Origin of the sequence: Vibrio sp. FF266 (genome assembly GCF_041439695.1) — a bacterium.
In the GTDB taxonomy this organism is placed as follows: Bacteria; Pseudomonadota; Gammaproteobacteria; order Enterobacterales; family Vibrionaceae; genus Vibrio; species Vibrio tasmaniensis_A.
In genome coordinates this window covers 1-42,592 of sequence record NZ_JBGOOO010000037.1, presented here as the reverse complement: position 1 = coordinate 42,592, position 42,592 = coordinate 1, and the positions used below count along the sequence as shown (strand labels likewise).

Sequence of the window (42,592 nt, the reverse complement as noted above, 5' to 3'; positions counted from 1 at the left end):
CGCGATCATAAAAGCGTTGAACAAGCTCACTGGGTTAGGTATGCCTGAAACTTGCTGTATTGACTAAGAAACGCACGAAATGGGGCTGCTCTGTCTCTAACTGAATTACGCAACAAAGCCGTGCTGATGACACGCAAACTTGTCACCTCGCGATTCAGATAAAATGAGTTGTAACTTTATCTACCCGTTAGCTACATAAATTTCACATTAATTAAAGCCAGATCAATATGAACATTTTCATTGCAATCATGTAAAGCATGAACCTTATCTTTAATTAAATGCATATTTTCAAAAATATTATTCAGCTCGTTATGGTCAAATTTATCCTTTGGTAAGGACACGCCTAGACATAGTTCTTCGTTGTTTAGTCCAATCCAGCAGCTTCCAAGTAAGTCCCGCTGCATATTTAAACTTAACCAATCACTCATCTTATATTGGTCTACAATGACATGTAGAGGGGTATACAAGGTAAATAAATCTGATTGCTTTGGCGATTCTAGAACCCAAAGGCTTTCCTGATTATCGATTATTTCAATCGCATCGGATTCAACGGGGATCTCAATTCCCCATAGTTCAGCAAGTTCTGATAATACGGCTTCAAATTTCAACATTACACCTCAATAATTTACTTTGCGAAAACAAGGGATCACGTGCGATCATCAAGTTTTGTTTTTAAGCTTTGCTCTGTAGCCATTCGTTCGAACTTAGCAGTGCATCTAGTTGCTTTTTCGCTGGAGAGGCGATGGTAAATGGCCCCAATTTATAACTTTGGCAATCTGATTTTAGTGATTCAACTTGCTTTGCCACTAAATATTGCATCCAAGGTTTATTCGATAGGTCGGTTAATTTCATTGCCTCCGAACTGGTTGATATATCGTCTTTCAGTGCCTGTAAGTGTGAAATATCCATATATTGATAAGACAGACGTTCAGCTTCGTTTTCGGCACCTTTAGGGTGAAACAGCTGAATTAGTCGGCTTCTCCAACTTGGTTTTGGCTCTAACAATAGAGGTTTTAGATTCGTCAATTTTGCCATCATTCTATCTACATCAATATTTAATGGGTTAATGCCGAGTGTGTTTACATTGGCGACTTCGGCTTCATTTGGAAGTTTTTCGATATGGAAGCCAATGTTCTGATTTAACCTTGATAGGTGATTCTCGAATGAGTCTGTCTTTTCTTTGATTACAAAATTACTGCTTACAATGTTATCAAAGTCCCCAATACCGTAGGTTTTGTTCGTATCGAATAGCGTGTGTTTACTTTGATCATTTACAGGTAAATCTATGCTAGGGCTTAGTTCTTTAAACACTGTTCCTTGCCCTCTAAATTCTGTTTTTCTTTGTAGTTCGTTATTTTTATCAACAGAATTAGTTCTGTTCACTGCTTTTACTAAAGCTTTTTGGAAGTTACGACATTTTAAATCTGCTTCTGGAAACTCTTTTACATTAGACTGGTAGAGGTTAGTTTGAAGTTCAAGCTTTTGTAGCTGTGACGGTAATTGTTTCTGTTTTAGTGCATTAAGTTGTTCTTGTTCGCTCACTTCCTGTTTTACTACTTTTTGGAAGGTTGCAGCGGTTTCGGTAGATAAGTTGCTTTTTAATACCACCTTCAGTGTTGTAGGCAACAGTTGAGACATAGGACCTAGCGTAGAGGCCTTGTTAACTCTCAACATCTGCCCTAATGTTGTCTTATTTGTTAACGCTTTTTTTACTAACTTCCCTAAGGAACCATTAGGGGAGTGCTCTTCAGTTAGCTTACAAAACTTACTTGCAAATTCTTCAGCCATTTTAGGTAATGATTCAAGTTGGTAACACCCATTAGAGTATGTCATTGACCAATCATAAGAATAGCTCTGTGCGTATTCAGCATGTTTAGTGCTTGAGCTAGCATATGCGTTAAATAGTGATTCAAATTCTTTCTTGATAGAAGTGCTCTCATGCTCATAATAGTTTTGTAACTTAACGTCTGTTACTTGCTCTTTAGTCGCGTTTTTTTGATTGTCAGCTTGCTTGCTCTTTTCTATGGTTGTTTTTTCTGATGAGCTTATGCTGCCCTTAGATGTCTCTAGGCTTGGTTCTGATGTTACTCCTAGTGAAGTAGGCGCGGTTTTTGATGTCACATTAGTATCTGACACAGGCCTATCAACTAAAGGTGATACGACCGATGGCGACTTGAGTTCGATAGTATCTTTATGGCCTTTCTTCGGTGCTAGAGAAATAATCTCGCTGAAAGATTGTTGGACTAGAGCTTTAAATTTAGGGTAGAACTCACCTTTAGTTGGAGAGTGTCCTTTTGTTATATCTGAAAGTAACTGTTTAAAGCCCCCGACTTTACTTGGAAGTGGGCAGGTGACGTTGAAATCTTTGCTTACCGTTACATTCGCAATGTTTGACAGTTCTTTTACTCTTTTCTTTTCACTGCCAGGTTTACTTATCAAATACTCGGATAAAAAGTTTTCTAGTTTTTGTGAAAAAGACATTTTGTTTTGCGAGTAGAATTCTTGTGTCCCTTTTGGTGATGTATAGGCGTGATTGAAATGAGACTTGCCAGTCGTTGGGCTTGCGACGCTTGAACCTATAGAGGTTTGTTTTGCTGATGAGGCATGTACACTTTTTACGATACTTTGAGTTGATTCTGCGTGGTTGCTTTTCTTTATTGCTGTTGAGTTCATCGGTTGATGAATCGCTGAGATAGTAGGCATTGTGACCTCTTAGAACCTATATAAACACCGAGAGGGTAGTATAGGTTAAGAGTGCCAAGGGGGGCTCTCAGTATTGGCCTATTTTTTTTATATATCGAAATGAAAGGGGGCGAGCTACCTCCTTACCTTGACTAAGAACAGCTAGATGAAGTAAAAACGATAATTTATAAGAACCAGTGATTTAGCCAGTTTGCTATACTCCCCCCCTCCTGCTGTAAGTATGCTTGCAAGCTGGCAACTCACTAAATCCAATAGAACCGTTACTAAGCTCTGCTCTCGAAGACTTCAGGGGGTAAACACAGACTCTGACGACAGAGTCCGATCCTTGTTTACCCACTGCGGTGAATCCAAACACTTCGCAAAGAGCTTTACAGCATAACTCTTCTTGAGCATCAAGAACTGTTCAGGGGAACCTCACACTAGAGAGCTTAATTGCGTAACAAAGACGATTAAATTCATTTGTTCTTTGTGCTACACATCACGACAGTTTAGAAAATCAACAAAATAAAAGCCACTTTCGACATCGTAATTATACTATTTGTTGTTTACTAGCAAGATAAAACAGAAGGAATAAACGATGAACACATTACAAGTTCTAATAAAAGAGTTTTGTGAAATAAATGAACTACCTCCACTTTATTTTGCTGAAGAAAATCGTTGCCAATTATTAGTTGATGATCGTTACGTTATTTACTTTAGTGAGGCAGATCAAAACGATTTTGTTTTATCGGTGGTTTTTGGCGGTCTCGAAAAAAGCGGTGAACTGAGACTGAAAGGTCTTGAACTCATTGCGCATGCTAACTATTTCGGTATCGCGGATGGGAGCTTGACCCTTTCACTTGCACCAAATGGTAGGCAATTAGTTCTTGCGGGCAGAAAGCCGATTGAGTACTTAAACGCAGCGAGCCTATCAACTTGGTTTCACCTTCTAAATGAGCAAACCCTACTCTGGCAGGCTCGATTTGCAATGTTAGACCAAGACCCAACCCAATTTATCAATCCAGAACAATCCCACATTGAGACACTTAGAGTTTAAGGAGTTCACCCATGGTAATTTCAACTAGCCAAAGCCAGATTCCGAGCTTGGATCAATTTCGTACTGTCGCGGCACAAAAAGATAAGCGGGTGATCAGTAAGCACGGTAAAGCCAAAGAGCCGTCGACCTTTCATAAAGGGCAAAAGTTCACGGCAGTGAGTGACACCATATTGCGATCTACATATCAAAAGTACCACCAAGAAAATATTAAGACCCACCTTGATTTAAAACAGGCGCTGCTAAAAGAAGAAAAACCAGAAACGGCATTATTGGCATTCTCTCTTGTGAGCACAGCAGGGTATCGTGGCGAGCCTTTAACTGCGCGTAAGGTCCTCGAAGTCGTAAGCCTATTAGATGAAGTGAAGATTGACGATAAAGCTTATAAAAATCTAAAAAGCACGTTCGATTCGATCAGCAAAGACCCACGCTTACAAGTCAGCATCGAAAACCAATACCCAGGCAAAATGGACGGCTTAGGTGCTGAACTGCTTGAGATGGCAAAAGAAACAATCAAAGGGACTGGTATCAACGCAGTAATTAACTTGGCGTTACCAGGTGTTGGTTTGTTGATCGCCACGGGGCGTGAATTACATAAGTCGGCAGTCAATGGTGATGCTGAGGCGCACTATCACCAACTAGAACAGATTGCGCAATTGCCCGGTCATGACCAAAGGTTGGCATTGCCGATACAACAAGCATTAGCGCACGAGCACGCCACTCAATCTGCTGAAGGTGCGGTTGGAGCGACCTTAGGTATGGCGACGGGAAGCCTTGGTGCATTTGGTGTCACCTCTGTGGGCACAACTGGTGTCCTTGTTGTTGCAAAAGAAGCGCTAGGCAGTGTAGCAGCATCTGGCTTAATCACTGGTTCTGGGTTTGTAGCCGGTCAAGCGAGTTCCTACTGTCTGAACAACGAAGTTCAAGAGCAAATTCACCAAGAACCTATGTCTGGTGTGTTACCTCGAATTGAAGTGTCTAACAGCAAAGGGAAGTTCTCCTTTAGTATGCAAGATGCTGCATCAGGACGTGCTTTGATTGCGTACCTAGGCCCAAAAGAAGACAAATCTATGACATCACCTCAAGCACCGAAAGAAGCTCAGGATATGGAATTGGCGCGCTTAACGCTTAAGAAAATGTTGGGCTCTGATGCAAGTGAGAACTTGGTGCCAGATGTTGGATCAACGAATAAATTGAGTATCGAAGATACACCGAGCCAAACTGAGTCAGAGGCCAACAGTGCACTTAAGAAGTTGCTCAAAGAAGATTGGGACTGGCTAATGCCAGCAGTAAGATCTATCGACCAAGGAAAGGCACAGGATATCAATAAGACGTTGACTTACAAGCTCCCTCTAGATACACCGAACGGACGAGTATACTTGGATAAAAGCCCGAACCTCGATCAAGGCCAACTCTCGGCGCTAGAAAAGCTTGGTTCACCAAGTCAGCTAAGGTTGATGTACTTAGCAGAAGGCTGGATTTAATCGTCAATATCATACCCAAGTTATTGACGATGAAATTTTTCCGTTACACGCTCCCAAAGGACGAGTTCCCTTGGTTTGTATACCTTGTTTAACAGTTTTTGATTTAGAAGCATTGGCTCTACAAATTGTTGCCTCGCTTTCAAAACCCGACATTCTCGCCAAGCCAAGTATCTCGGGCAATAGATTTGAAAGAGGATAAGCAACTCAAGCTGAACTGAAGAACAGTTTCAATAGAATCATATATAAGGTTGGCCGTTGACGGATAGTCCCTCATTGTGTGCCAACCTTTGATATTCGAATAGCCTATTATTATCCGTTAATTTGATATCAGCGATGATTCCGAGCCTAGACGAGGTATTGAAAGGGCCCCGCGATAGTTAATCGCTATTGGCTTCGCAATCAAATGCCACTTAGCTTGTACTCAGTTTTTATCTGCCCCAACACGAGCTTATTTGATGAAGCATAAGCACTGATCATATGAATGGTGTCCGATAATGTATTCACGAATATCAAACCAGCCTTTTGCGCCCGCACCGCACATAACGAGCCAAAAAGGACTTCAAACAGGCAATCAGTAACACCCATTAAAGTAAAAATATGATCTAATTGAGGTCGTCGAACTCTTGCAGAAAATAGCTATGGATAGCCTTAATAAGACAGATTTTAAAAAACTAGCAAGCCAACAAAAAACCATTCAAATGAAGGTTTGTTTACTAGCACTTGCCCACTTCAAAGAAGGTCACTAGCACACTCAAATTGCTAAATACCTCAAAGTCAGTCGAACTAGTGTAAACAAATGGGTCCAGACATTTCTTGAAGAAGGATTGGAAGGACTTCAAGAGAAACCTCGCACAGGCAGGCCTGCATATCTCAATGTAGAGCAACGAAAACAACTCAGCGCGTTCATTAAGAAAGAAGCAGAGTCCCCTTCTGGCGGGCGCCTTGTCGGGAGCGATATACATGATTACATCGTGGAAAACTTTGATAAATACTACCACCCTAATTCTATCTATTATCTTCTCGACCACATGGGCTTTTCTTGGATAACTTCTCGATCCAAACACCCCAAACAATCACAGCAAATCCAAGACGATTTTAAAAAATTCAAAATAGAAACGATCCTTAAGATCCTCGGTCATATTGGGCTGGAGAGTGTTGATGTCTGGTTTCAAGACGAAGCTAGATTCGGACAACAAAACACAACGACACGCTTGTGGGCTGAAACAGGAACGCGCCCAAGGGCGCCAAAACAGCAGCAATTTGAGTACGCTTACCTGTTCGGTTCTGTTTGTCCTAGCTGAGGGATTGGAGAAGCTATGGTTGTGCCTTGGGTCAATAAAGACATTATGATCTAACACTTAAAGCAAATATCCGATATCACAGACAAAGGAAGGAAGGCATGCTGTAGTAATAATGGATGGCGCAGGTTGGCATACCGATGATATCGCCCACAAATTTGATAATGTCAGTATCATCAAACTTTCCCCATATTCGACAGAGCTTAACCCGATAGAACAAGTATGGAGTTGGTTACGACAACACTACTTAGCGAACCAAAGCTTCGAAGACTATGAGGACATTGTTTCCAAGGTATGCGTTGCGTGGAATAGGTTTCTTGAAGTGCCGAAAAGGGTATCGAAAATGTGCGCTAGAGAATGGATAGACTTGAGCAGTTAATTTTCCAGATTAATATCACTTACATTAAAAAAATAAAAGGAGCAAAGTAATACTGCTCCTTTTTGGTAGTAAATATTAGCAACCGATTATGGAATCTTTAGTCCAGTTTGTGGCTAGAAAAAATCACTTCAGATGGTGGGAACATGTTGGAAACCGGTGGATGAGCAATATCACCAAACATTCTCGCACCAAATGCTGAAGCTGCCCAAGGGTCTACAATTTTCACATCTTTATTCCATGAGCTTGGGTCTTTGATATCACTACCGTCCTGTCTACCAACCAAAACATACAAGTGCGTGCCTGAGTGTCCTTTCTTGAATGCCACTACTTCGACCTTAGTGTTTTGATTCGCATCACCCTGCATCCCTTGAATCATTTCAGCGGCCGCGGCAAAGGCAAACGTAGTACAGCAACCGGCTTTTGCGTCCTGAACGGATTTCGCAATGTTTTGAAGTGTCCCCATCTGAGGGCTATTGCCTCTTTGAGCCGCCACTTGAACCATGTTTGCTGACATGGTCGCTTTTTTATCTTGTTGAACTCTTGCTGGATTTGCGTAGAAGCCTTCTAGTCTTGGCTTCGCTTTCGCTTGATAGAACTCAGATCTCTTATCACCGAAGGTATTAAGGTCAGTACAAGCGAAATCACCCAACTTTTGCAGTGTAGCTTGGTGCTTTCTAATCAAGGCATCTGCTGGAGCGGTTTTACCTGCGCTGGATGGTTTTGAAGTGCTTGAAACACTTGGCCAATTCTCTCTAGGCCCTGTCGATAATCGCTCTAGGTCTTTAAGGTTTCCAAGAGTCAACTTATTTTCACCATTCAGTACGTTTTGCATCATAGCTTTGGCGACACCTTTTGGCAGACCTTGCTTAACCAATAGATCAACGACGATCGATTTCGCTTTGTTTTGGTGATTGATACGAGAGCTTACGCTTGTGTTTTTCGGCGCACCTTCTTTAACAAAGATGTCCTTGCCTCCGTGAGCCCGAACTTCTTTGTCGTCCGATTGGTTTTGTGTAGATAACTGTGCAGTGAGTTCGCTCAGCGAATGCATATGTGATGTATTGATATTTACCATAACCCTAACCTTTTAAACAGAGATGAAAGTATGCAGCTTTTTATGTTGCTCAATCGATTGAAACTGAGCCGTTAGATATTGCTTCCACAGTTCACAAAGCTCCATAAGCTGAGTAATCAGGATAGAAACACGACTCACTTCTGAGGTAAGTGGTATACTTATCTGCATGTGTACTTCATTGTTTTTAGGGTCTATACAGAACTGTACCCCACCTGACTCCCGGTATAAGAAGTTATATTCCAAAAGTGTTTTCAGTTTTTTAATTTCAAATGACTCTTCATCTTGGCAAACCTTGATTGAAAGTAACAGTTCTTCTCTCTCATCCAAGCCTTGAACTTCAATCTCTTTGCCTGCAGACATATATACTGTCCACATTTGATAATCATATGCAGTCACCCGTTCAATATCGAGTGTGTTACCAAGCTCAATTAGTAAGGTATTTACCTTATCCATACTCACCTACCATCCTGATATTTAATATTGATGTATCTATTTAAAATAAAAGATATAAAATTTCGAATTTAAATACACCTATCACATTATTTTATTTTCCATTGTTGCTGGTTAATTTTGTTAGATTAACCGTTTTTAGAAAAACAAATTCAGTATTCTGAACGAACGTTACTCTCTTATGAGGCGATAGTTAATAGAGCCTTTAAGATAATCAGAGTTCCCGTTGATGTAAGTATTGTGCTCAATAACAGTCACAGAATATGCCAGATATGGTCGGCTTTTTTTCATTTTAAGCCGTTTATAAAGATCGGATGGGAAGCTAAGATAAAACTAGAGAAATGGTAGAAAGGTACAGTGAATAGAAAGTAAAGCTCAAAAAGCCCAGCGTTTTTCTGAGCTTTCGAGAGTTAAAGATAAGCACGTCAAGACTGTATCTGTTGGCGCTCACTGAATTGCTTAGTGATCACCTGCTTAAGAGCTTGCAGTTGCCCGTCGATACTGGCATCGATAATACCGACTTCAGTTTCCAGTATGCACCCACCATTTTTGAGTCTCGCATCTGCAATAACGTCAACATAGCCGACCTCCGGGAAGTCACTGAGTATTAAGGAAACCTTATCTCGCACCTCTGTCACTTGCTCGGGGTGCACGTGCAGAATCACTTGTTTCTGATTACTGACCAGCTGAAGCGCTTCCCTCACCACTATTGCCGTTGTTTCCACATCGTCGAAACTACTGATAATTTTGCTTACGGCATCAAGCACTACGCCAGTGATTTTCTGTTCGACTTGCAAGTAGTACTCATTACATCGTGCAAGCGTTGACATCATAGTTTCTGCGCTCTCTATCTTCGCTTGATCGATACCATCCTGGTAACCACGCTGTCTTTCTAACTCATAAGCATCGTCAGCTTTTGTAATAATGCTCTCGGCTTTAGAGTGTGCAGCTTCAACCAAGTGTTGCGAATCTAAATAACTCACATAATCCTTTGCTTTGAGAATCTTTAGACCTGTAGCCAACTGCAAGTTGTCAGTTTTTATTTCAACAAATGAAACCATTGAGGGATTACCTGTTTTGCGATTTTCTTTATAAGTCGATAAGCAAGATCTCGATGCGTTTCATCGAACCAATCAGCACTGAGTTTTGTTTGGGTTAATGAACAATCGAGCTTGAACTGCCACCTTTGTACAAGCTCTGATGGTGATTTCTCCAGTAAAAATGTGACCCATAGATACCCAAGTTCACGGGCTGCCTTTTCAAAGCTGGCTTCATCTAAACTCGCCGGCAATGTTTTTTGCCAACCGTTTGGCCAATTTGAGATCATCATTGGCCCGTGTTGAATTAAAAAACGCGTTTCATCGACACCAAAAATATGATTGAGGCACTGCTTTGGTTGTTTCAAGACAACTTGGCGCATCGATTCACAATACATTGCCCCACCAATCAGCAACAGTAATTTGTTAGTCGTTTCAACTGGAAGTAACACCAAACTATTAAATGGATGATTAAAAACATGATCAGTAATCGTTGATAGCTGCCATTCTTCAATACACCATTGATTGATCGCAGCCTGGTGTCTCCAGTCTTGGACTCGTAATAACCAAGGCTGTTTCTTGCTTATCCAACTCTCATCAATATAACTGCAAGGACAATAATTAAACTGATGATAAATCTGAGAAACTGGCGTATCAGAATTAACCACGTTGCGCATTCCTACGACACCATGCAAACGTCGCTGCGTTAGAACCGATGATAAGTAGTAACAAGAAAACGAGGATAGCAATCAAGTTGCTTGCCGTGTCCTTGGTCACTTGAATAGACAAAATGCTTTCAAATTGCTTGCTTTGAGCCGTCACACGAACTTCCGAAGATGGTACTATGACAACGCTAATACGTTCGTAGTTAAGCCCTTCAATACTATTGTTCACTAACTGCTTAATTTGAGGTACATAAGAGTCGAGTGCCACATCCGCTGCGTGTTTAATAAACACTGATGCAGAAGCAGGAGTTGGACGTTCACCTGGACGAAGGTTTTTATCTTCAAGTACAATGTGAACGCGTGCCACTAACACTCCATCAATTTGTGACAGCGTTGATGATAGTTCTTGCGATTTCGCGTATATAAGCCTCGCCCTTTCTGCAATCGGAGACGAAATCAGGTCATCTTTCGGAAACACTTCTTTGAGTGTTGAGAACTGCTCTTTCGGGTAGCCTTTACGTTTCAGAGCATCAACCGAAAATGCGACTTGAGCGTTATCTACCATCAATTTTATGGTGTTGTCTTTATCCGGTTCTTTGGTTGCCACGACCCCCTCAGAAAGCAGAATAGACAGCATTTCATTGCCTTCTTTCTGGCTTACTCCAGTGTATAGCTCCGTCTGACAGCCAGCTAAAAATAACACGAGTAACATGCACACGGCACGTATTGTCTTCATCATGACTATTGGGCCTTCAACAATGTTTCTACATTCTGTGTCGTTTTACCTACCGTCTTGGCAATCAGCTCCTCTTGAAAGGTAATTCGACTCAACGCCCATTGCATCTGCAAGAGCTGAGCAGGGTCGTCACCAACCATTGCCATGCTATCGGTTAAGTTAGTTTTTGCATTGTCGATGGTGTTTTTCAGTTCGCTAATGTTTTCTAACAAGCCACCTTCTAAACCGTGGTTTCCCTCAGGCGATAGCATCGCTTGCTCGAAACGCTCACTAAGTCCCGCTTCAGCTTGTGCGTCTTGCACTTGCTCGAGGTTGGTTTGCATCACTTCTGTGTACTGCGTATTAATCATATCCGTTCCTATGAGAGGTCTAGTTTGTGGCTGTAACTCAACATGTTCTTGACCATGGCATTCTTTTGTATAACAAAGCTCAGTTCTTTTCGGACCACCTCCAATACTGGAGCTTGGGCAGGGATGTCTTTCAACTCACCCCAACAGTGCCAAAGCGCTTGTTCTTTTTGCGCACCAAGTGGGAAATGTTCAGAAAGCAACGCTTTCAACTCTCGGCGGTCTTTAGGGGGAGTCGCTAGCAAGCGCCCTGAAAAACTGCCCAACAGCTCATGCTTAAATAATGCCAACAATTCTGGTGATGCTTTATCAGTGCCTTTTGCGCTTTGTTCCTGACTAAAGGCATACCATAAGGCTTTTTTTTTCTCACTAGGCGAAATAAACGCGTCTTTAAGCGTTCTGCTAAGCGCTGCTGCGCTGAAGTCTCCAGAACGTTTTAGTGCTTCGTACCACTCTTTAATAGCTGCTGTTCTACCTTTAGACCGCGTGACACTATCCGTATTTTTTTTCGTAGTCGGTATGTTCTTATCTGGTGGGTTCTCACTCATCAAACGGTTCATCTTGTTCGCATCAGGTGTATCATTCCGGGGTGCTTTCGGCACCTGACTGAGCATGTTGTTGATTCCGTGGCTTTCAACCTTCATTAAAGGTTCCTGATGTCTTTAGAAAAACTCATGGCAAAGGCTTGGTTTTCTTCATTGCCTTTTAATGCCATATCTAACCACGATTCGGCTTTGCTTAAGAGCCCAGCTTTTCCTGCCGCTAGCGCAGCCAGACCGATTAAGTCTGGGCGTGTCACGCAAAGCGGTTCAAGTAAACGATGAGCGTCCTCGTACAAGCCACGATTCATCAAACTCATTGAACGAATCATAGCAACGACTTCTTCTGCATCACCTTGCAACTCAAGGCATTCCGCAATGGTATTTGCCTCTTCATGACGATGCAGACCGGTTGCCATCAACGCTGTCTCAGCCAGAAGTAAACACATGCCTTTATCCATAGGTTATACCTTCTGCAGAATTGATTGCATCACGTCTTTGATTGCACGTGTTGTGGTCGCATTGATGTTATATACCACAGACCATTTGTTGATTGTATGCTGTAGCTCTGCAAGCTTTGAAGGATCGTCTGCGTTCGTTTCTAAGTTTTTGATCGCGGTGTTTACCGCTTCATTCGCTGTTTTTGATTGCTGTAACAATTTAGCTTTAACTGCGTCGAGGTTAACGCCTTTACTCGAATCATAAAATGACATATATATCGCCTTCTTTTATTTGTTGTCTAGAAATGTTTCAATTACCGCTAATGCTGCTTGATAAGCCTCGTGCTGTTTGTGTAGCAACTGGTATTCTTTTGGTGAACAGCCAAGATGGAGCTGACGCTTTATCGCTGATTGCGCTTGCTTGAACTTAAAAATGATCACCTCTTTTTCTTGCTGCCCTGAATCGCCTTGTAATAACTGCTCAAGATTAGTCATTGTTATTTTCACCTTCATACTCTAGATCAATAGTGATTACCCGCCCGCGTTTTACGAGTTCAATTCCTGCCGGAGTAACGCTTGAAATACGGTACCCTTGAGGAGTGCGAGCTCCTACCATGTAACGAACATTGTCAGTGAGGATGACATAAGGAAATAGGCCAAAATTCACGCTACGAAACGGAAAATCGATGTTTGTTCCTTTGCTCACTTTAGGAATAGATTTCAAGACAAGATATGGTTTCTCGCCATACTGCTCTCGAAAATCTCTCGTTACACCATAAAATCGAGTTGTTTCAACATCATCAAGCTCGCCACGAACTTCAATACGATCACCGCTAGTAACAAGCTGAACTTTCTTTAAGAGCTCCGCTTCTCCTAACAACTCTTTTAGAGTAACCATGTATGCCCCCGCCCTTTGTAGCTCTACTTTCCAAGCGATAAGCCCTGGGACATCTCGTTCTAAGATCTGCTCAACTTGGTTCCAACGACTTGCATCATCAATGTAACCCGTTAACAGCAGCGTACCTGTCTCGTTACCATTTTCTACTTTTACTTGGTGATAACCGAGGTTTCGTAAGATAAAACGCACACCACGACGTATCTCTTCCATCGTTCTCAGGTCACTCTTGTAGTTGATACCTAATGCATCAATTCGACCAAGCAGTTGTACCTTTTGCGTTCTATCTTCTACGTAACCTTCAAGTACAGCCTGTAGAGCATTGGCATTCCATTCAACGCGAACATCGTTCAACTCGAGTTCACTAAGAATATTACGTACCAAGACTATCGGCTCCGCTTCTGTGATTACGTCTTTGTCGCTCGCATGCACTTGGTCGTACCAAATACCTATAAAGATAACGCTTGGGATCAGGCCACAAATCAATCCGATGAGCAGCATTTTCTTCCAACCCGATGATGGTTTATGGCCAATTGGTTTCGCTTGCTTGCTTGCTACGTCATTTGCCATCTCAATAACTAAATCATCTTCCAAATAACCAACAGCAAATGTTAAACGACCCACAGAAACCAAGGCTTTTCGCGACAAATCAACGCCACCGGCATCAACGGCGATAATTTCGTTATTGACTGAGACTTCTTCACACTCACGTAGTGAAACCGTTTCACCATCGCAAACTAAAACGAGGTGACTTGCTTTAATGCCAGAGTCGGTTAAGACTAAATCAGCGGTAAAGTCATCACTACCCAATACCAATGAATCGTTGGGTAAAGTGACTTCCACTCCGGAATGAACACCGGAAAGAATACGAATTTTCCATTGTTGCATTGAGGTTACTGCTCCTCTAATGGTCGAACGCAATGATTCTCTGAGCCATTACACTCTTTAATTTGTACTCTCCACCCTTTCTGCCCCGTAGGAAGCTCACATTCTGCTAACAACGATGACTTTCCTTGTGACAACAAATCTTGCTGATAACGTACTGCTTGTACTTCCTTTGTACAGCTGTACAAAGCAAGTGCTGATTTAAGGCCTGCACTGTTATTGGAAATACTATTCAACGTGCCAATCTTTGGCCTTAAGTCATATTCATTTCCGATAAGTACGTTGTCTCCGATACCATCGACAACAATTCTTGGTTCTATAATGAACATACGTACTGTTCTTCTCGTGGAGCTTTCCGTGCTTCTAAACAAAGCGCCGAGGTATGGAATATCTCCTAACAAAGGAACTTTTCGAAGCTTGTTGCTAATTTCATCACGGTATACTCCACCAATCAGCAAGCTTTGCCCCTGCTTTACCGTTGCCAAAGTACTAATTTCTGTTTTACGAATTGAAGGAACACCATCAATGTCACCATCGGGGATTTCCGCACCATCTTCTAGATGCAAACTCAAATTGATTTCAGGTCTTTCAACCAAACGGTCGCCAACGATGCGAGGTACAATTTTCAATAACGTTCCATAAGTCACTTTCTCTAGTGCTGCGGTTTCTTTGCCTATCAACTTGACATAAAATGTACTGCTGTTATTAAGGACCGCTTCCACATTTTCTTGTGTTAACAAGGTTGGTCTGGAAACCACTTGCGCACTACCTCTAGATTCAAGCAAACGAATTTGAGCCAATAAATAATTTAGGTTCGTCGCATCAAGCAGAGACTTAAAATTTTGCCCACTACCAAGCTTGACATCACCATTACCTACGTCACCAGTTGTTTTGAGGTCCAAAATACTGTTGTTACCCACTGCAAGACCAGCTCGCCAGTCAACACCCAACTGACTTAAGTCATTAGCACTAATATCAACGATAGAAAGTGCGACTTCGATCCTTGACTGCGGTTGATCTAACTGCGCCACCAACTTGTGATACAGCGGTAATCGAGCTTTTGTATCACGCACAATGATTGCATTTAAACCTGGTTCTGCTTCAACCGATGCACCGCTATGTAAAGAGACATCATTAGCAATTTTCTTAGGCGTATTGGTTATTACTTCTTCGTTCTTTTTCGCCACTTTAACCTGAGTTTGAACACCTGAAAGCACTCGGCTTAGTACCGAAGCAATCCCAGGAACCGTGACACCTTGGTCACGATAACTGATCTCTCGATCTGTCGCAGATGCATACTTCAAGGGAATAATATCGACAAACAATTCATCTGTTGAATTGGATTTCTGTACCAGTCTGCTTTCCAGTGCTTCTGCCGTTTGCACAACTAAATCGACGTATCTCGGTGGGCCAGCTAAGTAAACCAGCCCCTTATTTTCCGCTGCACGCCAGCCGTAACGAGAATCCCAAATTCCTGTCGAGATCAGGGTGCTACGTAATTCGCGAGCTGTTAACAGTTCGAGCTGCAACAATTGTGAACGGGTTTCTGTCGCTTTGTATACATGCAGCACTGCACCGTCGAAGTACCACATCAAGTTGTAAACCTGTGCCAGATAATCGAGAAACTCGGCTGGATCTTCTGGTGAAAATCGACCACTGGCTCGGTCATTTACCTTGTCGCTAACCGACACTGAAACACGGTAGTTTGCGCCAAAGTTATTCAGCAGTTCTTTTAGTGAATCATTGTCCGCGTAATAACGAAACGGTTGATCGACCCAATCAAGCTCAGAGGTATGTGAAGGAACTGCTATTATCAAACTTGAAACGTACACTACTGACAGCACGATTCTGCTTATTTGTGACTTTAAAACTGCAAGCATTATGGGATCCAAACACTGTGACTAACAGTATGATTAACACGTTGATGTTCGAGCAAATCATTGAACTGCTCCACTAAATTTACGTGCTGAGCAAGCTGCGTGCAAAGCTCTTCTGTCGTTGCACTTTCCATAATCATCTTCCCTTGCATAATCAACTGTTCTTTGTCATTCACCGTCAACGTGCTGCGTGTATCTCGCAACGTTTTCAAGGAGAGCTGCATACAATGTTTTAGCGCCTGCTCTTTTTGAAAATCAAGGTGCGATTCAAAATAAAATGGGAGTACGGTTTCCCACAAGATCCATGATGAGTGCTGGCTAATATTAAGCTGCATCTGGTCAACTTCGATATCATAGGAACCATTACTTGAGGCAATAAAATCCCCCTCCCTTAACGTTTCCGCTAGGGATTTCATCATTTTATCTAACATATTTAGTCCTATTTAAATCTGCCTGAGATTGTTACAAGCTTGCCCGCACTCATTGTTTTGAATATCAACGTAGTAATGATCCACTCTGCCAACGGTTTGCATATCTTGAAACCATTGCCAAATTTTAGCGACGGCATTTAGATCGCTGAACACAAGCTCACATGCATCCCAAATATCGCTCAGCTCAGGAGCTTGTACTCGAGCCTGGCTACACCATATTTTCCATTCAGATATAAATTTATCTGATATTCTACTGTACTCATATAAGTCCTTGAGTTTATCTAGAGTTGGCTTCCACTCTTCAACTAGTGCTCGATGAGATTCAATAACTTGATTTTGTTGCTCATTGAGAACGCGAAGTTGGTCATGCAATTCACTATGCTGATTCTCAATGAGATCCAACTGTTGTTCAGCAAAAAATGTGCTACTCGCTTCTCCGGACAATCTCATCCAATACTCTTTCTGAATACTCAGTTGATTGATTAACTGTTCAAGCTTGATGGAGTCTTGTAGCGCCCTCTGATCCGTTTGCTGATTGCACCATTCATTTAAGGTTAAATACATCGAAAGAATTAGTGTCTTAGGTGACGCTAGATTGAAGCGGTAACCTAATCGCTGATTAATGTAATCCAGTCTTTGTTCAAAAGAGTTCAACACCCGTTCGTCACTTAGTTGCCCACCCACTTCTAAGAAAAGGCGCATAGCAGAGCGGTCTAAACACGTTCCAAGCTTTTGATATGTTTTAATTAGCTGACTTGCACATAAACAATCAACAACATTACGATCAAGCAAGCGCTGCAGTAAAGACAATTGGTCGTAACTCAGAACACCTTCACTGAGTAGCTGTCTGTGGTTTACATTAACAACGTTAAGCTCTTGTGTTGATTTAGGTAAGCCCTCGTACCTTGCGCCTCGCTGCAATACAGTGACCTTCCTCTGCAGCACAATGTTGTTAGGAAAAAGCGAACGGCGTCGCCAATGCTGCTTTTTCATTTTAATCTTCTCCGTATCTACTTCGAGCAATCCAGAAGGAAGTAGAGATAATAGTTTTGTTCATCGTTACGCTGAGCATAATAGGGTTTACACCCGTTAATGCCTTTCAAAATTAGTCAGAAAATTTTAGTCGTCAGACATTTCGCTTAACAATTACTACCGGATCATCTCCAGAACGGACCTTACTTGGTGTCGTTCCAAAGCGACGACGGTAACTTTGTGTAAAGTAAGACTGGCTTGAAAACCCCGCTTCCATCGCAACATCGACAATGTTCATCTTGCTTGTGAGCAATAGTTTGTGAGCGTGTAATAAACGACGTTCACTGATCCAAGCTCTAGGGGAGATACCATAATATTCGTTAAAAAGCTCTTTAAACGTAGTCAGACTCGCACCAAACTCTTGAGCATAGTCTGTCAGTTTCCACTCTTTAAGATAATGAAGATCCATAAAGCGACGGAGTCTCTCTGAGGTTCGATTTGTCAGTTGTGATAACAACGCGTAGAGGTGTTCACCTTGGTCACCATGCAGTAACAAGATGAGCATTTCCTCATACTTTAAGCGCATAATAGCATCAGGAAAAGATTGCTCTTCTAGAGTATTAATCCCTAATAACGTCTGTTCTATCAATAAGTTTAGAGTAAAAGGGAATAATCCAGACTGTACATCCTCAACCTTTGGCAACGACATCAAAAGGTCACTATGCTTTTGCAATAGTTGACTCACCAGTTCATTGTCAAATTCGATAACCGAAGCCGCATATTGACCGCCTATCGGTGTGTATTCTAGTAAGTAATCCCCTTGAGAAAGATAAACCCCTCGACCAGCGACCACGTCTAGCGTACAACCCCCGGTTTGCACCCTCAATTGACCATTGTGAACGATAACAATATGAGACTGGCTAGAATGAAACACTTCATCGTATTTTTCATAGCAGCACGCACCATGAATTTTTCGCAAGTGCGAGTCGACCCTTTCGGCGTTTAGTCGGCCTAACACATCCATTTTCTACCCTTCATAATTTTAATTCCTCCAGTTCAAACAAGAGAAACTGTCGAAGCCAGCAGTGCGATTGCAAATGCAGACCGATTACCAATAAATAGTCCATAACACTACCATCCAACCCGAATAATAACGAATAACCAAGCGCTAACTTCGATAGCAAAAATAATTCTGGCAAAAAAGTATTTTTGATATCGTCGTGACATATTTTTGATAGTTAATTAGTATTTTCTAATTTTCAACTAGTGATACAAAAAGAAATTTTACATTAAACACATGAACGTGGTATTTTTAAAGTTCGCTTGATTTACATTCCAACCAATAAGTGCGACATGCTTTATTAAAGCACCTGGGGATAGCCATATATATTCAAAGGAACTGATGCTTACATAATAAAAAACCCAATGACCTTATTTTAAATATACCTAGAACTAGGATATCCTCCAACGCATTAAACATAATAATAAAGGAAAATATTACTTCCTAGTAATTATTATAAGCCTCTAGGTTTAAGTTGGTATATACACTGCCTTGCGTAAAGATATATCGCTCTTCCTTTTTTGCGATAATCTCACCTTGATAACGCAATATCGCGCGCACTTTCATCTCGCCATTTCCAGCTTGAATCGGAGCAATAACAAACGAGTATTGAACGGGTAACTGAACCCCTTGATACTCTTGTTGTAAAACAGTAAAACACTGACTATCTAAAACCTGACACACATCGACGCTTAGAAATGTACTCACTGGAGCGGTGTAATTATCAAACGTTATCCAACCAAATAGTGCTCCTTGAAGATGATTAGAAAACCCATTTGACACTGGGTTTTTGGTTGCACAACCGCTTAGCATCAATGCAAGGAATATTAAGCAATAAGAGTTCTTTTTCATAGGAGACAAGTATTCATCTAAATTGTCAGTGACAAAGTTATGGTTACCCATGGCATCAAAGCGGTTTAATCCAGTAATAAGGGGCATTTCGCTATACTCGCTATGGTTATCCGTTGTTATCTATCAAGGGCTGGAGCAATTTGACCACTGCAATTAGTATCATCAATACAGAGACCCCCCTTCGTATGGAGCACGCATAGCCTCTTTGCACGGTCGCGACTATCTACTTATGAAATACATCGTTTACTGGCACCATTTAGAAAAGGGCAATCGTTGCTTTGGCAGTTCGCCAAAGTAAATCAAGCAATCATGCTTCTCAAAAACATAACTGACCTCATCATATAATGCGCTGAACCCTCGATATGCAACATGCTTTCTATCCGTTCTTGCTAACTATCTATATTCTAATGAAATATCTTTATAAATAAAGGATGAACTCGATTGCATCACTTTTACACAAATCAATAAAATCAATAATTTAACAACAAAAAAATAAAAAAAAAGTCCTAGATACCACTTAGTTTTATCCTTATTACCCGCCATCACTCACAACGAAGGGAATACATTTCTGTCGTAAACAGGTCTTGTTAGCTAAAGTTAACAATCCAAAATTATAATTTATTGACAGCAGACGACTTTGTTGCGTAATTCAGTTTTAACCACTCGTTAATCCTTTATATCGACAAATTCTTGAGTTTAAACTTCTTCTATCCAGCTAAAATTGAAGCGAGCCAAGGCGAGCAGATCATGACAAGAAACGAAATGCGTCAAACGCTTTTTGAGTATATATAGGTTGATTACTATCGAACGCAAAGGCAATCTTACGATCACCTTTTGTATTCATCATTCCTATTCATCTAGATAGATTCACAAATAGGTATTCTGGTGAGTCTATCTTAAAGGTTGGCAATGAACTGCTGGTTAAACTGAGCGTTTACTTTGCGGTTAAGCTGTTCGTATTTCTCGGTCAATTCAATTTGTTGAGTCTGTAGTTGACCGGTGGTCAGGTTAGCAGTGTGAAGCTGACGCATCTCTTCCATAAAGCCATTTGTTAGCTGGCTAAAGATGGCATCTTTGCCGATGATAAAGCTAGTGAAGTTCTCTTTTACAAACGCTTGTTCATCGCTACTCAAGTTTTCTAGACCAAGGCGAGCTTGATTCGCTGAGGTCACATCATCAAACGTCGCTTTTGCCGGATCAGTACCAGGATTTAAGTACGCTGCTTCATTTTTGAAGTCTTCTGCTGTATGTGTTTGTGCGTTTTCAATCAGCTTTTGAGAGGAGCCTCTTACTTCAAATGTAGACTGTACTGGCTTGTGGTCGCTGACATTATCAAACCCTTCAGTGATAACACTGGTTTCATGGTTTTGTAAGTTGCCTGTTTTATTTGTTAAGCCAGTATTATCGAGCTCACCGAAGTCAGGTCGGTCACGACCTTCTTTTTGTTTAATATTACCAGTGTGCTTATCAAGCTGCATGTAAGTGTGACTATTAAGAGGATTGAACTTAAAGCCATGCTTGGCTAAATGCGTATCATCATGTGCGACTGGATCGTACATCACATCAGAACCTTGAGCGGTGCGTTTTTCACGCTCATTCAGATCACCAGTGATCAGAACCTCTTCATGCGGTTTGCTCCCTTCCATCAACTTGTTACCTTCGAATTCACGTTTGACTTCTTTGTTAGAATCCAAGTGTGCAGAAATGACGTTTAGAGCTTGACCATTGATCTCTAGAGCCGTTTTTACGCCACCTTTGTTACCAGTGATACCCATGAAGAATTCCATGTTTCGACCACCGATACCATGACGGTATTCAGACTCTTTTTTGACGTTAATATCGACGCCGTCTTTTGCAAAAACGGACATTGAAGTGTAGCTAACACCTTCACCAAGACCTTTCGTCATAACTTTCATTTTGTTTTGACTCAGAAGGTTCATACCATCAAGCTCAAGATCGTTAGCAAGCAATTTAGACTCTTGTTCCGCAAACAAAACCACATCATAGTCACCTTTTTGAATCAGGTTCTGGAAGTAGTTCTTTGTGTCTTCCGGCATCTTTTGGTTTGCTTGGTTATAGGTCAAAGTTAAGACCTTAACGTTGCCGCTGCCTTCTTTTTTATGCAGTTGTTGATTCATCTGATTCAGCTTTAAATCACCGTTTTTTGAAGAATCGGCTTTACTAAAGAAACGATTAAAAAAGCTTCGGTTTTCTTTTTGTTTTAGAGTAACGTCACCATCGCTATTTTTAGTTACGCTGTACTCTTTACCAAATACAGAACCAAATTTAACGGTATCGCCTTCTTTGGCGCTACTTTTAATATTTTGAATATCTGCGAGGTCTAAATTACCTCGATGCTGGCTATTAATTTGAATTGTAGACATACATTAAACTCGTATTTTAAATAAGGGAACTTAAACAAAGATCCCAGCAGGAAGTGTTTCTGGGATTGTCTCTGCGTTATCCGCTTGCTCAATAAAATGGTGCCATTGCTCCATTCTTTCTAACAGTTGCTGAAAAGTGTTCTGCACATAATCTTGAGGTTTGTTTGAGAGAAAAATAACCTTGTAGCTCGTTAACCTTCGGCTATCAGGCATTAGACCGATACCGAAACCACCACGGAAAGGTTCCAGAGCATGTTCACCAATCGCGATAGCAATCGTTTCTGGAAGAGGGGTTGGCAACTCCACAGGGCTGGTGAGAGACATGTGTAAGCTAATGGTGGTTTCGTTCTTAAATACGGTTAAGAAAAGTGCTTCATCATGATTATTCGTATCCGATGATAACTCACATTGAAATAATCCGTTTTCATCAAAATCCACGCCGTTACCTAAAAAACTGATACTTTCCTGATAAATATCCATTGTGTTCCTTCTGTGTATTTTTCTGAGGGTTCTTATTCGTAGTGAGAAGAATTATAAAGATGAGGGAATGGCAAGATATTAAATACGGGCGGAAGTTTTTATACTCAATGAACTTTAAGAGGCTTTGATGCTTAATTTAGTTTAGAGACAGATTCGCACCGTTTCGTGTGCTTCTTAGTCAATACGACAAGTTTTATAACCCAGTAAGCTTGTTCAACGCTTTGCTCATCGCATAAGTTTCACCCACCTGTGCATTGTAATTTCTTAAGCTCATCGTCCTCCTAGTAACAGAGAATGAATGCATTGTTGCTTAAATCAGTTGAACCTTTTCCAAGTCTTGTGATCTGATCCTTTATGGTAGTTAGAACGGTGGTGACATGGGTAAAGCGGAAAAGAAGATAACTAACTGGGCGGAATACAATAAGGCTCTGTGCAAGCGTGGTAGAGGTTTCCAGTATTCTGATACCGCGATTGAAACTGCCTTGATGATTAAGGGGATCTTCTATCCGCCATTACGTGCTCTTCAAGGCTTTATTGGTTCTATCTTTGAGCTATTGGATGTTCCACTGACGTCCCCTGACTACACCTGTATCAGCAACCGTTCGAAGACAGTTCAGGTCAAATATCGCAATAAATCCAAAGGAGCTATTCGCCATATAGCGATTGACTCGACTGGTCTCAAAGTTTTTGGCGTCGTTGAACCTCAAACTGATTTGATCAACAACGCCGAGAATGAGTGGATTCCACACATCGCGGAAAATCTAAAGTAAAATGGCTATGAACTTATGCTAGGAGTGGGTTTTATTATTGGGTTGATAATCGCAACAAAGCGTAGATAAGCGTGTCAATGATCTCCTCAAGGAAGAGTTCTTGCTGACTCAGGACAAAAATCTTAACGAGTTAAAACGCTTATTGAAGAGTTGATACATACGTCTAACGAAATTAGGCGGCATTTCAGTCTAGGTGTGAATTTGCCAAATAAAATGCATGAAAAAAGCCAGTAACTTGCATTACTGACTTACTAAAAATTGCCAACCTACTTTAGAAGAAGGGGACTCTAATCCGCAGTGGTTTTAAACGGTAGGAGCAGATGCTCGCCATGCTTGGTTTTGGCTATCAGCAATTGAGCGAAACAGATCCCGCAGCTCTTTAAGCATACTATCTTGAAAACCAATATTTTCGTCAGCTTTCTGTTTCAATGCTTGTGCACGTGTCGCTAGAACTTCATCTTCTTTACCGCGAGCCTGAGCTTTAGTTTGCTCTACATTTGATGCTGAGTTTGCCATCTGACTAAGAGACTGAAGAATCGAATTTCGCGCTTGATTAGAGGTGGTAGCTTTGTCAAACTTTCGCCCCCCTTTTGTCAATTTATCAGTCAAATTACCAAGACGGTCTTGCCCGACATCCTGAACACGCTTTAACTGTTGCTGTTGAGTTTTCGATAACCCACCATTGTTCAACAAATCATTAGCCTTATCTACACCAGCTTTTTGTGTTTTCAGTAATGTATTAGTCGATGCTTCCGCTTTAATTTGTTTACCAGCTTTAGCAGAACCTATTCCGCCCAAAATTGCCGTTACACCGGCTAGAACTCCTGAAACTACAGCCATTGCGATCATCGCTTTAGCAGATTTATTTAGCTCTTGTGCTTGACTCTTAAGGCTCGCTACATTCGCTTCAACCGCGATTTCACGTTCAAGTGTTTGTTGTTCTCGGCTTAACTTCGAAACTTGGTACAGTAAGGTCATCAAAGCAAGAGATTCCGAAACCGTATTTGACGATGATTGAGTTCCAGATTGACCATGAAGTGCTTTTTCTAGGGTTTTCATAAGCAGATTTGCTGTTGGTGCCAAAGCGGTCATCAGCTTTTCAACCACGCGAGCTTGTTCTCCACTTTTCGGCGCTTTAGGTCTTTCCAAAAGATAATGTTTAGCACCTGACACCGCCGTCTCATCGTTACCACGAACCGCTGCTTCGGTTTTTGTCTCGGGGGCTTTTTCAACCTTAGTCGTTTTATCTATCTCACCCAAACCGTATAGATCTGCATTCCCAGTCTTACCAATTTTATCTAACATAAATTCTCCTTAAACCGTCGCTGGACGATTCATTACCGTTTCCATCGTTTCGCTTTTCGCCTGAATCATCTGCATGATGACATTCATCAACTCTTGGAAACCTTCCATCATCTTAGCGATTTCTTTTTTAAGCTTATCAATAACCGATTGAGTCAGCACCTTCTCCGCTTTCTGCTGAGTAAGATCCGCATTAATTTCTGTCACTTTAGCTTTATTATTGGAATGAACACTATCGGCAGAGCCTTTACCAACATTAGAAAGAAGATCTAATGACTCTGCAGCAAATCGAATACCTTTAGCTGTCGTCGTGGCTGCTTTAGAACCCATATCTGCAACTTTTGCCATATTAGCTGCCGCTTTAGTCGCAATATCAGTGATTTTTTGTGCTACTTTACTGGCACTTTTCCCCGCCAATTTAGCAATACCGCCCGCAGCCGCGCCGCCAAACGTCACAACAGCCCCAATAACCGCAACCGCAATCTCTAAAGCCATCATAACTTTGCTGAGAGCATCGACATTAATGCCAGCTTCTTTCATTGCATTTTGAACAGCTGGTTCTTGCATAGCCATACTGACTACACCCAATACACCACCGGCAATCATTAGTGCACCAGCTGCTGCTCCAACACCAGTTGCCACCATTACAGCGCCCACTATAATCGAAACTGCGGCACTGACCCACCCAAATATCTTGGAAACCAGACCCGATTTTTTCGCTTCTTTAGCCGCAGCTTCAGACTCTTTGAGTTTTTGTTCGTTATCCTTTATTTCTTGTTCGTGTTTCGCTTTCGCTACTTTTACTTCTTGGATCTTAAGCTTGTTTTGTACGCTCTTCAGTTTGTCTGTGATAGCAGCTAGCTCTACCTCAAAGTCATCGGCTGACCCTGCCAGGATTTTCACTGCTAGTGAGCCCGTGTTGTCGGCGACCGCATGTAAAACCTTGGCAATCGAATCAACGATTTTTTGTAGTTGATTCATGGCTTTCAGCGTTAATTCATTGACCTTATCGCTAACTGCAGCGTTCGGTGCATCAAGCTGAACTTTAACTTTACCAGTGTTCGGTACTTCAGATTTTTTACCTTTTACGTTTTCAACCGTTACTGAAGCTGACACGTGAGATGCAGTCTTAGTAACCTTATCTAACATTGTTTGACCAGAATCCGGTAAGTATGCCTGACTCTGAGTGCGGTCTAGTGCGATAGAATTCATATTCTAGTTACTCCTTTTGTTTTTCACCGCTTCTAACATGATGCCTGCGCGTTGATGCAAATCTGCATACTCTGGTTTTCCGGCAGACATCCCCTTCGCGCTGTAAAACCCACTCTCTGCCTCTGTTAATTGCTCAAGTTTTAGGTAACACTCTGCAGAGTGGAAAGGTGGGCGTGGGTCATTAATATCTACAAGCGCTGCATAACTGTAGGCGTCAATCGCCTGCAGGTACTCACCCAGTTCTTGACGAGCAGCTCCTAAACCAATAAAAAATCGTGCTTGGTAGTGGTCAAGCATGCTAAGCAGTTGGAATATCTTACCGGCTTGCTCTATTTTTCCTGATTGGAAAAAATTGAATCCAACAGCGTAAATGTGCTCAATGGTATCTGCTGATACATCGTGCAGCATTTTTAACGTTCCACCTTCCTCAAGAAACGAAAGGAGTTCCTCTGCTTGCATTTGAGATGGGTCAGTTACCGGGTTTTGTGTAGTCATGGTTATTTATCCTTAAATCGCTCGTAGGATTGCTTGCAAAATATTGTGGTACTTTTGAACAAATTTGTTCATAGCTTCAACAGTTGCGTTGTATTGGGAACTGATGTCGCTTAACGCAGTAGTTTTTAACTGTACAGAATCGTTAATTGGCTTCGACTTACTTGAAACCGAGCTAGAAAAATTACTAAGGTATTTGTTATCTGTATTGTTATAATATACATCGCGACTAACAGTCACTCCTGCATGCTCTAAAAATTGTTTGTGAGTAAAGTATTTAACTCCATCAGAACCAACCCTTGGAGTTATATGTTTTTCTAAATACTTAAACTCCTTACCTTTTTCAAACTTTTGTTGAGTCTCATATCCGAAATGTTTATAAGTAAAATGCTGCCTGTCTGGATAATAATGCCCACCACCAGTACTTGAGTTAATTATCTCCGATAACTTTGTACTGATGGTAGTCTGGACTTGACCAAATATTTTTAGTTTAGTCGTAAGCTCTTGGAGTTCCTCTTTCTTCTCGTTACGCTTTTCAAGACGGTTCACTCGACGCTCATTTAAAGAAAACAGCACGCGCTCATCAAAACGATCGCCAATAGTCGAATCAATCACAGATAACAAATCACGAGAGGTTAACGAGTGCTCAGCTTTAACATCTGCTTTCCTTTGACCGTCAGTCCCTACCGTTATTTTCTTTTCATCTTCTGTGATTTTACTTAAACGAGCTTTCAGAGCGGCTAGGTTACTCATCATTTTTTTATGACGAGTGGCAAAGTCGATACCAACATCTTTCCTCAACATCATTTTTTCAAACTGAAATCTTATATCTCGTGCTGTATGCTGTTTTATTTGGTCAACCTGTTGTTGTGGAGTTTGGAACTTCTGCACTTCGTGAAGACTGCTATAAAAGGCATCGACTTGAGTGTTTATAAGACTCACAGCCATATTCGAGAATAAGCTAGAGAGCGTTATATCCGTAGATGAGCTCCTTAGCTTTGCAATTGCCGCATCAAGTACTATTTGCAGCTTACTAACCGAACCTGCTCCATAAGCATTTGCGTATTGACCTTTTACTTGGTTCACCAGATCGTTCAGCCCTCCTCTAAGCTCCTGCTTAGACATACCTGGAAGCCAAGTGATTTTATTTGCCAAAAGTTGTGCATCACTGCCACTTAGCGTAAGACCTGCATTATTTAAAGATCTAGTAAGCTGTGCTAAAACTGCTGCTTTGAAGCTTTCTTTCGTTAATAAATAATCCGAGTTATTTAGCTCGTTGATGTCTACCGAACCTAGATTGCGAAATGCATTACGCAAAAAAGAAATAGCGTTCTCACGAACCTTACTAGAGCTCATTTGCTGAGAAAGTGAATTTATAAACACACTGATCTTCGCAGTAGCTTGTTTAAGTGCATCGGCATCTAAGTTAGCTATTTGTTCTTCTTGGGTACTCTGGCTTCCTAAGCGGAACTGATTGATAAAGTCTGTAGGGAGCGAATTGTCTACCTTGTCACTTAACTGCTTTTCGAACCAAGTTCGGAATTGGTAAGTAAGTGTTTTGTTGACTCCGTTTACCAAGTCTTGAGGTGAAATCTGACCATTCACCGCTTGATTTTGCAACGATTTCATCCAATGAGCAGCAGTATCAACTGCAGCAGTGCCAGTAAATGCTGCTTGTTTTTCTAGTAGTTTCCTCAATGAATTGGCATAAAGATCAAGGCTATCTTGTTCACTACGCCCTAACACCTTAGGCAATTGACTAATCAACGCCTTCAACTTAGCCGCATTTGGCTCCCCTAAAATATTAGCCAATTTATCAGCCAAACGATCCTGAAATGAGGTCTGCGGCTCTGGTCGAGGTCCTACCCCACCTACTGGGTTTCTTCTGTTTATATCCGTCATTTAAAAACCTTTAAATTACTATGCCACGAAGTAACACAGGCCGCTTGCGCCTAGAGCCTTCGGCATTAGTGCCGTGGAGCGGATGTTGTTGTTGTCTGCGGCGTTGTACTTCCTCGAGCAATTCATGTTCTGCTTGTTTCATCAGTTTGGGATCGGCGTTTAACCCATCAAGCAGAATATTTCCTGCTACTGGACCAACACCTAATCCTTCAAGTAGTTCATTGAACACTTCAGCTCTGTCATCTGCAGTAAGGATAGCAAGTTCTGATTTTTCAATGGTTTCGGTAAAGGGTTGCTTCATCTTGATACCTATATTAAAGCGAAGCATCTATTAGATGCTGTCAGTAACAGTCGAGAGTTTTTACTTTCTTTCTCTTTTTAAGTGGGCGGTAGTCACTCAGGCGCAAGTAGTACCAATCATCTTGTTCATCGTGACTCGCACCACAGGCTCCCAAATAGAATTGCGCTAATCTTTGGTTACTCATATTGCTACCACGCAATACGTCAACGTTGCCACGAATGATCCAGTTGAGTGGGTACAATCGGATAGCATGTTCTGCGAGTAAAAACAGTGCAGAGAAAGGATTGCTCAAACCTTGGTTTGGAGTAATTCTTCGCAACAAAACGATGATAATTTCACCATCGTCTACTCGGAACACGAGCTCCATACCGTCGTATTCGTAGCGATGGCCAAGTAAGATAGTGCTTTTCTGCCAGAAATAAGGCCTCACTTTGATTCCTGACGTCACTAAAGACTGACTGAGTACACATGCCATTACATTCCCACCCTGCCTAAAGGTTGAATATTAATTTGTTGCGTTAGTTCTTGAAAAGACAGCACTGGCAGATCGTAGTATTCAGATTCAATCAATTTTCGCACGTAACGGCGTACGTCCATTGACACCACTAACACTGGTTTATTTGGCATACGGCTCAAATCACCAACTGCTTGCTTAACGTCGCTGACAAACTGTTGAGTAACGGAAGGGTCAAGCGCTAAGTAACTGCCCGACGAAGTCTGACGAATACCGTTACGGAGCATATCTTCCAAGCTCTGATCTAACAGGTATGCTGGCAACATATTTTGACCGCTGGCGTACTTGTAACAAATATAGCGTTTCAAACTTGAACGGATGTATTCAGTCAACTGAACCACGTCTTTTTCTTTTTGTCCCCACTCCACCATTGCTTCTAAGATCACTCGTAAGTTACGAATAGAAATATCCTCAGAGACAAGGCGTTGTAGGATTTCCGTCATTTTTTGCAAAGGCACAATACGCTGTGTCTCTTTTACTAATTCGGAATAACTGCCTTCCATTTGCTCTAGCAAATAACGAGTCTCTTGGATACCGATAAAATCTTGGGCGTACTCTTTTAGCACATGAGATAGGTGGTAAGTCAAAATACGGTCGGGAGTTAAAAAGCCCACTTGGCTGTTTTCTAGTTTTACTTTATGACTGTGGTCTACCCAAATACTCGAAATTCCCGGTAGAAAATCGTCATCTTTCTCGTAAGGTATACCAAGCAAATCGATCTGCTCATTATCTTCTGTCACCAGCAGTTTTAAGCTTTGAATCCGACCGCGGGCAACTGGCACTTCTTGCAATTGAATCAAGTATTCACCGTTGCTCATCCCTTCGTTAAATCGTAAGTGAATCCCCGGGAACGGCACGCCGAGATCTAGGTACAACGCTCGTCTTACTCGTGCGAGCTCATCATTCAAAGCGACGGCTTCTAAGCTCTCTTGTAAGCGAGCATCCAAATCGATTAGCAGCGGTACCGTCATAGCGAACTCTTCTTGTTCACCTAGTTTTCCTTTGCTGTTGCGCTGAGGTGCCGCTTTGTTCGATTTGGCGGCTGGCGAGCCCGCGCCTTGGGCAACAAAACTTGGTAAGTCGGCACTGCTTAATTTACTTTGTTGTTTTTTGTTATGGAGTAAGAAAAAGCCGCCACCACCGACTACAATAGCAAGAACAAAGAAGGTAACCTTCGGGAAACCGGGAATAAGCGCAAACAACACTAGCAACACACCGCCAATCAACAAAGCTCTTGGTTGTGCTGTAACCTGTGCTCCGATATCTGAGCCTAGGTCAGAGGACTCTTCATTCGAAACGCGCGTCACAATAATACCGGCAGTAATCGCGATAAAGAGAGCCGGAATTTGCGATACCAGGCCATCACCTACGGTCAAAACAGCAAATAGCTCCAATGCTTCCGACGCTGACATGCCTTTTTGAGTCACACCTATGGTTACACCGCCAAGAATATTCACCACGATTATCACCAGACCAGCAATAGAGTCTCCTTTTACGAACTTCATCGCCCCGTCCATAGAGCCGTACATTTGGCTTTCTTTTTCAATCACTGAACGGCGATGACGCGCCTCATGAACATCGATTACCCCGGCGCGCATATCGCCGTCTATACTCATTTGCTTACCCGGCATCGCATCAAGGGAGAATCGAGCACTGACTTCCGCTACCCTTTCTGAACCTTTAGTAATCACCATAAACTGAACGATTGTGATGATCAGGAAAACTACGATGCCCACGACCAGGTTACCACCCACGACGAAGTTACCAAAGGTAGAAACGATTTGACCAGCATCACCTTGCAGCAGGATAAGTCGTGTTGTAGTGATAGAAAGTGACAAGCGAAATAGTGTAGTGATCAACAGAACCGCTGGGAATGCAGAGAACTCTAGGGGGGATGTAATGTAGATAGCAATCATCAATAAGACGACCGCTATACTCATGTTGGTACCGATAAGTACATCCACCAATGTCGTAGGTAAAGGCAAGATCATCATAAAGACGATTGCCAGTAGCATCACGGCAAGCATGATGTCTTTACGCTGCCCAACCTTGTTAATAATATCGATCAACTTATTCATTTGGTTCACTATTTAGAGATTTTATATAACAGCGATGAGCGCGGCGCGCGCCCTCAACATCATCTTGTTTCCAGCGGGCTTGGCTAAGACAAAACCATAAACCAGCTTCATTAGAGTTGTTGGCTTCCAACAAGCTTTCGCACAGTTCGATTGAACGAGCGTACCGCCCTAAATCCAGGCATGCTACCGCTAATGTTTGGCGAGCTTCTTTATGCTGAGGTTCGATTTCCAACAGCGCTTCGAGTAACATAATTGCTTGTTTAGGTTTTTTATATTGAACTTGGAGAGCCCCGTGGATAAGCAATAGCTCCACATCTTTTGCTTGTAACATGGGAGTTAAACCTGAATCAGTAGATTCAACGCCATGGTGAGATAACGTTGATCTAATTGAGTAGTTTGCAACGTTTCCGCTGCTTGAGTTAGCGTATGAGAACCATTTTTCTTCGCCAAGTCTTGAAGTCTTTGCAGAGTTATATCAAACTGCTGACGGTATTTTTCTGGGCGAAGTAAGTCTGTATGTGTAATCTTTGGCTTAGCGAGTGGCATCAAGTACTGCTCTGAAGGGCGAAGTTCATACAATTTCTCTAGGTGCGTCGCGATGGCTTGACCGTCAGGTAGCAGTTGAAAACGTTGTGGAAAGTCGCTTTCGACTTGCTCAAGAGAGATATGAGCAAAACTTTCAATACCAACGTTTAATGTACTAATCCGATTCATGAGTTCACCACGTCGTTATGCAAACGAACTAGCAACGCGAATGCTTGTTCTATGGTTGGTAAGGTAACTTCATCGCCTTCAATTTGCGCTGAGAAAACTAACGCTTGTTCATCGAACAGCCCAGTTTTAATAGTGAATGGCCACCCTTGCCCTGAATGACAAAAGCTCAGTGCCTTTTTAATTGACTCATTAGATTGATGCCATGGCAGCGCTTTTACCAACATAAGAAACAAACAATCCTGATATTTCTCAAGGTACAAGGTGCCGCTTTGTTCAAAGCTCAACTGAACACGTCCAGCCGACGAGAAATTTACGGCTTCAAGCCCCATTCCTCGGCAAAAATCATCCACTGACGCATCAATCCAATTCATCGTTCCAAATTTCCTCTTCTTCTAAATCAATCGCTTCATCAAGCACTTTTTGTATTGCTTGTATTAGGTTTTGCCGCTGTTCTTCGTCGTTAAACACATCAATGGAAATATGCCGAACTAAGTTGTGCAGTTCTCGTAAAAAACTAATTTGTCGCTCAATGGCCCCCAACTTCATGGCGTTCACTAAGTTCCATATCTCTTCGCTTCCCACCCAGCGCTGCTCAACTAAGTCGATGACATCCGACATTAAATCAGTAACTTGATAAGCCATGGCTTGCCTGCTGAGGTTTAAACATCTGATAGATATTACTAACTTGATCTTGAAGGGTATTCAGCGTCTTAAGTTTTTGCATATCTGACATCAAAAGCTGCAGCTTAACCGAATCAATATTACTGCCTTGAACACTTAAATCTGCACTCATACCTTGCAACATAAAGTCGACGGCGGTGGACACCTCTTTTTCACCAAATCGCTCAACCACATCCTTGTATGCCGAGCCTAAGCCTTGGTAACTGTGTACTGTGTCACGATAGAAACCGCGTAGTTGGTGCAAACTGCTAAAGTCTTGCTCTTTGCTATATTCATCAGCAAAGCTCGACACACGAATCTCGGTATCAATCTGAGACCAAGAATCTGGATTTTGCTCAAAGTTCAGAAGGGCTTGGTCAATCAGCGCCAACAGATTCTTACTTTCTGGGTTCGCTCCGAGAAACTTTTTTACCGCCTTTAATGCAAGGTACTGGTGACTCTTCTCTTCAGAAAAGCCATTAAGGTAAGCTTGTAGCTGCGCGATCGTTGATAAGTTGCCACCCGCCATCTTGGTAGCAAGGTCTTTGATCTTTTGGTTCTTCTCAAGATCAGGAACTTTCCTTAAATATTCAGACACCAACTCATGAGCTTCATTAACCCGAAGACCACCATCTTTTACTTTACGTTTGGTTAGATCTTTTTCTGCTTTTTCTGAGCCTAATGACGTCAGCTCCTCCATTGCGTCAAATAATGATTGAGTAGCATTGTGTACTCGGACGCTCTCGCCTCGATAGTTTCCACCAATTGACTCCCCAGAACGTACGTACTCATGACCGCTTCGAATTGGCGTGTCAAACTTGTTACCCGTTGCAATTTGATTGTTGATAATACTCACTCATTTGCACTCCTTTCGTACAATATGACTTGAGTGTAAATGTTGTATTTGCAATAGGCTGTCAAAATCAGACGTGTTTTTTTAGGGCATTTTTAGTTTTCTAAAAACTCCCGACCAATAGTCACTATAAATACTGCCCCATCCTTTCTACTCTATCACTACCAGTTATTACGCATATTTCCTAAATTGAACGATTTCTCATACATCACCGAAACGCAACAATCTGCTATCAGACAAACTCGTTTGATACAAATCCGCGGCCGAGTTACTCAAGTTACTGGCACCATCATCAAAGCCGTGGTTCCTGGTGTTCGTGTTGGGGAACTTTGTGAGTTGCGCAACCCTGACCAAACCTTGTCGCTTCTCGCGGAAGTGGTTGGTTTTCAGCAACATCACGCGTTACTTACTCCACTTGGAAACATGCTTGGTATTTCCTCCAACACCGAAGTGAGTCCACTTGGAAAAATGCATGAAGTAGGCGTTGGCAACCACTTGTTAGGTAAGGTACTGGATGGACTGGGTCGCCCGTTTGATGGCACCCAAAATAAAGAACCGAGTGCTTGGTATCCAGTTTACAAAGATGCACCGCCACCGATGCAACGAAAATTGATCGAAAATCCCATCTCCATGGGGGTTCGTTCGATAGACGGATTACTCACCTGCGGCGAAGGACAAAGGATGGGTATTTTTGCCGCGGCTGGTGGTGGTAAAAGTACCCTACTCGCCAAGTTCATCCGCTCCGCTGACGTTGATGTCACAGTTCTCGCCCTTATCGGCGAAAGGGGGCGTGAGGTTAAAGAATTTATCGAACACGACCTTGGTGAAGAAGGCATGACAAGGGCGGTGTTAGTCGTAGCAACCTCAGATAGACCTGCAATGGAACGTGCCAAAGCTGCGTTTGTGGCCACCTCCATCGCAGAGTACTTCCGTGACCAAGGTAAACGCGTCCTACTGCTTATGGATTCTGTCACTCGCTTTGCCCGAGCTCAACGTGAAATCGGCTTGGCAGCAGGTGAACCACCAACACGACGAGGTTATCCGCCTTCTGTTTTTGCTGCATTGCCAAGACTGATGGAACGTGCTGGCCAATCAGACAAAGGCTCCATCACCGCTCTGTACACCGTACTTGTAGAAGGTGACGATATGACAGAACCAGTTGCCGACGAGACCCGATCAATACTTGATGGTCACATTATTCTTTCTCGGAAACTGGCCGCAATGAACCACTACCCAGCCATTGACGTGCTTCGTTCAGCAAGCCGTGTAATGAACCAAATCGTGGATAAAACTCATCAAGCATCGGCAGCTCATATGCGTGAAATGCTGGCAAAATATGAAGAAGTTGAACTGCTGATTAAAATTGGCGAATACCAACATGGTGCTGATAACCGCGCGGATATGGCCATTGATCAAAGTGATGATATCCGAGCGTTTTTACGTCAAGGCACACACGAAACAAGTGAGCTCGACGAAACCGTGACTCAGTTACAAGGACTCGCGGGCTTATGATCGAGCAGTTACTAGAGATCAAAACGATTCGTGCCGAGCGAGCTGACAGTGCAGTTCAGCAGCAAGAGTACCGAGTCAACAACGCCCTCTCTATAAGGCGAAAATCCGAGCAGTCCGTAGTCGATTATCACCAATGGCGAAAAGAAGAAGAAGAGCGACGATTTACCAAAGCGAAGCAGAAAATGGTGGTGCTAAAAGAACTCGAGATATTGCGACAAGAAATCGCACTATTGAGGGAAAGAGAAGCCGATTTAAAGCAGCGAGCCGCTGAAGCCAAAAAAGTATTGGAGCAAGAAGCTCAACGGCTCAAAGAGAGAAAAAAAGAAGCAATCGCCGCTCATAAAACCAAAGAAAAATTCATTCAGCTAAACGAACAAGAAATCGCTGAACAAATACGTCAAGTGCAGTACCAAGAAGAGCTCGAACAAGAAGAGTTTCGTAGTGCCATTGTTTCATAGAAGGTAAAAATGCGAGTCAAACACGATCACCCAGACACAGCAGGATTTCCCAAAAAGGTTCGACAGAGTCCCGCGACTAACGTCTCGGAAGAACTTGAGTCTATCTTTAACAATGCTCTGAAGCCTAAAACTCAGCCAGCCAATCTTCAGCAAAAGAGTGCCAAAGACCAAGCTGATTCAACGGATTCAACGGTTTCAACGGATTCAACGGATTCAACGGTTTCAACGGATTCAACGGATTCAAGCGCATCTCTTGATGGCTTGTATCTCGATCCCAAAGACATTATTGACGGTTTCCCAAAAGGCTTGAATACTCAACCAGCGCCAATCCAGTTTGATGGTAAAGCCGCTACCTCTGTGCAAAACGTCTTGAATGGTCAGCGACTAAAGCCCGATACGACAGTAAAAGAAGCGGTAACCTTAAGTAACGCGCAGATTAACACAGAAGCGAAAGCTACGTTGTCCGCATTTGAAGAGAAGCTAAAACCCTTAAAGCGCATTGATTTACATCATTCAACCTCTGAAGTGGGCACCAAACTGCACTCGGCGGCGAATATAAACCAACCGACTACTCAAGGTGATGTGATCCTAAAGAGTATGGAAGCGCAAACACCTCGCAGCTCGGCAAGAAACGTGAACGATCTGATTAGTAAGTTGGTCGAAAAGATCTATGTTTCTCTCCCAACAGCGAACGAGAAGGAGGTCCGACTGTTTCTCAATGAAGGTCAATTGAAAGGTGGTGAGATCTCCATTAAGCACGACAGTTCTGGTTACAGCGTCTTAATTAAACAAGAGCATGCCCTTTCGCTAATCAACCCAAACGCTAAACAAGAATTGGTTGAGCGCTTACAACGCTTGGGGATTGAACAACCGATTCGAATCTCAATCAGCGAGCAAATGAACCAACAACAAGATCAACAACGTTCTCGACAACAACGCAGTATTTATGATGAATGGAAGCCTGAGGACGAATGATGATACTTAATTTCCCTAAAGTCGACGCATCAAGCATCTCGCTAAGCAATCAACTATGTGCGAAACAATGCCACTTTCAAGATAGCCTGAGCAACAGCCTGTCGGTTACGCTAGGGCCAAAACCTCAATTTACTGGCTATCGTTTGGCGTTATTCATTGGAGGGCAAACGATCAAAATAGATTTTTGTGGTGCGCAATTACAGTTGTGGTTACATGACATGCTTGACTCAACGGCTTTTGAATCACTACCAAACTCATTGCAATTGGCGTTACTCAATAGCCAGATTGAACCATACACCGATGTGATTAAACGTCTTTTTGGGCAGCTTCCTGTCTTAAGCAAGTTACAACCTCTTGAACAGCAAACTCAGCAAGAGAATGTATTGATGCTCACCATCAACCGTGATGACGCATCTCTTAGCCTCTGGGTGCATGAAGGTCGAGATGTGCTACTTGGCGCGTTGCCACAAGCACCATCTTACCTAAGTCAAAATATTGCACTACCATTCTGGTTGAGTTTTGGCAAAACACGTTTGGCAGTCAGCCAATTCGAGCAACTGGAATTGGGGGATGTGGTGTTTTTCGATGATTGCCACATCGCACAACATCAAGTGCTCTTTCAGATATCCAATCAAAACCTTTGGCGATGCCAACTCGACGAAACCATACTCCACATCCTAGATAAAGAAACCAATATGAACGATATCAATAGCTCTGAAGTACTTACCGACCACAAGCAACTGCCAATTGAACTCACTTTTGATGTTGGTCAGCAAACCATAACTTTAGAACAACTTAACGCGCTACAACCTGGCTTTACCTTTGAGCTTAACCAGCCAATTTCAAACCCGGTCACTATGCGAGCAAACGGAAGAATTATTGGTGAGTGTGAACTTGTGAGCATCAATGAACGCTTAGGTGTTCGCGTTCTCGAATTGTTTGGCGGTAGTCAGGAGCCAGCATGATCCAGTTACCTGATGAACTGAACCTAATCGTCACGCTCGCCCTACTTGCTTTGGTTCCTTTCATTGCAATGATGGCGACCTCTTTCGTAAAGCTTGCTGTGGTGTTCTCTCTATTGAGAAACGCACTGGGTGTACAACAAATACCACCCAATATGGCGCTGTACGGATTGGCGATAATTTTGTCGATCTTCATTATGGCACCAGTAGGATTTGAAACCTACGACTACGTTACACAACATGAAATATCCCTAGAAGATTCCGACAGTGTTGAAGGGCTGATTGAAAGCGGACTGCAGCCATATCGAGAGTTTTTGAAAAAACACATCCGTGAAACTGAAACGGTGTTTTTTACCGATGCTGCGAGAACCTTGTGGCCACAGAAGTACTTCGACCGCTTAGAGTCAGACAGCTTATTGTTGTTACTCCCCGCCTTCACGGTCAGTGAACTAACTAGGGCATTTGAGATTGGTTTCTTGTTGTATCTGCCCTTCATCGCTGTCGACCTAATCGTGTCCAACATCCTACTGGCAATGGGGATGATGATGGTATCGCCGATGACAATTTCGCTACCATTCAAACTACTGCTTTTTGTGTTACTTGACGGTTGGACCAAGCTAACTCATGGCTTAGTACTCAGCTACGGATAGTGAGGAGAGAAATATGAATCCGGCCGAAATAATCCACTTTGCCACTCAGGCTTTAACGCTTGTTCTATTCTTGTCGCTGCCACCGATTCTGGTTGCGGCGTTTGTTGGCACCTTAGTCTCACTCATCCAAGCACTGACTCAAGTTCAAGAACAAACGTTGGGATTTGTCGTTAAACTGATTGCCGTCATAATTACCTTGTTTGTTACCGCACAGTGGTTGGGCGCCGAGCTGCATTCGTTTGCAACATTGACCTTAGATAAAATCCCGCAAATACGATGAGTTACGATGATTTGCACCACGCACTGTTCCTGTACAGCTTAACGCTTCCTAGGTTAATGGCTTGTTTTATATTCCTGCCGATCTTAAACAAGCAAATGCTGGGTGGCACCATGGTGAGAAATGGAATCTTGTGTTCTCTTGCACTTTTTATATTTCCTATAATTAATCAACAAAATTTACCTGCAGAAACGGATGGAATCTGGTTAATGGTTATCTTGGGGAAAGAGGTGTTATTGGGTCTGCTCATTGGCTTTATTGCGGCGATCCCCTTTTGGGCAATCGAGGCGGCAGGCTTTCTCGTGGATAACCAGCGAGGCGCAGCCATGGCGAGCATGTTTAACCCCACCCTCGGTTCGCAATCGACGCCAACGGCGGTATTGTTGACTCAAACTCTGATCACTTTGTTCTTCTCGGGCGGTGGCTTTGTCACTTTTCTTTATGCGCTATTTTCCAGTTACTCGTCATGGCCTGTGATAGGTTTTTTTCCAACCATAACAGAAGGGTGGGCACGCTTTTTCTACGACCAATTTGAGCAATTAATGTGGCTTGGAGTTTTGATGTCTGCGCCTATAGTACTGGCGATGTTCCTTGCCGAGTTTGGGCTTGCGCTCATCAGCCGATTCGCACCACAACTCAACGTTTTCTTCTTGGCAATGCCGATCAAAAGTGCCATCGCCAGTGTGTTATTGATTGTGTATCTGGCTCTGATGATGAACCACTTTCAAGCACTTTTCTCTGAAATCGCACTGTTCTCAGAGCAGCTAAACACTATTTGGTAATCGCTAGAGTCTGCTTATCTCTCGAACTTATTTTTGCAGCGACTTGTAGATTGTTCTTGCAAAAATAGATGCTTTGAAATGTGGTAACTCTATTCGATAAACCTATAATGCAGTGGAAAGAAACCACAAACGCCGTCCAAAGAGTTCAGCTAAAACGTTTTACTCTTTGTTGAGAGGGATTTACTTAGAACGATTCGGCGAAAAGGAATTAGCCGTCCGCCTCTCACCTGATTAAAACGCTTTATCTCGAACAAAATTCAACCAAAATAAATAAACAGGTCCTAATAATGAGCGGAGAAAAAACTGAACTCCCCACCCCAAAAAAACTCAGGGATGCCCGCCAAAAAGGGCAAGTTGCAAAAAGTCAGGAAATCATTTCATCTTCATTGATTCTGTCTTTGATTGTCGTGTTGTTTGCATTCGCCGATTACTATATGTCGCACATATCTGCCCTAATTTTACTGCCAAGCAAATTGGCATATCAGGGCTTTCAAGATGCACTACTCGACGTAGCTATCGCCATCGCCAAAGAAATGGTTTATCTGCTTGCGCCGATCCTCTTGATTGCAACCTTAGTCGCCATCATGGCTAACATGGGACAGTTCGGCTTTCTATTTAGTGGCGAGTCTGTCAAACCGGACATCAAGAAGATCAATCCAGTCGAAGGGGCAAAGCGAATTTTTTCGTTAAAGAGTATCATTGAGTTTATTAAGTCCATTCTCAAAGTTTCGTTACTTTCATGCATTATTTGGATAACGCTGAAAGGTAACTTAAACACGTTACTGCAGATACCTACCTGTGGGTTAGAGTGTGTACCGATCATCACTGGCGTATTAATCAAACAATTGATGATTATCTCTGCGGTAGGCTTTATTGTGATTGCCGCAGCCGATTTTTCTTACCAAAAGTTCGACCACACTAAACAGTTAAAGATGACCAAAGATGAAGTGAAACGTGAATACAAAGAGATGGAAGGCAGCCCTGAAATAAAAAGTCAACGTCGTCAACTGCACCAAGAAATGCAAACTTCTAACCAAAGAGATAACGTTAAACGCTCGAATGTGCTGGTTACAAACCCAACACACATTGCCATCGGTTTGTACTATAAAAAGGGCGAAACACCTCTGCCTGTGATTACCCTAAAAGAGACTGATGCGATGGCAAAGCGTATGATTGCGATTGCCAAAGAAGAAGGGGTTCCGGTGATGCAGAAAGTACCGCTCGCACGTGCGTTATATGCGGATGGGCAGTTAGACCAATACATTCCTGGCGATCTTATTGAAGCCACCGCAGAGATCCTGCGCTGGGTTGCGTCTCTGGAGCAATCTGAAGAGCAATAAGCGAGAAAACTATGTGGTTCAAGGTAAATATCGCTAGTACTCGACTCACTCAACTTGAAGATACAATTTTTAAGACATGAAAATGATCCATTTCTCCGTAAGCTATTGGTTGTGCATTACACCAGGCTCAATCGTAGAGCAAAGAAAGTAGAGGTCTCATTTAAGCCAAAAACGAGAAAAGCAATACAGCACCTAGCCATTGATGCGACTGGCCAATGGTTGATGGCGAAGGTGAATGGAAAGTCAAAAACGCAAGACAGATGGCAAGCGGAGAGTTTGTCGATATCGTATAACTCAAAGCATGAGCCGTCGTGGTAATTGTTGGAACGCCTGTTTTGAAAGCTTTTTCCACTCAATGAAAGTAGAAGCTGTCCAAGACGAGCCGATAATGATGCGAGAAGAGATGCTTCAAGCACTCTTTGAATACATCGAAGTTGTTTATAATCGAACAAGAAGGCACAGGGCTCTTGGGTATCTAAGCCCAATTAACTTTGAAAAACAATATGTCGCTTAATACCTTCTCCAGTCTAACTGGAGCAGATCATTAGGGCGAATGTCAAAGCTATAAACAAAGTCATAGGACTAGGTATGCCTGTTAGAAGCTAACTATTAGTCAAATATGGCGTCGTTGAACCTCAAGCTGATTTGATCAACAACGCCTACAAGAACAGATTCACACGATTGAACATAATGATAGTGGCTATATACCCAATCAACTTGAAGATGCAGGCTTGAGAACTTGAATTTATCATTAATTCGAGATGTCAAAGAGCCTGCGATCTCTGGAAGAGTCACAGTAAAAAATTGACCTATTGCCGCCTTGAAGTCCCGTTTGCTTTTGAAGTAAACATTGTTCCTCGACTTCTCATTCATTACTTTCCATAGCCGCTCTATTGGGTTTAGGTTTGGGCTATAAGGTGGAAGATAATGCAGTTCGATATTTAGGACAAACGCCGCATCTTTGACTAAGTCACTGCGGTGATATCCTGCACCATCTAAGATGATATGAAGCTTATGGGCTAACAGATAGCTCTCTCTTAACTTACAGAAAAAGCGAACAATACTTTCACTGTTAATGCTTTCGTAATCGTGAACAATGGTGGCACCAATATCCGACAGGTTCAGTGCACCAATAATGTTCAATCTGCTGCGATCACCCGTTGTTTCAATCACTTTATCCTGACCAGTACGTATCCAGCCATGAGATATTTTGGTTGATAAGGTTGGGTGAACAGCGTCGATAAAAACTATCGTTTCACCCTTACCACAGCTTGCCTTTAGTGATTTATAACCATCTATGAAGGCTTGTTGTTTTGCTTCATCAAACTTGTGTGGAACGCCTTTCGGCTGCTTGTAGCTAAAGCCATTGTGGTGAAGCCATTTGTTCATACCTGAAACCGTATAATCAAGTCCAAATGTCTCTTTAACATAGGCGACAATTTGATGAGTATGAGAATAGGTTTTCTCAGTCAAATGCTCGATTAGGTGCATGGTTTGAGTAGCAGAAAGTTTACTTTGGCTTCCGCCATTTTCAGGCTTAAGTTTTTCAGAAAGAACGTAGTCACTGAGGTGACGTGCAACGGTCGATTCATTAATACGAAGGGCTTGTGAAATCATAGTCTGACTCCAGTCTTCAGAAGCTAGCAAAACAGCCTTAATACGGTCGCAAACTCGACTGTCACGTTCATTGTCGTGCATTTGTCCGAGTTGTAGTTTCTGTTGAGGAGTCAGTGCAATTTTCATGGCTCGTAGCATGATCCTGATTCTAAAGAAAATCAAGCATCTTCAATGATCACGGGTATAAATACCAATCAAATTTGCTCTAATTATTCATTTTTTGAATTGATATTAAATTTAAATTGATATTAAATCTGAATTGGGTTTCTATATATGCGATTTAACGTAATTATAAATATAATGGAGATATAAATGAAAAAAATCATTGCAGTAATACTTCTAGGAGTAACATGTTCTGTCTTAGCTAAAGAAGTGCCGGTTAATTCACCAGAAGTAGATTTGTTGCTTAGCAATAATACTATTCATGGTGTTCATTACGGGAAAAAAACAGTTCAATATTTTTCCGATTCAGGCACAACGTGGTGGATGAGTAGTGGTGATGTAAAACCCAGCGAAGGCACATGGCGCATTAAAAATAATAAATATTGTTCAAACTTTGGTAGTGGGGAAAGCTGCTACGAGGTTGTCCATGATAACTCACAAGATATCTATTACTTTTTAAAAGGCGATTTCCGAGCTCCGTTTATCCCTCGTGAGGGATACACGTTTAGCTCGGTAGACTAGTTGTTTCATTTATTTAACGTAACGGCACTTAGTGTGGCCCAAATTTAGACACAAGAACAGCTCCCTATTAGGAGCTGTTCTGCGTTACGGAGTCACGCAATTGAACATAGGAATAATGAACACCAATAATTTTTTTTAGTGAGTTTTTTAAAACGTATGTCTTTTTACGGATAACCTTGTTTTTCTTAGATTCATCACTACATCAAATATGAACAATATTGCTGTTAAACTAGTTTAAAGGTTTTGTATGGCTATCTATGTAGCGCCTGGTAATAAAGTCGGGCGAGATGGGGCTCTTTTCAAGAGTGTAAAATTAATACAACAAATCATACGGTTGTAGTAAAATATGGTCGGTATTGTACTATCCGTGATCATGAAATAGCGCCTCCAACAAGTACTGCAGCGCGACATTGGTTGCAGATTTATAGAACACCAGATAATACGGAGTAATGTCCGTAACATTATCGTAGAAAGGTCGCTTAGCGGCCTTTCTGCATTTGTAAGTATTAGGTAGC

General features: G+C 42.2%; 43 protein-coding genes and 4 pseudogenes. 14 read left to right on the top strand and 33 right to left on the bottom strand.

The window, feature by feature from the left end; translation table 11 throughout:
• Positions 1 to 191: 191 nt before the first annotated feature.
• Together ACED59_RS20160 and ACED59_RS20155 are read right to left on the bottom strand one after the other, a co-directional pair.
• Positions 192 to 611 carry a type III secretion system chaperone gene (locus ACED59_RS20160; RefSeq protein WP_017096482.1) on the bottom strand — a complete coding sequence of 140 codons (420 nt, stop codon included), beginning with the start codon at positions 609 to 611 and terminating at the stop codon, positions 192 to 194.
• A 61-nt stretch (positions 612 to 672) separates the two neighbouring features.
• The gene (locus ACED59_RS20155; protein ID WP_017096481.1) at positions 673 to 2,703 is read right to left on the bottom strand and encodes a hypothetical protein; all 2,031 of its coding nucleotides are present in this window, start codon (positions 2,701 to 2,703) and stop codon (positions 673 to 675) included.
• Positions 2,704 to 3,280: 577 nt separating this feature from the next.
• Here ACED59_RS20155 and ACED59_RS20150 point away from each other — a divergent pair.
• From ACED59_RS20150 to ACED59_RS20140, 3 genes and pseudogenes are all read left to right on the top strand, one after another.
• Positions 3,281 to 3,739 (top strand): CesT family type III secretion system chaperone, encoded by a 459-nt coding sequence (locus tag ACED59_RS20150; RefSeq protein WP_017096480.1) that lies wholly within the window; start codon positions 3,281 to 3,283, stop codon positions 3,737 to 3,739.
• A gap of 11 nt (positions 3,740 to 3,750) precedes the next feature.
• Entirely contained in the window at positions 3,751 to 5,220 is a 1,470-nt protein-coding gene (locus ACED59_RS20145; protein WP_017096479.1) for a hypothetical protein, read from the top strand.
• A gap of 638 nt (positions 5,221 to 5,858) precedes the next feature.
• Positions 5,859 to 6,897 (top strand): annotated as a pseudogene (locus ACED59_RS20140) (IS630 family transposase).
• Positions 6,898 to 6,994: 97 nt separating this feature from the next.
• Here ACED59_RS20140 and ACED59_RS20135 read toward each other — a convergent pair.
• The 18 genes from ACED59_RS20135 to ati1 all read right to left on the bottom strand — a co-directional run bounded on the left by ACED59_RS20135 (position 6,995) and on the right by ati1 (position 22,022).
• Positions 6,995 to 7,972 carry a hypothetical protein gene (locus ACED59_RS20135; protein ID WP_017096476.1) on the bottom strand — a complete coding sequence of 326 codons (978 nt, stop codon included), beginning with the start codon at positions 7,970 to 7,972 and terminating at the stop codon, positions 6,995 to 6,997.
• 12 nt (positions 7,973 to 7,984) lie between these two features.
• Complete coding sequence (locus tag ACED59_RS20130; protein WP_017096475.1) at positions 7,985 to 8,425, bottom strand: type III secretion system chaperone; 441 nt, start codon at positions 8,423 to 8,425, stop codon at positions 7,985 to 7,987.
• A gap of 422 nt (positions 8,426 to 8,847) precedes the next feature.
• Positions 8,848 to 9,483 (bottom strand): HrpE/YscL family type III secretion apparatus protein, encoded by a 636-nt coding sequence (locus ACED59_RS20125; RefSeq protein WP_017096474.1) that lies wholly within the window; start codon positions 9,481 to 9,483, stop codon positions 8,848 to 8,850.
• The gene (gene vscK / locus ACED59_RS20120) at positions 9,462 to 10,136 is read right to left on the bottom strand and encodes a SctK family type III secretion system sorting platform protein VscK (protein ID WP_017096473.1); all 675 of its coding nucleotides are present in this window, start codon (positions 10,134 to 10,136) and stop codon (positions 9,462 to 9,464) included. The genes ACED59_RS20125 and vscK overlap by 22 nt, the downstream gene beginning before the upstream one ends.
• Positions 10,120 to 10,863 carry a type III secretion system inner membrane ring lipoprotein SctJ gene (sctJ, locus tag ACED59_RS20115; RefSeq protein WP_029223148.1) on the bottom strand — a complete coding sequence of 248 codons (744 nt, stop codon included), beginning with the start codon at positions 10,861 to 10,863 and terminating at the stop codon, positions 10,120 to 10,122. The genes vscK and sctJ overlap by 17 nt, the downstream gene beginning before the upstream one ends.
• A gap of 2 nt (positions 10,864 to 10,865) precedes the next feature.
• On the bottom strand, positions 10,866 to 11,210 hold the full coding sequence (gene sctI, locus ACED59_RS20110) for a type III secretion system inner rod subunit SctI (RefSeq protein WP_017096471.1): 345 nt from the start codon (positions 11,208 to 11,210) through the stop codon (positions 10,866 to 10,868).
• Between the two features lie 8 nt (positions 11,211 to 11,218).
• Positions 11,219 to 11,851, bottom strand: coding sequence for a YopR family T3SS polymerization control protein (locus ACED59_RS20105; protein WP_017096470.1), 633 nt, complete (start codon positions 11,849 to 11,851; stop codon positions 11,219 to 11,221).
• The gene (locus ACED59_RS20100) at positions 11,851 to 12,207 is read right to left on the bottom strand and encodes a YscG family type III secretion system chaperone (protein WP_017096469.1); all 357 of its coding nucleotides are present in this window, start codon (positions 12,205 to 12,207) and stop codon (positions 11,851 to 11,853) included. The genes ACED59_RS20105 and ACED59_RS20100 overlap by 1 nt, the downstream gene beginning before the upstream one ends.
• Before the next feature lie 3 nt (positions 12,208 to 12,210).
• Positions 12,211 to 12,459, bottom strand: coding sequence for a type III secretion system needle filament subunit SctF (gene sctF / locus ACED59_RS20095; RefSeq protein ID WP_017096468.1), 249 nt, complete (start codon positions 12,457 to 12,459; stop codon positions 12,211 to 12,213).
• A 15-nt stretch (positions 12,460 to 12,474) separates the two neighbouring features.
• Positions 12,475 to 12,681, bottom strand: coding sequence for an EscE/YscE/SsaE family type III secretion system needle protein co-chaperone (locus tag ACED59_RS20090; protein WP_017096467.1), 207 nt, complete (start codon positions 12,679 to 12,681; stop codon positions 12,475 to 12,477).
• Positions 12,674 to 13,969 (bottom strand): type III secretion system inner membrane ring subunit SctD, encoded by a 1,296-nt coding sequence (gene sctD, locus ACED59_RS20085; protein WP_017096466.1) that lies wholly within the window; start codon positions 13,967 to 13,969, stop codon positions 12,674 to 12,676. Before sctD ends, ACED59_RS20090 begins: the two co-directional genes overlap by 8 nt.
• 5 nt (positions 13,970 to 13,974) lie before the next feature.
• Entirely contained in the window at positions 13,975 to 15,846 is a 1,872-nt protein-coding gene (sctC, locus tag ACED59_RS20080; protein ID WP_017096465.1) for a type III secretion system outer membrane ring subunit SctC, read from the bottom strand.
• Positions 15,846 to 16,274 carry a YscB family type III secretion system chaperone gene (locus ACED59_RS20075; RefSeq protein ID WP_017096464.1) on the bottom strand — a complete coding sequence of 143 codons (429 nt, stop codon included), beginning with the start codon at positions 16,272 to 16,274 and terminating at the stop codon, positions 15,846 to 15,848. The genes sctC and ACED59_RS20075 overlap by 1 nt, the downstream gene beginning before the upstream one ends.
• A gap of 12 nt (positions 16,275 to 16,286) precedes the next feature.
• The gene (locus ACED59_RS20070) at positions 16,287 to 17,267 is read right to left on the bottom strand and encodes a T3SS regulon anti-activator ExsD domain-containing protein (protein ID WP_102249941.1); all 981 of its coding nucleotides are present in this window, start codon (positions 17,265 to 17,267) and stop codon (positions 16,287 to 16,289) included.
• A gap of 133 nt (positions 17,268 to 17,400) precedes the next feature.
• Entirely contained in the window at positions 17,401 to 18,270 is an 870-nt protein-coding gene (locus ACED59_RS20065) for an AraC family transcriptional regulator (RefSeq protein ID WP_017096462.1), read from the bottom strand.
• Between the two features lie 480 nt (positions 18,271 to 18,750).
• Positions 18,751 to 19,245 (bottom strand): YscW family type III secretion system pilotin, encoded by a 495-nt coding sequence (locus ACED59_RS20060; protein ID WP_017096461.1) that lies wholly within the window; start codon positions 19,243 to 19,245, stop codon positions 18,751 to 18,753.
• Between the two features lie 809 nt (positions 19,246 to 20,054).
• A complete protein-coding gene (locus tag ACED59_RS20055; protein WP_017096459.1) occupies positions 20,055 to 21,542 on the bottom strand; it encodes a VPA0450 family T3SS effector inositol phosphatase in 1,488 nt (495 codons plus the stop codon).
• A 30-nt stretch (positions 21,543 to 21,572) separates the two neighbouring features.
• A complete protein-coding gene (gene ati1, locus ACED59_RS20050; protein ID WP_017096458.1) occupies positions 21,573 to 22,022 on the bottom strand; it encodes an Ati1 family type III secretion system chaperone in 450 nt (149 codons plus the stop codon).
• Between the two features lie 377 nt (positions 22,023 to 22,399).
• On the opposite strand from ati1, the pseudogene ACED59_RS20045 reads away from it, so the two are divergent.
• Positions 22,400 to 22,714, top strand: a pseudogene (locus ACED59_RS20045) (transposase); the annotation flags it as partial.
• 381 nt (positions 22,715 to 23,095) lie between these two features.
• On the opposite strand, the gene vopD reads toward ACED59_RS20045, so the two are convergent.
• From vopD to sctW, 12 genes are read right to left on the bottom strand one after another with little or no spacing between them, the layout of a single operon-like run.
• Positions 23,096 to 24,097, bottom strand: a complete 1,002-nt coding sequence (vopD, locus tag ACED59_RS20040) for a type III secretion system translocon subunit VopD (RefSeq protein WP_017096456.1) — start codon at positions 24,095 to 24,097, stop codon at positions 23,096 to 23,098.
• 9 nt (positions 24,098 to 24,106) lie between these two features.
• Positions 24,107 to 25,306, bottom strand: coding sequence for a type III secretion system translocon subunit SctE (gene sctE / locus ACED59_RS20035; protein ID WP_017096455.1), 1,200 nt, complete (start codon positions 25,304 to 25,306; stop codon positions 24,107 to 24,109).
• Between the two features lie 3 nt (positions 25,307 to 25,309).
• Positions 25,310 to 25,801 (bottom strand): SycD/LcrH family type III secretion system chaperone, encoded by a 492-nt coding sequence (locus ACED59_RS20030; protein WP_017096454.1) that lies wholly within the window; start codon positions 25,799 to 25,801, stop codon positions 25,310 to 25,312.
• A gap of 12 nt (positions 25,802 to 25,813) precedes the next feature.
• Positions 25,814 to 27,700, bottom strand: coding sequence for a virulence-associated V antigen (locus tag ACED59_RS20025; protein WP_017096453.1), 1,887 nt, complete (start codon positions 27,698 to 27,700; stop codon positions 25,814 to 25,816).
• 10 nt (positions 27,701 to 27,710) lie between these two features.
• Positions 27,711 to 28,001, bottom strand: coding sequence for an LcrG family type III secretion system chaperone (locus tag ACED59_RS20020; RefSeq protein WP_017096452.1), 291 nt, complete (start codon positions 27,999 to 28,001; stop codon positions 27,711 to 27,713).
• Positions 28,002 to 28,041: 40 nt separating this feature from the next.
• Positions 28,042 to 28,476 (bottom strand): LcrR family type III secretion system chaperone, encoded by a 435-nt coding sequence (locus tag ACED59_RS20015; protein ID WP_017096451.1) that lies wholly within the window; start codon positions 28,474 to 28,476, stop codon positions 28,042 to 28,044.
• Entirely contained in the window at positions 28,476 to 30,602 is a 2,127-nt protein-coding gene (gene sctV / locus ACED59_RS20010) for a type III secretion system export apparatus subunit SctV (RefSeq protein WP_102249940.1), read from the bottom strand. The genes ACED59_RS20015 and sctV overlap by 1 nt, the downstream gene beginning before the upstream one ends.
• Complete coding sequence (gene vscY, locus ACED59_RS20005) at positions 30,586 to 30,924, bottom strand: type III secretion system chaperone VscY (protein WP_017096449.1); 339 nt, start codon at positions 30,922 to 30,924, stop codon at positions 30,586 to 30,588. The genes sctV and vscY overlap by 17 nt, the downstream gene beginning before the upstream one ends.
• Positions 30,925 to 30,929: 5 nt before the next feature.
• A complete protein-coding gene (gene vscX / locus ACED59_RS20000; RefSeq protein ID WP_017096448.1) occupies positions 30,930 to 31,307 on the bottom strand; it encodes a type III secretion system protein VscX in 378 nt (125 codons plus the stop codon).
• The gene (sycN, locus tag ACED59_RS19995; protein WP_017096447.1) at positions 31,304 to 31,678 is read right to left on the bottom strand and encodes a type III secretion chaperone SycN; all 375 of its coding nucleotides are present in this window, start codon (positions 31,676 to 31,678) and stop codon (positions 31,304 to 31,306) included. Before sycN ends, vscX begins: the two co-directional genes overlap by 4 nt.
• Positions 31,665 to 31,949, bottom strand: a complete 285-nt coding sequence (locus ACED59_RS19990) for a TyeA family type III secretion system gatekeeper subunit (RefSeq protein ID WP_017096446.1) — start codon at positions 31,947 to 31,949, stop codon at positions 31,665 to 31,667. The genes sycN and ACED59_RS19990 overlap by 14 nt, the downstream gene beginning before the upstream one ends.
• Positions 31,930 to 32,823: a type III secretion system gatekeeper subunit SctW gene (sctW, locus tag ACED59_RS19985; protein WP_017096445.1), complete on the bottom strand. Its 894-nt coding sequence runs from the start codon at positions 32,821 to 32,823 to the stop codon at positions 31,930 to 31,932. The genes ACED59_RS19990 and sctW overlap by 20 nt, the downstream gene beginning before the upstream one ends.
• A 186-nt stretch (positions 32,824 to 33,009) precedes the next feature.
• On the opposite strand from sctW, the gene sctN reads away from it, so the two are divergent.
• The 9 genes and pseudogenes from sctN to ACED59_RS19940 form a co-directional block, all read left to right on the top strand.
• Positions 33,010 to 34,332 (top strand): type III secretion system ATPase SctN, encoded by a 1,323-nt coding sequence (sctN, locus tag ACED59_RS19980; RefSeq protein ID WP_017096444.1) that lies wholly within the window; start codon positions 33,010 to 33,012, stop codon positions 34,330 to 34,332.
• Positions 34,329 to 34,790, top strand: coding sequence for a YscO family type III secretion system apparatus protein (locus tag ACED59_RS19975; protein WP_017096443.1), 462 nt, complete (start codon positions 34,329 to 34,331; stop codon positions 34,788 to 34,790). Before sctN ends, ACED59_RS19975 begins: the two co-directional genes overlap by 4 nt.
• 9 nt (positions 34,791 to 34,799) lie before the next feature.
• Positions 34,800 to 35,765, top strand: coding sequence for a type III secretion system needle length determinant (locus ACED59_RS19970; protein ID WP_371705089.1), 966 nt, complete (start codon positions 34,800 to 34,802; stop codon positions 35,763 to 35,765).
• Complete coding sequence (gene sctQ / locus ACED59_RS19965) at positions 35,765 to 36,730, top strand: type III secretion system cytoplasmic ring protein SctQ (protein WP_029223742.1); 966 nt, start codon at positions 35,765 to 35,767, stop codon at positions 36,728 to 36,730. The genes ACED59_RS19970 and sctQ overlap by 1 nt, the downstream gene beginning before the upstream one ends.
• On the top strand, positions 36,727 to 37,377 hold the full coding sequence (gene vscR, locus ACED59_RS19960; protein ID WP_017096440.1) for a SctR family type III secretion system export apparatus subunit VscR: 651 nt from the start codon (positions 36,727 to 36,729) through the stop codon (positions 37,375 to 37,377). The genes sctQ and vscR overlap by 4 nt, the downstream gene beginning before the upstream one ends.
• Before the next feature lie 13 nt (positions 37,378 to 37,390).
• The gene (sctS, locus tag ACED59_RS19955) at positions 37,391 to 37,657 is read left to right on the top strand and encodes a type III secretion system export apparatus subunit SctS (protein ID WP_017096439.1); all 267 of its coding nucleotides are present in this window, start codon (positions 37,391 to 37,393) and stop codon (positions 37,655 to 37,657) included.
• A complete protein-coding gene (sctT, locus tag ACED59_RS19950; protein WP_029222875.1) occupies positions 37,654 to 38,436 on the top strand; it encodes a type III secretion system export apparatus subunit SctT in 783 nt (260 codons plus the stop codon). The genes sctS and sctT overlap by 4 nt, the downstream gene beginning before the upstream one ends.
• A gap of 287 nt (positions 38,437 to 38,723) precedes the next feature.
• Positions 38,724 to 39,776, top strand: coding sequence for a type III secretion system export apparatus subunit SctU (sctU, locus tag ACED59_RS19945; RefSeq protein WP_017096437.1), 1,053 nt, complete (start codon positions 38,724 to 38,726; stop codon positions 39,774 to 39,776).
• Between the two features lie 114 nt (positions 39,777 to 39,890).
• Positions 39,891 to 40,290 (top strand): annotated as a pseudogene (locus ACED59_RS19940) (IS3 family transposase); the annotation flags it as partial.
• Positions 40,291 to 40,488: 198 nt separating this feature from the next.
• Here the strand turns inward: ACED59_RS19940 and ACED59_RS19935 are convergent.
• Positions 40,489 to 41,531, bottom strand: a pseudogene (locus ACED59_RS19935) (IS630 family transposase).
• A gap of 174 nt (positions 41,532 to 41,705) precedes the next feature.
• Here ACED59_RS19935 and ACED59_RS19930 point away from each other — a divergent pair.
• On the top strand, positions 41,706 to 42,077 hold the full coding sequence (locus ACED59_RS19930) for a hypothetical protein (RefSeq protein WP_017097360.1): 372 nt from the start codon (positions 41,706 to 41,708) through the stop codon (positions 42,075 to 42,077).
• Positions 42,078 to 42,592 lie beyond the last annotated feature (515 nt).

Excerpts from the sequence above, each read along its gene's own strand:
- ACED59_RS20160 (WP_017096482.1), bottom strand. The coding sequence starts at position 611 with ATGTTGAAATTTGAAGCCGTATTATCAGAACTTGCTGAACTATGGGGA.
- ACED59_RS20155 (WP_017096481.1), bottom strand. The coding sequence starts at position 2,703 with ATGCCTACTATCTCAGCGATTCATCAACCGATGAACTCAACAGCAATA.
- ACED59_RS20150 (WP_017096480.1), top strand. The coding sequence starts at position 3,281 with ATGAACACATTACAAGTTCTAATAAAAGAGTTTTGTGAAATAAATGAA.
- ACED59_RS20145 (WP_017096479.1), top strand. The coding sequence starts at position 3,751 with ATGGTAATTTCAACTAGCCAAAGCCAGATTCCGAGCTTGGATCAATTT.
- ACED59_RS20135 (WP_017096476.1), bottom strand. The coding sequence starts at position 7,972 with ATGGTAAATATCAATACATCACATATGCATTCGCTGAGCGAACTCACT.
- ACED59_RS20130 (WP_017096475.1), bottom strand. The coding sequence starts at position 8,425 with ATGGATAAGGTAAATACCTTACTAATTGAGCTTGGTAACACACTCGAT.
- ACED59_RS20125 (WP_017096474.1), bottom strand. The coding sequence starts at position 9,483 with ATGGTTTCATTTGTTGAAATAAAAACTGACAACTTGCAGTTGGCTACA.
- vscK (WP_017096473.1), bottom strand. The coding sequence starts at position 10,136 with ATGCGCAACGTGGTTAATTCTGATACGCCAGTTTCTCAGATTTATCAT.
- sctJ (WP_029223148.1), bottom strand. The coding sequence starts at position 10,863 with ATGATGAAGACAATACGTGCCGTGTGCATGTTACTCGTGTTATTTTTA.
- sctI (WP_017096471.1), bottom strand. The coding sequence starts at position 11,210 with ATGATTAATACGCAGTACACAGAAGTGATGCAAACCAACCTCGAGCAA.
- ACED59_RS20105 (WP_017096470.1), bottom strand. The coding sequence starts at position 11,851 with ATGAAGGTTGAAAGCCACGGAATCAACAACATGCTCAGTCAGGTGCCG.
- ACED59_RS20100 (WP_017096469.1), bottom strand. The coding sequence starts at position 12,207 with ATGGATAAAGGCATGTGTTTACTTCTGGCTGAGACAGCGTTGATGGCA.
- sctF (WP_017096468.1), bottom strand. The coding sequence starts at position 12,459 with ATGTCATTTTATGATTCGAGTAAAGGCGTTAACCTCGACGCAGTTAAA.
- ACED59_RS20090 (WP_017096467.1), bottom strand. The coding sequence starts at position 12,681 with ATGACTAATCTTGAGCAGTTATTACAAGGCGATTCAGGGCAGCAAGAA.
- sctD (WP_017096466.1), bottom strand. The coding sequence starts at position 13,969 with ATGCAACAATGGAAAATTCGTATTCTTTCCGGTGTTCATTCCGGAGTG.
- sctC (WP_017096465.1), bottom strand. The coding sequence starts at position 15,846 with ATGCTTGCAGTTTTAAAGTCACAAATAAGCAGAATCGTGCTGTCAGTA.
- ACED59_RS20075 (WP_017096464.1), bottom strand. The coding sequence starts at position 16,274 with ATGTTAGATAAAATGATGAAATCCCTAGCGGAAACGTTAAGGGAGGGG.
- ACED59_RS20070 (WP_102249941.1), bottom strand. The coding sequence starts at position 17,267 with ATGAAAAAGCAGCATTGGCGACGCCGTTCGCTTTTTCCTAACAACATT.
- ACED59_RS20065 (WP_017096462.1), bottom strand. The coding sequence starts at position 18,270 with ATGGATGTGTTAGGCCGACTAAACGCCGAAAGGGTCGACTCGCACTTG.
- ACED59_RS20060 (WP_017096461.1), bottom strand. The coding sequence starts at position 19,245 with ATGCCCCTTATTACTGGATTAAACCGCTTTGATGCCATGGGTAACCAT.
- ACED59_RS20055 (WP_017096459.1), bottom strand. The coding sequence starts at position 21,542 with ATGTCTACAATTCAAATTAATAGCCAGCATCGAGGTAATTTAGACCTC.
- ati1 (WP_017096458.1), bottom strand. The coding sequence starts at position 22,022 with ATGGATATTTATCAGGAAAGTATCAGTTTTTTAGGTAACGGCGTGGAT.
- vopD (WP_017096456.1), bottom strand. The coding sequence starts at position 24,097 with ATGTTAGATAAAATTGGTAAGACTGGGAATGCAGATCTATACGGTTTG.
- sctE (WP_017096455.1), bottom strand. The coding sequence starts at position 25,306 with ATGAATTCTATCGCACTAGACCGCACTCAGAGTCAGGCATACTTACCG.
- ACED59_RS20030 (WP_017096454.1), bottom strand. The coding sequence starts at position 25,801 with ATGACTACACAAAACCCGGTAACTGACCCATCTCAAATGCAAGCAGAG.
- ACED59_RS20025 (WP_017096453.1), bottom strand. The coding sequence starts at position 27,700 with ATGACGGATATAAACAGAAGAAACCCAGTAGGTGGGGTAGGACCTCGA.
- ACED59_RS20020 (WP_017096452.1), bottom strand. The coding sequence starts at position 28,001 with ATGAAGCAACCCTTTACCGAAACCATTGAAAAATCAGAACTTGCTATC.
- ACED59_RS20015 (WP_017096451.1), bottom strand. The coding sequence starts at position 28,476 with ATGGCATGTGTACTCAGTCAGTCTTTAGTGACGTCAGGAATCAAAGTG.
- vscY (WP_017096449.1), bottom strand. The coding sequence starts at position 30,924 with ATGTTACAAGCAAAAGATGTGGAGCTATTGCTTATCCACGGGGCTCTC.
- vscX (WP_017096448.1), bottom strand. The coding sequence starts at position 31,307 with ATGAATCGGATTAGTACATTAAACGTTGGTATTGAAAGTTTTGCTCAT.
- sycN (WP_017096447.1), bottom strand. The coding sequence starts at position 31,678 with ATGAATTGGATTGATGCGTCAGTGGATGATTTTTGCCGAGGAATGGGG.
- ACED59_RS19990 (WP_017096446.1), bottom strand. The coding sequence starts at position 31,949 with ATGGCTTATCAAGTTACTGATTTAATGTCGGATGTCATCGACTTAGTT.
- ACED59_RS19975 (WP_017096443.1), top strand. The coding sequence starts at position 34,329 with ATGATCGAGCAGTTACTAGAGATCAAAACGATTCGTGCCGAGCGAGCT.
- ACED59_RS19970 (WP_371705089.1), top strand. The coding sequence starts at position 34,800 with ATGCGAGTCAAACACGATCACCCAGACACAGCAGGATTTCCCAAAAAG.
- sctQ (WP_029223742.1), top strand. The coding sequence starts at position 35,765 with ATGATACTTAATTTCCCTAAAGTCGACGCATCAAGCATCTCGCTAAGC.
- vscR (WP_017096440.1), top strand. The coding sequence starts at position 36,727 with ATGATCCAGTTACCTGATGAACTGAACCTAATCGTCACGCTCGCCCTA.
- sctS (WP_017096439.1), top strand. The coding sequence starts at position 37,391 with ATGAATCCGGCCGAAATAATCCACTTTGCCACTCAGGCTTTAACGCTT.
- sctT (WP_029222875.1), top strand. The coding sequence starts at position 37,654 with ATGAGTTACGATGATTTGCACCACGCACTGTTCCTGTACAGCTTAACG.
- sctU (WP_017096437.1), top strand. The coding sequence starts at position 38,724 with ATGAGCGGAGAAAAAACTGAACTCCCCACCCCAAAAAAACTCAGGGAT.
- ACED59_RS19930 (WP_017097360.1), top strand. The coding sequence starts at position 41,706 with ATGAAAAAAATCATTGCAGTAATACTTCTAGGAGTAACATGTTCTGTC.